Source organism: Mycobacterium sp. NTMscope_MAC_12 (assembly GCF_976985675.1).
This window is the reverse complement of sequence record NZ_CDRJYY010000001.1, coordinates 5,924,272-5,979,693: the sequence shown is the minus strand read 5'-3', so window position 1 is coordinate 5,979,693 and position 55,422 is coordinate 5,924,272. Positions and strand designations below refer to the sequence as shown.

The 55,422-nt window shown below is 67.1% G+C and carries 56 protein-coding genes, 1 tRNA gene and 1 pseudogene (2 of these 58 cut by a window edge); 25 read left to right on the top strand and 33 right to left on the bottom strand.

The features are described 5' to 3' along the window. Positions 1–8, bottom strand: partial view of an adenylosuccinate lyase gene (purB, locus tag AC0KS4_RS27990; RefSeq protein ID WP_238955726.1) — the 5' portion only. It extends 1,411 nt beyond the left edge of the window; 8 of the gene's 1,419 nt are visible here — the first part of the coding sequence; its start codon is at positions 6–8; its stop codon lies beyond the left edge, outside the window. Between the two features lie 91 nt (positions 9–99). Between purB and AC0KS4_RS27985 the strand changes: the two genes are divergently transcribed. Further along, positions 100–849 (top strand): DUF429 domain-containing protein, encoded by a 750-nt coding sequence (locus AC0KS4_RS27985; protein WP_225327867.1) that lies wholly within the window; start codon positions 100–102, stop codon positions 847–849. Here AC0KS4_RS27985 and AC0KS4_RS27980 read toward each other — a convergent pair. Next, the gene (locus AC0KS4_RS27980; protein WP_425326345.1) at positions 828–1,445 is read right to left on the bottom strand and encodes a TetR/AcrR family transcriptional regulator; all 618 of its coding nucleotides are present in this window, start codon (positions 1,443–1,445) and stop codon (positions 828–830) included. The genes AC0KS4_RS27985 and AC0KS4_RS27980 overlap by 22 nt on opposite strands. A 73-nt stretch (positions 1,446–1,518) precedes the next feature. Between AC0KS4_RS27980 and AC0KS4_RS27975 the strand changes: the two genes are divergently transcribed. Next, positions 1,519–2,436, top strand: a complete 918-nt coding sequence (locus AC0KS4_RS27975) for an alpha/beta hydrolase-fold protein (protein ID WP_238955725.1) — start codon at positions 1,519–1,521, stop codon at positions 2,434–2,436. A 71-nt stretch (positions 2,437–2,507) separates the two neighbouring features. After that, positions 2,508–4,091 (top strand): gamma-glutamyltransferase family protein, encoded by a 1,584-nt coding sequence (locus AC0KS4_RS27970; protein ID WP_238955724.1) that lies wholly within the window; start codon positions 2,508–2,510, stop codon positions 4,089–4,091. Between the two features lie 7 nt (positions 4,092–4,098). Here AC0KS4_RS27970 and purD read toward each other — a convergent pair whose 3' ends face one another. Both purD and AC0KS4_RS27960 read right to left on the bottom strand, forming a co-directional pair. Then, positions 4,099–5,367: a phosphoribosylamine--glycine ligase gene (gene purD, locus AC0KS4_RS27965; RefSeq protein ID WP_225327870.1), complete on the bottom strand. Its 1,269-nt coding sequence runs from the start codon at positions 5,365–5,367 to the stop codon at positions 4,099–4,101. Positions 5,368–5,401: 34 nt separating this feature from the next. After that, positions 5,402–6,586, bottom strand: coding sequence for a serine hydrolase domain-containing protein (locus tag AC0KS4_RS27960; RefSeq protein WP_238955723.1), 1,185 nt, complete (start codon positions 6,584–6,586; stop codon positions 5,402–5,404). 140 nt (positions 6,587–6,726) lie between these two features. Between AC0KS4_RS27960 and AC0KS4_RS27955 the strand changes: the two are divergent. After that, positions 6,727–10,060, top strand: a pseudogene (locus AC0KS4_RS27955) (helix-turn-helix transcriptional regulator). Here AC0KS4_RS27955 and AC0KS4_RS27950 read toward each other — a convergent pair. From AC0KS4_RS27950 to AC0KS4_RS27935, 4 genes are read right to left on the bottom strand one after another with little or no spacing between them, the layout of a single operon-like run. Beyond that, on the bottom strand, positions 10,057–10,494 hold the full coding sequence (locus AC0KS4_RS27950; RefSeq protein ID WP_067166340.1) for a carboxymuconolactone decarboxylase family protein: 438 nt from the start codon (positions 10,492–10,494) through the stop codon (positions 10,057–10,059). The pseudogene AC0KS4_RS27955 and the gene AC0KS4_RS27950 sit on opposite strands and share 4 nt — an antisense overlap. After that, positions 10,494–11,354, bottom strand: a complete 861-nt coding sequence (locus AC0KS4_RS27945) for an NAD(P)-dependent oxidoreductase (protein ID WP_238955722.1) — start codon at positions 11,352–11,354, stop codon at positions 10,494–10,496. Before AC0KS4_RS27945 ends, AC0KS4_RS27950 begins: the two co-directional genes overlap by 1 nt. A gap of 44 nt (positions 11,355–11,398) precedes the next feature. Next, positions 11,399–12,148: an SDR family oxidoreductase gene (locus tag AC0KS4_RS27940; RefSeq protein ID WP_225327875.1), complete on the bottom strand. Its 750-nt coding sequence runs from the start codon at positions 12,146–12,148 to the stop codon at positions 11,399–11,401. Between the two features lie 14 nt (positions 12,149–12,162). After that, positions 12,163–13,632, bottom strand: a complete 1,470-nt coding sequence (locus tag AC0KS4_RS27935; protein WP_238955721.1) for an aldehyde dehydrogenase — start codon at positions 13,630–13,632, stop codon at positions 12,163–12,165. 210 nt (positions 13,633–13,842) lie between these two features. On the opposite strand from AC0KS4_RS27935, the gene AC0KS4_RS27930 reads away from it, so the two are divergent. The 9 genes from AC0KS4_RS27930 (at position 13,843) to AC0KS4_RS27890 (ending at position 20,998) form a co-directional block, all read left to right on the top strand. After that, on the top strand, positions 13,843–14,481 hold the full coding sequence (locus tag AC0KS4_RS27930; protein WP_225327877.1) for a TetR/AcrR family transcriptional regulator: 639 nt from the start codon (positions 13,843–13,845) through the stop codon (positions 14,479–14,481). 3 nt (positions 14,482–14,484) lie between these two features. Then, a complete protein-coding gene (locus AC0KS4_RS27925) occupies positions 14,485–15,702 on the top strand; it encodes a cytochrome P450 (protein ID WP_225327878.1) in 1,218 nt (405 codons plus the stop codon). Then, complete coding sequence (locus AC0KS4_RS27920; protein ID WP_225327879.1) at positions 15,703–16,530, top strand: SDR family oxidoreductase; 828 nt, start codon at positions 15,703–15,705, stop codon at positions 16,528–16,530. Continuing rightward, a complete protein-coding gene (locus AC0KS4_RS27915; protein ID WP_238955720.1) occupies positions 16,527–17,882 on the top strand; it encodes a cytochrome P450 in 1,356 nt (451 codons plus the stop codon). The genes AC0KS4_RS27920 and AC0KS4_RS27915 overlap by 4 nt, the downstream gene beginning before the upstream one ends. A gap of 12 nt (positions 17,883–17,894) precedes the next feature. Continuing rightward, positions 17,895–18,119 (top strand): ferredoxin, encoded by a 225-nt coding sequence (locus AC0KS4_RS27910; protein WP_225327881.1) that lies wholly within the window; start codon positions 17,895–17,897, stop codon positions 18,117–18,119. 1 nt (position 18,120) lies between these two features. Next, positions 18,121–18,666 carry a nuclear transport factor 2 family protein gene (locus AC0KS4_RS27905; RefSeq protein WP_225327882.1) on the top strand — a complete coding sequence of 182 codons (546 nt, stop codon included), beginning with the start codon at positions 18,121–18,123 and terminating at the stop codon, positions 18,664–18,666. Positions 18,667–18,822: 156 nt separating this feature from the next. Continuing rightward, on the top strand, positions 18,823–19,950 hold the full coding sequence (locus tag AC0KS4_RS27900) for an NDMA-dependent alcohol dehydrogenase (RefSeq protein ID WP_225327883.1): 1,128 nt from the start codon (positions 18,823–18,825) through the stop codon (positions 19,948–19,950). A 199-nt stretch (positions 19,951–20,149) separates the two neighbouring features. Then, on the top strand, positions 20,150–20,587 hold the full coding sequence (locus tag AC0KS4_RS27895; RefSeq protein WP_009951973.1) for a ketosteroid isomerase family protein: 438 nt from the start codon (positions 20,150–20,152) through the stop codon (positions 20,585–20,587). A 6-nt stretch (positions 20,588–20,593) separates the two neighbouring features. Continuing rightward, a complete protein-coding gene (locus AC0KS4_RS27890; RefSeq protein ID WP_238957267.1) occupies positions 20,594–20,998 on the top strand; it encodes an HIT family protein in 405 nt (134 codons plus the stop codon). Here the strand turns inward: AC0KS4_RS27890 and AC0KS4_RS27885 are convergent. Together AC0KS4_RS27885 and phoP are read right to left on the bottom strand one after the other, a co-directional pair. Beyond that, the gene (locus AC0KS4_RS27885) at positions 20,986–22,428 is read right to left on the bottom strand and encodes a sensor histidine kinase (RefSeq protein ID WP_238955719.1); all 1,443 of its coding nucleotides are present in this window, start codon (positions 22,426–22,428) and stop codon (positions 20,986–20,988) included. The two genes, AC0KS4_RS27890 and AC0KS4_RS27885, sit on opposite strands and share 13 nt — an antisense overlap. 39 nt (positions 22,429–22,467) lie before the next feature. Further along, a complete protein-coding gene (gene phoP / locus AC0KS4_RS27880; RefSeq protein ID WP_008263800.1) occupies positions 22,468–23,187 on the bottom strand; it encodes a two-component system response regulator PhoP in 720 nt (239 codons plus the stop codon). 157 nt (positions 23,188–23,344) lie between these two features. Here phoP and AC0KS4_RS27875 point away from each other — a divergent pair, with 157 nt between their 5' ends. Next, the gene (locus tag AC0KS4_RS27875; RefSeq protein WP_238955718.1) at positions 23,345–24,061 is read left to right on the top strand and encodes a hypothetical protein; all 717 of its coding nucleotides are present in this window, start codon (positions 23,345–23,347) and stop codon (positions 24,059–24,061) included. 248 nt (positions 24,062–24,309) lie between these two features. Here the strand turns inward: AC0KS4_RS27875 and AC0KS4_RS27870 are convergent. From AC0KS4_RS27870 to AC0KS4_RS27860, 3 genes are all read right to left on the bottom strand, one after another. Beyond that, positions 24,310–24,385, bottom strand: a tRNA-Thr gene (locus AC0KS4_RS27870). 87 nt (positions 24,386–24,472) lie between these two features. After that, positions 24,473–24,706, bottom strand: coding sequence for a hypothetical protein (locus AC0KS4_RS27865; RefSeq protein ID WP_238955717.1), 234 nt, complete (start codon positions 24,704–24,706; stop codon positions 24,473–24,475). A gap of 85 nt (positions 24,707–24,791) precedes the next feature. After that, positions 24,792–25,556, bottom strand: a complete 765-nt coding sequence (locus AC0KS4_RS27860) for a DUF732 domain-containing protein (protein ID WP_238955716.1) — start codon at positions 25,554–25,556, stop codon at positions 24,792–24,794. Between the two features lie 190 nt (positions 25,557–25,746). Between AC0KS4_RS27860 and AC0KS4_RS27855 the strand changes: the two genes are divergently transcribed. Beyond that, on the top strand, positions 25,747–26,646 hold the full coding sequence (locus AC0KS4_RS27855) for a lytic transglycosylase domain-containing protein (protein WP_238957266.1): 900 nt from the start codon (positions 25,747–25,749) through the stop codon (positions 26,644–26,646). A gap of 7 nt (positions 26,647–26,653) precedes the next feature. On the opposite strand, the gene AC0KS4_RS27850 is transcribed toward AC0KS4_RS27855, so the two are convergent. The 4 genes from AC0KS4_RS27850 to AC0KS4_RS27835 form a co-directional block, all read right to left on the bottom strand. Beyond that, entirely contained in the window at positions 26,654–27,709 is a 1,056-nt protein-coding gene (locus tag AC0KS4_RS27850) for an MAP_0585 family protein (protein WP_225327911.1), read from the bottom strand. A 39-nt stretch (positions 27,710–27,748) separates the two neighbouring features. Continuing rightward, positions 27,749–28,216: a lipoprotein LpqH gene (locus tag AC0KS4_RS27845; protein ID WP_225327887.1), complete on the bottom strand. Its 468-nt coding sequence runs from the start codon at positions 28,214–28,216 to the stop codon at positions 27,749–27,751. Between the two features lie 95 nt (positions 28,217–28,311). Next, positions 28,312–28,980 carry a S1 family peptidase gene (locus tag AC0KS4_RS27840; protein WP_238955715.1) on the bottom strand — a complete coding sequence of 223 codons (669 nt, stop codon included), beginning with the start codon at positions 28,978–28,980 and terminating at the stop codon, positions 28,312–28,314. A gap of 88 nt (positions 28,981–29,068) precedes the next feature. Continuing rightward, positions 29,069–29,944, bottom strand: a complete 876-nt coding sequence (locus AC0KS4_RS27835) for an alpha/beta fold hydrolase (RefSeq protein WP_238955714.1) — start codon at positions 29,942–29,944, stop codon at positions 29,069–29,071. 125 nt (positions 29,945–30,069) lie between these two features. Here AC0KS4_RS27835 and AC0KS4_RS27830 point away from each other — a divergent pair, with 125 nt between their 5' ends. Further along, positions 30,070–31,560, top strand: a complete 1,491-nt coding sequence (locus tag AC0KS4_RS27830; RefSeq protein WP_238955713.1) for an amidase — start codon at positions 30,070–30,072, stop codon at positions 31,558–31,560. An 18-nt stretch (positions 31,561–31,578) separates the two neighbouring features. Here AC0KS4_RS27830 and AC0KS4_RS27825 read toward each other — a convergent pair whose 3' ends face one another. Then, positions 31,579–31,767: a hypothetical protein gene (locus AC0KS4_RS27825; protein WP_238955712.1), complete on the bottom strand. Its 189-nt coding sequence runs from the start codon at positions 31,765–31,767 to the stop codon at positions 31,579–31,581. Positions 31,768–32,146: 379 nt separating this feature from the next. On the opposite strand from AC0KS4_RS27825, the gene AC0KS4_RS27820 reads away from it, so the two are divergent. The 3 genes from AC0KS4_RS27820 to AC0KS4_RS27810 all read left to right on the top strand — a co-directional run bounded on the left by AC0KS4_RS27820 (position 32,147) and on the right by AC0KS4_RS27810 (position 34,699). Next, positions 32,147–32,389: a hypothetical protein gene (locus AC0KS4_RS27820; RefSeq protein ID WP_225327892.1), complete on the top strand. Its 243-nt coding sequence runs from the start codon at positions 32,147–32,149 to the stop codon at positions 32,387–32,389. Between the two features lie 17 nt (positions 32,390–32,406). After that, entirely contained in the window at positions 32,407–32,796 is a 390-nt protein-coding gene (locus AC0KS4_RS27815; protein WP_238955711.1) for an integrase, read from the top strand. 343 nt (positions 32,797–33,139) lie between these two features. Further along, positions 33,140–34,699, top strand: a complete 1,560-nt coding sequence (locus tag AC0KS4_RS27810; RefSeq protein WP_225327894.1) for an LCP family protein — start codon at positions 33,140–33,142, stop codon at positions 34,697–34,699. Positions 34,700–34,816: 117 nt separating this feature from the next. Here AC0KS4_RS27810 and AC0KS4_RS27805 read toward each other — a convergent pair whose 3' ends face one another. The 3 genes from AC0KS4_RS27805 to AC0KS4_RS27795 all read right to left on the bottom strand — a co-directional run bounded on the left by AC0KS4_RS27805 (position 34,817) and on the right by AC0KS4_RS27795 (position 37,517). After that, on the bottom strand, positions 34,817–35,608 hold the full coding sequence (locus AC0KS4_RS27805; RefSeq protein WP_238955710.1) for an SDR family NAD(P)-dependent oxidoreductase: 792 nt from the start codon (positions 35,606–35,608) through the stop codon (positions 34,817–34,819). A 31-nt stretch (positions 35,609–35,639) separates the two neighbouring features. Then, on the bottom strand, positions 35,640–36,479 hold the full coding sequence (locus tag AC0KS4_RS27800) for an SDR family oxidoreductase (protein ID WP_238955709.1): 840 nt from the start codon (positions 36,477–36,479) through the stop codon (positions 35,640–35,642). 102 nt (positions 36,480–36,581) lie between these two features. Beyond that, positions 36,582–37,517 carry an enoyl-CoA hydratase gene (locus AC0KS4_RS27795; RefSeq protein WP_225327897.1) on the bottom strand — a complete coding sequence of 312 codons (936 nt, stop codon included), beginning with the start codon at positions 37,515–37,517 and terminating at the stop codon, positions 36,582–36,584. A gap of 231 nt (positions 37,518–37,748) precedes the next feature. Here AC0KS4_RS27795 and AC0KS4_RS27790 point away from each other — a divergent pair, with 231 nt between their 5' ends. The 3 genes from AC0KS4_RS27790 (at position 37,749) to AC0KS4_RS27780 (ending at position 40,060) form a co-directional block, all read left to right on the top strand. Next, a complete protein-coding gene (locus AC0KS4_RS27790) occupies positions 37,749–37,913 on the top strand; it encodes a hypothetical protein (protein ID WP_008263763.1) in 165 nt (54 codons plus the stop codon). Beyond that, positions 37,914–39,395, top strand: coding sequence for an alpha,alpha-trehalose-phosphate synthase (UDP-forming) (locus AC0KS4_RS27785; protein WP_225327898.1), 1,482 nt, complete (start codon positions 37,914–37,916; stop codon positions 39,393–39,395). An 86-nt stretch (positions 39,396–39,481) separates the two neighbouring features. Continuing rightward, positions 39,482–40,060 carry a hypothetical protein gene (locus AC0KS4_RS27780; protein WP_225327899.1) on the top strand — a complete coding sequence of 193 codons (579 nt, stop codon included), beginning with the start codon at positions 39,482–39,484 and terminating at the stop codon, positions 40,058–40,060. Position 40,061: 1 nt separating this feature from the next. Here the strand turns inward: AC0KS4_RS27780 and AC0KS4_RS27775 are convergent, their stop codons facing one another. The 12 genes from AC0KS4_RS27775 to AC0KS4_RS27720 form a co-directional block, all read right to left on the bottom strand. Then, positions 40,062–40,553: a mammalian cell entry protein gene (locus AC0KS4_RS27775; RefSeq protein ID WP_238955708.1), complete on the bottom strand. Its 492-nt coding sequence runs from the start codon at positions 40,551–40,553 to the stop codon at positions 40,062–40,064. Then, a complete protein-coding gene (locus AC0KS4_RS27770) occupies positions 40,553–41,257 on the bottom strand; it encodes a mammalian cell entry protein (RefSeq protein WP_225327901.1) in 705 nt (234 codons plus the stop codon). Before AC0KS4_RS27770 ends, AC0KS4_RS27775 begins: the two co-directional genes overlap by 1 nt. Positions 41,258–41,268: 11 nt before the next feature. Then, on the bottom strand, positions 41,269–42,993 hold the full coding sequence (locus tag AC0KS4_RS27765) for a virulence factor Mce family protein (RefSeq protein WP_225327902.1): 1,725 nt from the start codon (positions 42,991–42,993) through the stop codon (positions 41,269–41,271). Positions 42,994–43,005: 12 nt separating this feature from the next. Then, entirely contained in the window at positions 43,006–44,160 is a 1,155-nt protein-coding gene (locus AC0KS4_RS27760; RefSeq protein WP_225327903.1) for an MCE family protein, read from the bottom strand. Then, complete coding sequence (locus tag AC0KS4_RS27755) at positions 44,157–45,596, bottom strand: virulence factor Mce family protein (protein ID WP_238955707.1); 1,440 nt, start codon at positions 45,594–45,596, stop codon at positions 44,157–44,159. Before AC0KS4_RS27755 ends, AC0KS4_RS27760 begins: the two co-directional genes overlap by 4 nt. Next, positions 45,593–46,657 (bottom strand): virulence factor Mce family protein, encoded by a 1,065-nt coding sequence (locus tag AC0KS4_RS27750; protein WP_225326303.1) that lies wholly within the window; start codon positions 46,655–46,657, stop codon positions 45,593–45,595. Before AC0KS4_RS27750 ends, AC0KS4_RS27755 begins: the two co-directional genes overlap by 4 nt. Then, complete coding sequence (locus AC0KS4_RS27745) at positions 46,647–47,699, bottom strand: virulence factor Mce family protein (protein WP_225326302.1); 1,053 nt, start codon at positions 47,697–47,699, stop codon at positions 46,647–46,649. The genes AC0KS4_RS27750 and AC0KS4_RS27745 overlap by 11 nt, the downstream gene beginning before the upstream one ends. Further along, entirely contained in the window at positions 47,699–48,901 is a 1,203-nt protein-coding gene (locus tag AC0KS4_RS27740) for an MCE family protein (protein WP_238955706.1), read from the bottom strand. Before AC0KS4_RS27740 ends, AC0KS4_RS27745 begins: the two co-directional genes overlap by 1 nt. 20 nt (positions 48,902–48,921) lie before the next feature. Beyond that, on the bottom strand, positions 48,922–49,764 hold the full coding sequence (locus AC0KS4_RS27735) for an MlaE family ABC transporter permease (RefSeq protein ID WP_225326300.1): 843 nt from the start codon (positions 49,762–49,764) through the stop codon (positions 48,922–48,924). Positions 49,765–49,783: 19 nt separating this feature from the next. Next, the gene (locus AC0KS4_RS27730; protein WP_225326299.1) at positions 49,784–50,548 is read right to left on the bottom strand and encodes an MlaE family ABC transporter permease; all 765 of its coding nucleotides are present in this window, start codon (positions 50,546–50,548) and stop codon (positions 49,784–49,786) included. 235 nt (positions 50,549–50,783) lie between these two features. After that, entirely contained in the window at positions 50,784–51,698 is a 915-nt protein-coding gene (locus AC0KS4_RS27725; RefSeq protein WP_238955705.1) for a 3-oxoacyl-ACP reductase, read from the bottom strand. A gap of 13 nt (positions 51,699–51,711) precedes the next feature. Continuing rightward, positions 51,712–51,903: a ferredoxin gene (locus AC0KS4_RS27720; RefSeq protein WP_225326326.1), complete on the bottom strand. Its 192-nt coding sequence runs from the start codon at positions 51,901–51,903 to the stop codon at positions 51,712–51,714. 212 nt (positions 51,904–52,115) lie between these two features. Here AC0KS4_RS27720 and AC0KS4_RS27715 point away from each other — a divergent pair, with 212 nt between their 5' ends. The 3 genes in view from AC0KS4_RS27715 to fadD17 are tightly spaced (at most 29 nt apart) and all read left to right on the top strand, a layout consistent with a single transcriptional unit that may run on beyond the window. Then, complete coding sequence (locus tag AC0KS4_RS27715; RefSeq protein WP_225326297.1) at positions 52,116–53,297, top strand: acyl-CoA dehydrogenase; 1,182 nt, start codon at positions 52,116–52,118, stop codon at positions 53,295–53,297. Positions 53,298–53,326: 29 nt separating this feature from the next. Continuing rightward, positions 53,327–54,424, top strand: a complete 1,098-nt coding sequence (locus AC0KS4_RS27710; RefSeq protein WP_238955704.1) for an acyl-CoA dehydrogenase family protein — start codon at positions 53,327–53,329, stop codon at positions 54,422–54,424. Between the two features lie 5 nt (positions 54,425–54,429). Further along, positions 54,430–55,422, top strand: the 5' portion of a protein-coding gene (gene fadD17, locus AC0KS4_RS27705) for a long-chain-fatty-acid--CoA ligase FadD17 (protein WP_238955703.1). The gene runs 519 nt beyond the window's last position; 993 of the gene's 1,512 nt are visible here — the first part of the coding sequence; the start codon lies at positions 54,430–54,432; the stop codon falls past the right edge of the window.

Below are 55,422 nucleotides of genomic sequence, written 5' to 3'. Positions count from 1 at the left end.
ATGCTCACTCGGTCAGCTTAGCCACCGCGAGACTGCAGCTGGCAACGCGTTTCCCGAGTGACGGTGTCGCTAGCTACAGTCTCGCGGCACACTTTGACGATGTACTTCGCCGGCGTCGACCTCGCCTGGGCGGGTCGTAACCCGACCGGTGTCGCCGTCGTCGACTCCGGTGGTGATCTGGTGAGCGTGGGCGCGGTCCGCGACGACGACGAGATCCTGGCCGCGTTGCAGCCCTACGTGCGGGGGGATTGCCTGGTCGCCTTCGACGCGCCGTTGGTGGTGAACAACCCCACGGGTCAGCGTCCCGCCGAGACCGCGCTCAACCGCGACTTCCGCAGGTTCGAGGCCGGCACCCACCCCTGCAACACCGGGAAACCCGAATTCGCCGACGGCCCGCGCGGCGCGCGCCTGGCCGCGGCGCTGGGCCTCGATCCGGATCCGCGCTCGGCGGCGCCGCGTCGGGCCATCGAGGTCTACCCGCATGCGGCGACGGTCGCGCTGTTCCGGTTGGAGCGGACCCTGAAGTACAAGGCCAAGCCGGGCCGTAGCGTCGACCGGCTCAAATCCGAGCTGTTGTTGCTGATGGACGGGCTCGAACGACTCGCGCAGGCCCCGATACCCCTGCGCGTCGCCGGCCACGAAGGCTGGCTCGCGCTGCGGGCGGCCGTCGCGGGCGCGCAACGCAAAAGCGAACTGCGCCGCGCCGAGGATCCGGTCGATGCCGTCGTCTGTGCCTACGTGGCGCTGTACGCGCAGCGCTGCCCCGGCCTTGTGACGATCTACGGCGACGTCGACACCGGGTGCATCGTGACGCCGTCGCTGCCGGATCAGATCTGCACGGGGCGCTGATCGATGGGGGCGAGCACCTCGATGAGATCGACCACCGCCCCCTGCGCCGCCGCGCGCGGATCCCGGCCCTCCACCAGGGCCGACACCACCGACCCGTCTACCGCGCAGATCAGCGTGCACACCAGTTCGATGTGCACCGAGCGGCCGGAACGCTCGATGGCCTCCGCGACGGCCTCGGCGCGCTGACGCAGGCTGCGTCGCATGGTTTCTTGCAACGCGGGCAGGCGGGTGCACGCGATGTGCCGCTCATAGCGCGAGATCAGCTGCTCGGTGAGTCCCGGGCCGGACACGTCCCCGACGAGCAGGTCCGCCAGCACCTCGGCGATGGTCTCCGGTCCGCGTCGCCGCCGGGACAACGCGGTGACCCGCGACCGAAGCTGCGCCACCTCGATCATCGCGATGTGCTCGACCGCGCGGGCGATCAGATCGTCGAGGGAGGAGAAGTAATAGGTGGTGGACGCCAACGGCAATCCGGCCCGACTGGCGACCGCCCGGTGGCGCACCGCTTCGAACCCGCCCTCAGCGAGCAGCTCGGCGGCGGCGCTGATGAGCGCGTACCGTCGACGTTCTCCTTTCGGAGTAACCGCTGCAGTCACGAGTAGCCATCGTGCCAGTCAAAGTGGTACTGCATTGCCATTTCGGCCAAACGGCCCGCCGATCGAACATGGCATGATGGCCCGCATGCCCGACTTGAGCCGCCGCGCCGTGCTCGGCCTCGGCGCCGGCGCGGCCCTCGGCGCCGCCGGCGCTTACGGGCTCGACATTCTGTTACAGCCTCGGACATCTCACGCCGCGCCGGCGTCCGCGGCGGGCACCCAGGTGCCTTTGGCGCCGCCACCGAGCGCACCTCGCGATCCGGCTCCCCCGGCGGCGGCCGCGCCCACCATGGTGACCGGTTCCTTCGTCTCCGCCGCGCGTGGCGGGGTGAACACGAATTGGGCCATCGCGCGTCCGCCGGGCCAGACGAAGCCGCTGCGACCCGTGATCGCGCTGCACGGCAAGGGCAGCGACGCGTCCACCGTGATGGCCGGCGGGGTCGAACACGGTCTGGCACAGGCCGTCGACGCCGGACTGCCGCCGTTCGCGGTGGTCGCGGTCGACGGCGGCGGCAGCTATTGGCACAAGCGAGCTTCCGGCGAGGACAGCGGGGCGATGGTGCTCGACGAGCTCATCCCCATGCTGGGCAACCAGAATTTGGACACCTCGCGGGTGGCGTTTTTGGGCTGGTCGATGGGCGGCTACGGCGCGCTGCTGCTCGGCGGCCGGCTGGGGGCCGGACGCACCGCCGCGATCTGCGCGGTGAGCCCCGCGCTGTGGATGTCGTCGGGCGCGGCAGCACCGGGAGCTTTCGACGGCCCGGACGACTTCGCCGCCAACTCGGTGTTCGGGATGCCGGCGCTGGCGTCGATCCCCATCCGGATCGACTGCGGCGACAGCGACCCGTTTTACAGCGCGACAAAGCAGTTCATTGCGCAACTGCCTCATCCGCCGGCGGGCGGTTTCTCCCCCGGTGGGCACGACGGGGCGTTCTGGAGCTCGCAGTTGCCGGCCGAGCTGACCTGGATGGCACCGCTGCTGACGGCGTGATCTTCGGCCGCGAGCGTAACGCCACGGCGAAGAAGCCCGTTGGAAATCGCCATGGCGTTACGCTCGCGGAGATGACCGCACCGTTCGACTGGAACCTCCCCTACGCCTGGCCCCGCCGGCCCATCCTGGCGGAAAACGTTGTGTGCACATCGCAACCGCTCGCCGCCCAAGCGGGCCTGCGGATGCTCGCCGAGGGTGGCAGCGCGGTCGACGCGGCGATCGCCACGGCCATCACGTTGACGATCGTGGAGCCGGTTTCCAACGGCATTGGCTCGGACGCCTTTGCCATCGTGTGGGACGGCAAGCAATTGCACGGGCTGAACGCATCGGGCCGCTCCCCGGCGGGGTGGACCCCGGAATACTTTGGCGGAGAACCCGTTCCCCTCTTCGGTTGGAATTCGGTGACCGTGCCGGGCGCGGTGTCGGGATGGACCGAACTGCATGCCAAGTTCGGTAAGCTGCCGTTCGAGCGGCTCTTCGAACCCGCGATCTCCTACGGCCGCAACGGCTTTCTGGTTTCGCCTACGGTGGCTGAGCAGTGGGCGGCCCAAATGCCGCTGTTTGCGAGGCAGCCGGGTTTCGGCGAGGCGTTTCTGCCCGGCGGGCGGGCGCCGAAACCTGGCGAGCGGTTCAGCCTGCCCGATCACGCGGCCACGCTCGAGGCGATCGCCGCCACCAACGGCGAGGCGTTTTACCGCGGGGAACTGGCCGCCAAACTCGAGGCGCACGCGTCGGCCAACGGCGGTGTCATGCGGGCCAGCGACCTCGCGGCTCACCGTGCGGACTGGGTGGGCACGGTCGACGGCGGCTACCGCGGCTACACCGTGCACGAGATTCCGCCCAACGGTCAGGGGATCGTCGCGCTGATCGCCCTGGGCATCCTGGAGCACTTCGACATGGCGTCGTTGCCGCCCGATTCCGCCGACAGCGTGCACCTCCAGATCGAGGCGGTGAAGCTGGCGTTCGCCGACGCCCAGGCGTACGTCGCCGACATCGAGCACATGCCGCTGAAGCCGGAACGCCTGCTGGACAAGGAGTACCTGGCGCAGCGTGCCGCACTGATCGACCGCGCACGGGCGAAGCCCGCGTCCGCGGGCGCCCCGACGGGCGGGACCGTCTATCTGACCGCGGCCGACGCCGCAGGGGTGATGGTGTCGATGATCCAGTCGAATTACATGGGATTCGGTTCCGGCGTGGTGGTGCCGGGCACCGGCATCTCGCTGCAAAACCGTGGGGCGAATTTCGCTGCGAGCCAAGGCCATCCGAACGTGGTGGGCCCGAACAAGCGCCCATTCCACACCATCATTCCGGCCTTCGTGACCAAGGACGGGGCCCCGGTCATGAGCTTCGGGGTGATGGGCGGAATGATGCAGCCGCAGGGACATGTGCAGGTGATGGTCCGCATCGCCGACCACGGACAGAATCCGCAGGCGGCGTGTGACGGTCCGCGGTTCCGGTGGGTCGAGGGGATGCAGGTCAGCTGCGAAACAGGTTTCCCGGCTGCAACGCTCGACGAGTTGCGCCAGCGCGGACACGACCTGGTTGCCGTCGACGACTACAACCAATTCGGCAGCTGCCAGGCGATCTGGCGACTCGATGGTGGCTACCTTGCGGCCAGCGATCCGCGCCGCGACGGGCAAGCGGCTGCGTTCTAGTCGCTTTCTAGACGCGGATCTGGCCTTCGGCAGCCGATTGGGCGATGTCGCTGCGGAAATGGCTGCCAGGCAGGCGAATCGAACGAAGCACGTCATACGCTTTGGTCCGCGCGGCCGCGAGGTCGGCGCCGGTTCCCACCACCGACAGCACGCGACCACCCGAGGAGACGATTTCGCCGTCGTCGCGCCGCGAGGTTCCGGCGTGCAGCACACCGTCGGCCTCCGAGCCGACGATGACGTCGCCCACCCGAGGACGGCCGGGATAGTTCTCCGCCGCCAGCACCACCGTCACCGCGGCACCGTCGTGCCAGCGCAGCTCGCCGAATTCCGCCAACGTGCCGCTGCCCGCCGCGTACAGGAGCTGCCCGAGCGGTGATTCCAGCAGCGCCAGCACCGCCTGCGTCTCGGGATCGCCGAAGCGGCAGTTGAATTCGACCACGGCCGGCCCGCTTGCGGTGATCGCGAGCCCGGCGTACAGCAATCCGCTGAACGGGCAGTCACGCGCAACCATCTCGGCCGCAACGGGTTCGACGATGTTGCTGACAATGTCGCGATAGACCTCGTCGGGAAGCCACGGGACCGGCGCGTAGGCGCCCATGCCGCCGGTGTTGGGTCCGTTGTCGCCGTCGCCGACGCGCTTGAAGTCCTGAGCCGGCAGCAGCGGCACCACGGTCTCGCCGTCGACGACGCAGAACAGTGACACCTCGGGGCCATCCAGGTACGACTCCAGCAGCACCGGGTGGCCGGCCTCGAGCAGTCCCGCGGCGTGCGCTCGCGCCGCACCGCGATCCGCGGTCACCACGACACCCTTGCCGGCGGCCAGGCGGTCGTCCTTCACCACCCAGGCGGCATCCCCGACAGGCGGACCGAAGCGATCCAGCGCTGCGTCCAAAAGTGCGGGGCTGTCGACGATTTCAGTGGTCGCGGTGCGCACACCGGCCGCGGCCATGACCTCTTTGGCGAACGCCTTGGAGCCTTCGATGCGGGCGGCGTCCTTGCCGGGGCCGAAGCAGACGATGCCGGCGGACCGCAACGCGTCGGCCACCCCGAGGACCAGCGGCACCTCGGGACCGATGACCACCAGGTCGGCGCGGACCTCGCGCGCCAGGGCGACGACATCCTCCGCCGCGGTGACATCGACGTCGTGCTGCTCGGCCAACCGGGCGGTGCCGGCGTTGCCGGGGGCGATCGCCAGCCCGGTGACCTGCGGGTCTTTGCGAAGCGCCAGCAGCAACGCATGCTCACGGGCACCGGAACCAATCACCAGGACGCGCACGACAGGTCAGACTAGCCGGGCGCAGGAGCGACTCCTACAAGGCCTGGTAGATGAGTCGCGTGTACTTGCGGGTGCGCTCGGTTCCCGCCGAGGTGACCTGTCCCATCTTGTTCATCACATAGGCGAAGGTGGCACGGCGGTCGGGATTCATGACCACCATCGACCCGCCCCAGCCGCCCCAATAGCAGACCTTCCCGTCGGGCATGTCCGGCACCGCTTCGGGGTGGGGCAGCGCGAACCCCAGGCCCCACCGCGCCGGCATGGCCAGGACCAGGTCGGTCCCGTTGGCATGTTCTTGAAAGATCAGGTCGATGGTGTCCGGGTTCAGTAGCCGCGTTCCATTGACGCTGCCACCCAACGAGATTGGCGAAAGGGTGCGGACCAACGACCGAGCGTTGCCGTGACCATTGGCCGAGCCGATGTCCGCGCGGCGCCACGCCGTGGTCTCGGCCGCCAGCGCGGATTCCGGAGTGGGCGGCACGGCGGCGAATGTCTTGTACATCGGATGGTCATGGGGCACCGCGTCGAGTGGAACATCCAGCGGTGGTGGCGGGACCAGCTCCGCGATGCGGGCGTCGTCTTCGGGCACCGCTCCAATCTGAAAGTCGGAACCCAACGGTTCGGCGATCTCGTCACGCACGAAGTTTTTCAGTGTCTTTCCGGTGATCCGCCGCACGATCTCGCCAATCAGGTGGCCACTGGTCACGGCGTGATAGCCGGACGCGGTGCCGGGTTGCCACCACGGGGCTTGGGCGGCCAGTCGCGACGTGGATTTCTGCCAGTCGTAGACGTCCTCGAGGCGAAACGGCATCTCCCAGCCGGACACTCCGGAGGTGTGGCTGAGGACGTGCCGCACTTCGACCTGCTCCTTGCCGTTGGCGGCGAACTCGGGCCAGTACTTCGCGACCGGGGCGAAGGGGTCGAGCAGCCCGCGGTCGATGAGTGTCAGCGCGGCCAGCGCGGTCACGTTCTTGGTGCTCGAAAAGACATTGACGATGGTGTCTTGCGACCATTCGCGGGTTTTCGCCCTGTCGGCGTGTCCGCCCCAGATGTCGACGACCAGTTCGCCGTCGATGTCGATGGCTATGGCCGCGCCGAGCTCGCCGCCGGTGCTGACCTCGTCGGCCAGCCCGGCGACGAGGTCCTCGAAGCGACTGTCGTAGTGCCCGTGCAGGACACCCGTGGTGAAGTGGGCGTCGATGAGAGTTCGGCTTGCCATTGGTACCTCCTTGAGTCCGGTGGACCCACTATGGGGCGGATCGCGGTGAACAACATTCGCCAACCGGCCTAGATCCGGGGCACGGCGCCGAAGCCGCGTTCTAGGCCATTGCGCTGATGTTTGCTGCCTGCGATTGCCGCATGCTGGCTAACATGACTGAGACCACCGATCGACGTGCGGAAACGCCGCCGCTGGAACCTCTGAAGTGGAGTGATTTGGGCGTAAGCGAGCTCCCGACTGGAACGGTGACGTTGCTGCTGGCCGACGTCGAGGGGTCGACGCGGCTATGGCAGACCCAGCCCGAAGAAATGGGTGCCGCGGTGGCGCGCCTGGACCGCACGCTATCGGATCTGGTGGCCCAGCACGGCGGGGTGCGCCCCGTGGAGCAGGGCGAGGGCGACAGCTTCGTCGTGGCGTTCGCCCGTGCCAGCGACGCCGCAGCGTTCGCGCTGCGGCTTCAGCTCGCGCCGCTTGCCCCGATCAGCCTGCGGATCGGTTTGCACACCGGCGAAGTGCAATTGCGCGACGAAGCAAACTACGTGGGGCCCACCATCAACCGCACCGCACGGCTGCGCGACCTCGCCCACGGGGGCCAGACGGTCCTGTCGGCCACGACGAGTGACCTGCTGGCCGACGGTCTTCCCGCCGACGCGTGGCTGCTCGATCTGGGCACCCACCAGTTGCGGGACTTGCCCCGCCCAGAACGGGTGACCCAGCTGTGCCATCCGGAGGTGCGCAACGACTTCCCACCACTGCGCGCATCGAAAAGCACTGGAAAGCAGCATCTTCCGGTGCAGCTCACGAGCTTCGTCGGCCGCGACGCCGAAATCAAGACCGTGCGCGAAATCGTCGCGGGCAACCGATTGGTGACGCTGACCGGCGCGGGCGGTGTGGGCAAGACGCGCCTAGCGGTGCAGATCGCGGACCGGATGGATAGCGATTTCGCGGACGGCGTGTGGTACGTCGATCTGGCAGCGATCACCGACCGCGCCGTCGTACCGGTCGCCGTGACGCGGGCGCTGGGACTGCCCGACCAAGTGGGGCGTTCGACGATCGACACCCTGACCCACGTGATCGCCGGGCGACACATCCTCATCGTCTTGGACAACTGTGAGCACCTGATCGAGGCATGTTCCTCGCTGACCGTTGCGTTGCTGGGGGCGTGCCCGGCGGTGAATATTCTCGCCACGAGCCGTGAACCGCTCCGGGTGCCGGGCGAAGTCGCCTGGGGGGTGCCGTCCTTGTCGCTGACGGACGAGGCGATCGCATTGTTCACTGATCGCGCGCGCCAGGTACGTCCTGATTTCGTTGTGTCTGAGCATAACTCGGCCGCGGTGGCGGAGATCTGCGAGCGCCTGGACGGCATGCCCTTGGCGATCGAGCTGGCGGCCGCGCGAGTTCGCGCGCTGTCGCTGACGCAGATCCTCGACAGCCTGCACAACCGCTTCCGCCTGCTGACCGGCGGCGCACGCACGGCCGTTCGCCGCCAGCAGACGCTGCGGGCGTCGGTCGACTGGTCGCACGCGCTGTTGACCGAACCGGAACGGGTCCTGTTCCGCCGGGCGGGGGTGTTCCACGGCGGGTTCGACCTCGATGCGGCACAAGCGGTTTGCGGTGACAGCGATGTCGAGAGCTATCAGATTCTCGACCAGCTCACGCTGCTCATCGACAAATCGCTCATAGCGGCAGAGGACGGCGACCTCGGAACCCGATACCGAATGCTGGAGACGGTCCGCCAGTACGCGCTCGAAAAGCTCAGCGAGTCCGGCGAAGCCGACGCCGTCCGCGGGCGCCACCGCGACCACTACTCCGCAATGGCCGCCATGCTCGACGAGCCCGGCTGGTCGGGCCATCAGCACCGCGTGGAGCAAGCCGAAACCGAGATAGACAACCTGCGCGCCGCGTTCGCCTGGTGCCGGGAAAACGGCGAAACCGTAACCGCAATACAGCTCGCGTCGGCGTTGCAGCCGTTGTGGTTAACCCGCGGCCGCGTGCGTGAAGGACGTGCCTGGTTCGACGCAGCGCTGGCCGGCGGCAAGCCGCACCTGAGTGGAGTACCGGTCACGGTTCGCGCGCGGGCCCTGGCGGACAGTGCCGCCCTCGACGCCGCACAGAACATCCACGACCGCGTGGACACGGCCCTAGAGGCGCTGACCATCGCCCGTGAACTCAATGACCCCGCCTTACTGGTTCGCGCGCTCCTCGCGTGCGGCCTCCTCACCGCCTACGACGCAGAGGCCGCCAAGACTTACCTCGATGAGGCGCTGGGACTGGCTCGCGAGCTGGGTGACGACTGGAGCCTGAGCCAGATTCTCGCTTTTCAGGCGTTCGCAGCAGTCACCGGGAAGGGTGACGCCATAGCGGCTCGTGCGGCCGGTGAAGAGGGCCGCGCAATCGCCGATGCGGTCGGTGACGGGTACACCTCCCGGATGTGCCGCTGGTGCGTGGCCTTGGCGCAATGGTGGGGCGGCGATATCACCGGTGCGATTGCGGAATTCCGTGATTTGGTGGCCGAATCGGACGCGGCACACGACGAAACGTGGAAGATGTCCAGCCTCGTCTCCCTGGGGCATATGCGGTCCTACGCCGGCCAAACGAGCGATGCGTGCGCGGCCGCAAGCGCGCGTGGAAGCTGCCGCGGACCTCGGCGAGTTCAACCAAGGATTTGGCTATGCGGCGTTGGCTGTCGCGAATCTCGCCGCGGGCGACGTGGAAGCGGCAGCCAGCGCCAGCGAGACCGCCTGGCGGCTGCTGAGCGTCCAGCCCGAACTGGCAATCGTGAACGTAATCCCGCTCGCGGAGGTTGCGCTGGCGCGGGGAGATCTGACCGCGGCCCGCCGTTGGGCCGATGCCGCCGTGTCGGTGGCTCCGGGCCTGCACCAAATGCAGGCGCTGGCCGCACGCGCGCGCGTTGGGATCGCGCAGGGGGATTCACATCAGGCTGAACGCGATGCCCACGACGCGCTCACGCGCGCTAAGAGGCTCGAGGGTCAACGGATCGTTCCCGACGTGCTCGAGTGTCTCGCGATAATCGCGGTACGGGTCGGCGCCAACCAACATGCCGCCCGTCTTTTCGGAGCTGCGACCGAATCTCGCCGCCGCACCGGCCAGGTCCGCTTCAAGATCTATGACGCCGACTATGCCGCGTCGGTGGCGGCACTGCGGGAGGTCATGGGCGAGGGCGAATTCCATGACGCATGGACCGAGGGTGAGTCGCTGTCAATCGACGAAGCGATCGCTTATGCACAGCGCGGTCGCGGCGAACGTAAGCGGCCGGCAACGGGCTGGGATTCACTGACACCCGCCGAACTCAACGTAGTGAGGCTGGTCAGCGAGGGGCTCTCGAACAAAGACATCGCCGCGCGCCTCTTTCTTTCGGCGCGCACCGTGCAAGCACATCTCGGCCACGTCTACTCCAAACTGGCTATCAGCTCGAGAGTGCAGCTCGCCCAAGAGGCTTCACGCCACGCTTAATCGCCCTTATTGCCCGAGTGCATCTTCAGCGCACCCTCGACGTTCGCCTTCTTGTCTTCTCCGGCGCCCTTTGCCGCGGCCTTCTTGCGCTTGGCCACGACGGCGTCCACCGCGCCGTTGAGGGCCGAACCCAAGGGGAAGCCCAGGTAATGGGTGAGGAAGACGGCCATCTCCTTCAGTTCGGTCTCGGAAAGTTCACCGTTGAGGAGCGCGGCGTTGATCTGGATCTCGGCCAGGTCGCGATTGCCGATCGCGGTCACGGCCGTCAGTGTCATGATGCGCTTGTCGCGCATCGACAATCCCGGACGGGTCCAGATGCTGCCGAACAGGTGATCGACTGTCAGGTCGAAGTACGCGTCGCCTTCGATGTTGGGCATCTCCCAGCCGTAGACCTCGTTCATCTTCGCGAGACCCTTGCTGCGCAGCTCGTCCATTACGCCTCTTTCTCCGTGTGTGGCACCCCGAGGCCCGCGGCCAACCGCTCGTAGGCCAACTGCGCGAGCGGCAGATCGACCGACACCGACTCGCCCAGAGCCAGCGCCAGGCTCAGATCCTTCTCCCCCAGCCCCCGGGTGTGCAAGAACGGTTGGTACAGGAAGTTGTCCGGCTCAAGGTCTTTCATGTCCTCACGCACCATGATCGCGCCCGGGCCACCGGTGAGCGCGTCGGTGTGCCGCACCACCCGGCCCAACGCCTGCAGATCCAGCCCGGCCGCCTCGGCGAGCTTCATGGCCTCGCACGCCGCGGCATAGGAGGTGAACGTCAACATGTTGCGGGCCAGCTTCATTCGCGTCCCCGCACCCGGCTCGCCCGCGTGGATGACCATCGCCGCCCAGTGTTTGAACGCCGGCTTGATCTTCTCGTAGACCTCGCGCTCGGCGCCCACCATCGTGGCGAGTTCGCCTTTGGCCGCCGCGGCGGCCCCGCCGCTCACGGGCGCGTCGACGATGTGGATGTCTTGCGGTTTGAGTTCGGCCGCGAGTTCGACGGCAGTGGTGTCACTGATGGTCGAGTGGATCGCGATGACTGTCCCGGGCTTGGCGTGCGCCGCCAACTCGCCAACCACCTTGCGCACCTGAGCGTCGTTGAGGACGGTGATGTGGATGATGTCGGCGGCGACGGCAATGTCGGCCACGCTGTCGGCCAGGCCGGCGCCCTTTTCGGCCAACGGCGTCATCGCCTCGGTCCGAATGTCGAAAACCGTTACCCCGCCTGGCCATTCGGTCATCTTTGTGGCCATCGGAGCGCCCATATTGCCCAGCCCGATGTAGCCGAGCTTGAGCGCTTCAGTCATGCGCCACTCCTCCTCATCGCTTCGCTCTGCATCGTCGCCGGCGGCTATGACCGGATTATCTGTCCACCGTCGACATTGAAAATCTGCCCGGTGATCCACGACGCCTCGTCGGACAGCAGGAACAGGCACATGCCGACCAGGTCCGCGGGTGTCCCCATGCGCGACAGCGGCAGACCCTTGACGATGTCGGCGACCATCTCTTGGGGGGTGGTGGTCCGGTTCGCCTCGGTGTCGATGGGGCCCGGCGCGATCGCGTTGATCCGGATCTTCTGGCCGCCGAGCTCGCGGGACAGTTGCTGCGTCAGGCCGTTGAGGCCAACCTTGGCCAGGCCGTAGTAGTTCGAGTACAGCCAGGCGGCGGTGGATGATTGGTTGACGATCGCCCCGCCGCCGCGCTTGGCCATCTTCTTGTACACCGCGCGCGTGCACCACAACGCCCCGTCGAGGTTCACGCTCATGAACTTCTTGTAGTACTCGGGGTCGATGGTGAGCAAGAAGTCCAACTTCATGCCCCCGAAGATCGCGGCGTTGTTGACCAGGTAGTCGATGCCGCCGAATTCGGCCAGCGTGCGGTCGGCCATCGCCTTGGCCGACGCCGGGTCGGACACGTCGACCGGAATGCTGATCGCGGTTCCGCCGTCGGCCACGATCTGCTTGGCGACCGACTCGGCCGCCTCGGCGTTGATGTCGGCGACCACCACCGCGGCGCCCTCACGGGCCAGCGCCTCGGCATAGGCCTGCCCGATGCCGCCCCCGGACCCGGTGACGATGCCGACCTTGTTCTCGAATCGCATGCTTGCAAGCTCCTTTAGTTAATCGCTGTCGCAATAGTTTTGGTTTCCAGGTACTCCTCGAAACCGGCAAGGCCCATCTCGCGTCCGTTTCCGGACTGCTTGTAACCGCCGAAGGGCGCATCGGCCGAGTACCACACGCCACCGTTGACGTTGATCGTGCCCGCGCGGACCCGGGCGGCGACCCGCGCGGCCCTGTCCGGGTCAGCGCCAAACACGGTGCCCGACAGTCCGTACGGTGAGTCGTTGGCAATGCGGACCGCGTCGTCGTCGCCGTCGTGTGGAATCACCGTCAGGACCGGCCCGAAGATCTCCTCGCGCGCGCAGCGGGCGTCGTTGCCCAGTCCCGCGATCACCGTGGGCTCGATGAAGAAGCCGACTTCGCGGTCGGCCGGCCGCCCGCCTCCGCAGGCGAACGTCCCGCCCTCGGCGATCGCCGAGTCGAGGTAGCCCTGTATGCGGTCCCGCTGGCGCGCCGAAATCACTGGGCCGCAGATGGTTCCGGGGTCGGTGGGGTCACCGGCCTTGATACCGCCCATCGTCGCGGCCGCGATCGAGACGGCCTCGTCGTACTTCGCCCGCGGCACCACCAGCCGGGTGGTGATCGCGCAGCCTTGGCCCGCGTGCATGCACACCGAGAACGCCGCCACGCCCACCGCGCCGCCGAGGTCGGCATCGTCGAGGACGATGAACGCCGACTTGCCGCCCAGCTCGAGGAAGACCTTCTTGATGGTCGCTGCGCCGTCGGCCATCACGCTACGCCCGGTCGCCGTCGACCCGGTGAACGAAACCATGTCCACCCGCGGGTCTTTCGACAGCAACGCTCCGACGCCGTGGTCGTCTGAGGTGACGATGTTGAGGACGCCGGGCGGAAAGTCGGTATGCGCGGCGATGAGTTCCCCCAGCACGGCGGCACACCAGGGGGTGTCGGGTGCGGGCTTGAGGACGACGGTGTTTCCGGCGGCCAGGGCCGGCCCGATCTTGGCGAGGTTGATCTGGTGAGGAAAGTTCCACGGGGTGATGGCGCCGACGACGCCTACGGCCTCACGCGCGATTGTGCGCCTGGTAGGGATGCCCATCGGTGACGCCTCGCCCAGATCCTGTTGGTATTCATAGGATTCGGCGGTGTCGGCGGCAAACGCCAGGTCGTTGACCGGGCCTTCGAGCTGAGCGATGCTGGTGAGCATTCGCGGCGCCCCGACTTCGGCGATGGTCAGATCCCGCAATTCTTCGAGGTGCTGCTGCATCGCCTCGCGCAGTTGCCGCACGCAACGCACCCGCAACTCGGTGTCGCGCGACCAGTCCGTCTCGTCGAAGGCGCGCCGCGCGGCATCGATCGCGCGGTCCATGTCGGCGGCGTCGGCGTTGGCGGCGACCCCGAGCACTTCCTCGGTCGCCGGATTGACCGTGGGAAACGTGCCGGCGCTGCCGGCCGACATCTTGCCGTCGATAAAGAGTTCGCTCACGCCGTCGGCCAACAAGGCCATGTCCCGCTCCTGTCTGTGCGCGGCCGCGCCGGCACGCCAATCTAGTGGACAGTTGTCCGATATCGTCCGATCGAACCATAGTCTTCTGGTCAGCGGCGGTGCAAGAGCCGATCCCGGTAGACACGCGGAATCGCCATAAAATGGCTGATTAAGCACAATGTTGACGAATCGGACTTGCTTCGTGCCGACACCATCCACTAGCTTGGACATGTGTCCAGCGATGCCCTGGCGATCACCTCCGACGCCGACCGCCAGACCGGTCAGACGCCGCGCAATCGGCGTCAAGAGGAGACCTTCCGGAAAGTGCTGGCCGCCGGCATCGAAACGTTGCGTGAAAAGTCCTACGCCGATCTGACCGTGCGCGCGGTAGCGGCCCGCGCCAAGGTCGCACCGGCCACCGCCTACACCTACTTCTCCTCGAAGAATCACCTGATCGCCGAGGTCTACCTGGACCTGGTGCGGCAGGTTCCCTACTTCACCGACGTGAACGACCCGATGCCCACCAGGGTGGAACAGGTGCTGCGTCATCTGGCCCTGGTGGTCGCCGACGAACCCGAGGTCAGCGCCGCCTGCACGACGGCCTTGCTCAGCGGCGGAGCGGACCCCGCGGTGCGTGCCGCGCGCGACCGCATCGGCGTGGAGATCCACCGCCGGATCACATCCGCGATGGGCCCCAACGCCGATCCCACTACCGTTTCCGCGTTGGAGATGTCGTTTTTCGGTGCGCTGGTCCAAGGCGGCAGTGGCGAATTCAGCTACCGCGAGATCGCCGACCGGCTGGCCTACGTGGTCCGGCTGATCCTGACCGGCGCCGCAGACACAAGCCAAGAGACAGAGGCAGGAACCTAAGCGATGACCGTCCATGTTGGCGACCACGAGCTCGTCCTCGATCCCTACGATTACGACTTCCACGAGGATCCGTACCCGTACTACAAGCGTCTTCGCGACGACGCCCCGCTGTATCGCAATGAGGAACTGAAGTTCTGGGCGCTGTCGCGGCATCAGGATGTGCTGCAGGGATTCCGCAACAGCACGACGCTGTCCAACAAGTACGGCGTCTCGCTGGATCCGGCGTCGCGCGGCCCGCACGCCAGTAAGACGATGAGCTTTCTCGCGATGGACGATCCGGCCCACCTGCGTCTGCGCACGCTGGTCTCAAAGGGCTTCACCCCGCGCCGGATTCGCGAGCTCGAACCCCGGGTCACCGAGATCGCGACGCAGCACCTCGACACCATGCTGGCCAAGGCGAAGAACGGCACCGTCGACTATGTCGACGAGTTCGCCGGCAAGCTGCCCATGGACGTCATCTCCGAACTGATGGGTGTCCCCGTGCCGGATCGGGATCAGGTGCGGGCGTGGGCCGACGGGGTGATGCACCGCGACGAGGGCGTCACCGACGTGCCGCCCGAGGCCGTCGAGGCCTCCCTCAACCTCATCGTCTACTACCAACAGATGGTGGCCGAGCGGCGCGAGCAATTGACGGACGATCTGACGTCGGCGCTGCTGGAAGCCGAGATCGACGGCGACCGGCTCACCGACGACGAGGTGCTCGGCTTCATGTTCCTCATGGTGATCGCGGGAAACGAGACCACCACCAAACTGCTTGCCAACGCCGCCTTTTGGGGTCATAAGAACCCCGATCAGCTGACCCCGGTCTACGACGATCTGTCTCGAGTGCCGCTGTGGGTCGAGGAGACGTTGCGCTACGACACCTCCAGCCAGATCCTGGCCCGCACCGTGTCCGGCGAGCTCACCCTCTACGACACCACCATTCCCGACGGCGACGTTCTACTGCTGTTGCCCGGTTCGGGCCATCGTGACGAGCGGGTCTTCGACAACCCTGACGATTATGTGATCGGGCGCGAAATCGGGCCCAAGCTATTGAGTTTCGGTAGTGGCGCACACTTCTGCCTGGGCGCGCATCTGGCGCGGATGGAAGCCCGGGTGGCGCTCACCGAGTTGTTCAAGCGAATCCGCGGCTATGAAGTGGACGAGGCCAACGCCGTCCGCGTCCACTCCAGCAACGTCCGCGGATTCGCCCACCTACCAATGCGCGTGGAGGTCCGCTGAATGCCCCGCTTTGAGCCCCTGCCCGAACGCCGGCCCGCCATCGTGGCCGGTGCCTCCTCCGGTATCGGGGAGGCCACCGCCATCGAGCTCGCGGCGCACGGCTTCCCGGTCGCCCTGGGCGCACGCCGGGTGGAGAAGCTCGACGACATCGTCGGCAAGATCAACGCCGAGGGCGGTGAGGCGGTCGGGTTCCACCTGGACGTCACCGACCCGAATTCGGTGAAATCCTTTGTGGCACAGTCGGTCGAGGCGCTCGGTGATGTCGAGGTGCTGGTGGCCGGGGCGGGCGACACGTACTTCGGCAAACTCGCCGAGATCACCACCGACGAATTCGAGTCCCAGCTGCAGATCCACCTCGTCGGCGCCAACCGGCTGGCCGCCGCGGTGCTGCCCGGCATGCTGGAGCGGCAGCGGGGCGACCTGATCTTCGTCGGCTCCGACGTGGCCCTGCGCCAGCGCCCGCACATGGGCGCCTACGGTGCGGCCAAGGCCGCTCTGGTCGCGATGGTCACCAACTTCCAGATGGAGCTCGAGGGCACGGGCGTGCGGGCCTCGATCGTGCATCCCGGCCCGACGAAGACGTCGATGGGCTGGAGCCTGCCCGCCGAAAAGATCGGCCCCGCACTCGAAGACTGGGCCAAGTGGGGGCAGGCCCGCCACGACTACTTCCTGCGGGCCGCCGATCTCGCGCGGGCGATCACGTTCGTAGCGGAGACGCCGCGGGGCGGTTTCATCGCGAACATGGAACTTCAGCCCGAAGCCCCGTTGACCGACAACAAAGAACGCCAGAAGCTCGCACTCGGCGAAGAGGGGATGCCAGGACAATGACGACCACCGCGATCGTGCCCCGGGTTTCCGGCGGTGAAGAAGAGCACGGCCACCTCGAGGAATTCCGCACCGACCCAATCGGTTTGATGAAACGCGTCCGTGACGAGTGCGGCGACGTCGGCTGGTTCCAGCTGGCCGGAAAGCACGTCATCCTGTTGTCCGGCGCGGGCGCCAACGAGTTCTTCTTCCGCTCCGCCGACGAAGACCTGGATCAGGCCGAGGCCTACCCCTTCATGACGCCGATCTTCGGCAAGGGCGTGGTGTTCGACGCGAGCCCCGAGCGGCGCAAGGAGATGTTGCACAACTCGGCGCTGCGCGGCGAGCAGATGAAGGGTCACGCCAGCACCATCGAGGGCGAAGTCAAGAAGATGATCGCCGACTGGGGCGACGAGGGCGAGATCGAGCTGCTCGACTTCTTCGCCGAGCTGACGATCTACACCTCGACGGCCTGCCTGATCGGGCTGAAGTTCCGCGAGCAGCTCGACCACCGGTTCGCCGAGTACTACCACGAGCTGGAGCGCGGCACCGATCCGCTGTGCTACGTCGATCCGTACCTGCCGATCGAGAGTTTCCGGCGCCGCGACGAGGCCCGCGTCAAACTCGTTGCGCTGGTTCAGGAGATCATGGACCAGCGGCTGGCCAATCCGCCCAAGGACAAGGCCGACCGCGACATGCTCGACGTGCTGGTGTCGATCAGGGACGAGGACGGCAATCCGCGGTTCTCCGCGGACGAGGTCACCGGGATGTTCATCTCGCTGATGTTCGCCGGGCACCACACCAGCTCCGGGACCTCGGCGTGGACGTTGATCGAGTTGATCCGCCATCCCGAGGTGTACGCCGAGGTGCTGGCCGAGCTCGAGGAGCTCTACGCCGACGGCCAGGAGGTGAGTTTCCATGCGCTGCGCTCGATTCCGAAGCTGGACAACGTGGTCAAGGAGACCCTGCGGCTGCACCCGCCGCTGATCATCCTGATGCGGGTCGCCAAGGGCGAATTCGAGGTCGAGGGCTTCCCGATTCACAACGGCGACTACGTCGCGGCGTCCCCGGCGATCTCCAACCGGATTGCCGAGGACTTCCCCGACCCCGACGCGTTCAAGCCCGACCGCTACAACAAGCCCGAGCAGGCCGACATCGTCAACCGGTGGACCTGGATTCCGTTCGGCGCGGGACGCCACCGCTGCGTCGGCGCCGCGTTCGCCCAGATGCAGATCAAGGCGATCTTCTCGGTTCTCCTGCGCGAGTACGACTTCGAGATGGCGCAACCAGCGGACAGCTATCACAACGACCACTCGAAGATGGTTGTGCAGCTGGCCCGGCCGGCGAAGGTCCGCTACCGCAAGCGCAATGCGTAAGGAGTGAGGCCCATGGGCCGGGAAACACCGAGCGGATTCAGAATCGAAGCCGATCTGGATTTGTGTCAGGGCCACGCCATGTGCGAACTCGAGGCGCCCGACTACTTCCGGGTGCCCAAGCGGGGCAAGGTCGAGATCATCGACCCCGAACCGCCCGAAGACGCCCGCGACGAAGTCGAGCGCGCGGTCGATATGTGCCCAACGCAAGCACTGTTCATCAGAGAGAAAGAAGACTGAGATGGCGTCACACTCGCGCGAAGATCTCGAGGCATGGGTCGACCGCTGGCTGCAGGCCAACAAGGACTGCGAAAAGGCCGGTGACTGGCGGCCATTGGCGGACTTCTACACGAAAGACGCCACCTACGGCTGGAACATCGGCCCCAAGGAAGACGTGATGTGCGTGGGCGTCGACGAGATCCGTGACATCGCTTTGGGTTTGGAGATGGAAGGCCTGGAGAACTGGGTGTACGAGTACCAGAAGGTGCTCATCGACGAGAAGCAGGGCGAGATCGTCGGCTTCTGGAAACAGATCGTCAACAAGGCCGACGGCACCCAGGACGAGATCTACGGCATCGGCGGCAGCTGGTTCCGCCTCAACAGCGACCGGCTGATCGAGTGGCAGCGGGACTTCTTCGACTTCGGCCACGTCGCGTACATGTTCGGCAAGCTCATCGAGTCCGGGGACCTGAGCGACGGCATGCAGAAGCGCATCGAGCGCAGCCTCGCCGGCGAAAAGCTGCCGGGTTACTACCCGCTTGGCGAGGCACCGGTCCCCATCTGGTGACCGAACCACTGGCGGGGAGCCAACCAAGCATTTGATTTGTTGCACGCGCTATGCTGACGCGACAAGGGTGCCTGTGGCACCCGTCACCTAGCTGGCCGGCATGAAGGGGCCGGTCAGCGCTGATCAATTCAAAGGCGAAATGGGGTCAGGACCATCGTGAAGACAAAAGGCGCACTGATCTGGGAGTTCAACCAGCCCTGGTCCATCGAGGAAATCGAGATCGGCGACCCGCAAGCGCATGAGGTCAAGATCCAGATGGAAGCGGCGGGCATGTGCCACTCCGACCATCACCTGGTCACCGGGGGTATCCCGATGGCCGGTTTCCCGGTGCTGGGCGGTCACGAGGGCGCGGGCATCGTCACCGAGGTCGGCCCGGGTGTGGAAGACATCGCCCCCGGTGACCACGTGGTGCTGTCGTTCATCCCGTCCTGCGGGCAATGTCCGACCTGTCAGGCGGGCATGCGCAACCTGTGCGACCTGGGAGCCGGCCTGCTGGGCGGCGCCGCGGTGTCCGACGGGACCTTCCGCATCCAGGCGCGCGGCCAGAACGTCTTCCCCATGACGCTGCTGGGAACGTTCTCCCCCTACATGGTCGTACACCGCAGCTCGGTGGTGAAGATCGATGAGTCGGTCCCCTTCGAGGTCGCCGCGCTGGTCGGCTGCGGCGTCACCACCGGTTACGGTTCGTCGGTCCGCACCGCGGACATCCGGCCGGGCCAGGACGTCGCCATCGTCGGCGTCGGCGGGGTCGGCATGGCGGCGCTGCAGGGCGCGGTCAACGCCGGCGCGCGCTACATCTTCGCGATCGACCCGGTGGAGTGGAAGCGCGACCAGGCGCTGAAGTTCGGCGCCACCCACGTCTACCCCGACATCATGGCCGCGATGGCGGGCATGGCCGAGGTCACCTACGGCCTGATGGCCCACAAGGTCGTCGTCACCGTCGGTGAGCTGCAGGGCGCCGACGTCGACAACTACCTCAACATCACCCAAAAGGGCGGGACCTGCGTGCTGACCGCCATCGGCAGCCTGCTGGACACCAACGTCAACCTCAACCTGGCGATGCTGACACTGATGCAGAAGAACCTGCAGGGCACCATCTTCGGTGGCGGTAACCCGCAGTACGACATCCCGCAGCTGCTGTCGATGTACAAGGCCGGCAAGCTGAACCTGGACGACATGATCACCCGCCAATACCGTCTCGAACAGATCAACGACGGCTACCAGGACATGCTGGACGGCAAGAACATTCGCGGCGTCATCCGCTACACCGACGCCGACCGGTAAATCACCCGTCATCAGCCGCGTCTTTTAAGTGACCGGCTTTCCGCCACCGTCATGGCGCCGGGACGAACCGGCGCCATGACGGTGCGCGACCTCGTGCTCAACTCCGCGACGGACGAGTCGCCGTCGAGCTCCTTCCTTGCGCCCCAACGCAATCGGCGCACGAACGAACGGTGTGCGCACACCAGTGACAGGAGAAGAAATGACCGAAGCCGCAGCAGCTCAAGAATCCCAGGCATCGCCGGCCCTGGCCGCGTCGCAGTCCTCGTGGCGGTGCGTGCAGGCGCACGACCGGGCGGGTTGGCTGGCGCTGATGTCCGATGACGTCGTCATCGAGGACCCGATCGGCAAGTCCGTCACCAACCCCGACGGCACCGGTGTCCGCGGCAAGGAGGCGGTCGGCGCGTTCTTCGACACCAACATCGCGGCCAATCAGCTCTCCATCACCTGCGAGGAGACCTTCCCGTCGAGTTCGCCCGACGAGATCGCCCACATCTTGGTGCTCAACAGCAAGTTCGAGGGCGGCCTCACCAGCTCGGTGCGCGGGGTGTTCACCTATAAGGTCAACGACGCCGGGCTGATCACCAACATGCGTGGCTACTGGAACCTCGAGATGATGCAGTTCGGCAAGGAGGAGTGAGTGCCCATGGCGTCGATCTTCACCAAGATCATCAACCGTGAACTGCCCGGCCGCTTTGTCTATGAGGACGACGACGTCGTCGCGTTCCTGACGATCGAGCCCATGACCCAGGGGCACACCCTCGTCGTGCCGCGCGAGGAGATCGACAATTGGCAGGACGTCGATGGCGCGGCCTTCGCCCGGGTGATGACCGTGAGTCAGTTGATCGGCAAGGCCGTGTGCAAGGCCTTCAGAACCGAACGGTCCGGCCTGATCATCGCCGGCTTGGAGGTGCCCCACCTGCACGTGCACGTCTTCCCCACCCGCAGCCTCAGCGACTTCGGCTTCGCCAACGTGGACCGCAACCCCTCACCGGAATCACTGGACGAGGCCCAGGCCAAGATCAAGGCGGCCCTGGCTCAGTTAACGTGAACCGCGTGCTGCGCATGGACGTCACTGATGCGCGGCAACGTCACCCGGAAGCAGCAGCCCTCGCCCGGAGCGGTGGTCACGCTGACGACACCGCCGTGCGCCCGCACCAGCGACTCGACGATGGACAGACCGAGACCGGTACCGCCGCTGGCCCGCGCCCGCGACGAGTCCGTGCGATAGAACCGCTCGAACACCCGCGACGCGTCCTGCTCGCTCATGCCGGGGCCCTTGTCCGCCACTTCGAGGACCGCGTCATCGCCGTCGGTGCCGACCCGCACCGTCACGTCGGCGCTCTCCGGGGTGTGCTGCAAGGCGTTGGCGATCAGGTTGCTCAGCACCTGCCTGATTCGTGGTTCATCGCCGAGCACCTCCGGCGTGCCGGGACCGTCGAGGACCTTCATCGTGATGGATCGCCGGGGATCGATCGCCTGCGCATCATGCACGGCATCGCTGGCCAGCGCCAGTAGGTCCACCCGGTTGTGCTCGAGCGGCCGTTGCACGTCGAGGCGGGCCAGCAACAGCAAGTCGTCCACCAGCAGGCCCATCCGGGATGCCTCGCTCTCGATCCGCGACAACAACATGGCGACGTCGCGGGTGGCGCCCTGGCGATACAGTTCCGCGAAACCGCGGATGGTGGTCAGCGGGGTCCGCAGCTCGTGGCTGGCGTCGGTGATGAAGCGCCGCATCCGGTCCTCGGAGCCGCGGGCCTTCTCGGCCGAGGATTCCGAGGAAGCGAGCGCTTGCTGAATCTGCGCGAGCATTCCGTTGAGCGCAAGTGAAAGCCGGCCCACCTCGGTTCGTGGATCACGTTCTGGGACACGGCGATCCAACTGGCCGGAGGCGATGGCCGCGGCCGTCCGTTCGACTTCGGCCAGCGGCCGCAGGCTGCGCTGCACCACCGCGAAGCCGGCGATCCCGACCAAGACCAGCACCGCCACCCCGATGCCGAACTGCAGCCAGACCAGCGAGCTGACCGTGTGCTGGAGGTCGGACAGGTCGATCGCCACGGTCGTCAGCCCGTGCGGACCGCGCACGGATACGGCCCGCCAGTGGATGCTCGACCCGTTCACCGAGGGCAGCGTCGTCGGATTGGGACCGACGTCGTTGTTGGCCGGCAGGGCCGGCTCGGCGTTGCGGTCGTTGATGGCGGTGAACGGAGTGCCATCGGTGCTGACGCCGCGCACGTAGAACTTGGACGGGGGCCGGCCGGGGTCGGGACCCTCGTAGGGCGGGGGCGACTGCCGCCGCGGGGCCTGCGCCCACCCGCGCGACGCGTCGAGCAGCGTCTGGTCGATGCGGCTGACCAGGCTGTGCCGCAGGATCGACGTCACTGCGACACCGGAAACGGCGAGACCGCAGGCGACCAGCACCAGGGTGGCGGCGACGAGCCCTACCCGGAGCGGCAATCCACGTCGAGGCTTAGTGACCATCTCCCAATTCTTCGCTACCGCCGTTGGCTGAGCACGTGCTCAGCGCGGTTCCCGTAACACATAGCCCACCCCGCGCAGGGTGTGCAGCAGCCGCTTCTCGCCGGTGTCGATCTTGCGGCGCAGGTACGACACGTAGGACTCGACGACATTGACATCACCTCCGAAGTCGTAGCGCCACACGTGGTCGAGGATCTTCGGTTTGCTCAACACCGTGCCCGCGTTGATCACAAAGTAACGCAGCAGCGTGAATTCCGTCGGCGACAGCGACACCGGTTGACCGGCCTTCCACACCTCGTGCGTTTCTTCGTCGAGTTCGATATCGGCGAAAGTCAGTCGGGCGCTGCGTGGTTCGGCCCCGCCCTTGCCGGCGCGCCGCAGGATGACCCGCAACCGCGCGACGACCTCCTCCAGGCTGAACGGCTTCGTCACATAGTCGTCGCCGCCCAGCGTCAGACCGGCGATCTTGTCCTGCAAGGAATCCCGCGCCGTCAGGAACAATGCGGGGGCGTCGATGCCGTCGGCGCGCAACCGTCGCAGCACCCCGAATCCGTCCATGCCGGGCATCATCACGTCGAGGATGACGGCGTCGGGACGCGCTTCACGCGCCCGGTCCAGCGCCTGGGCGCCGTTGGTCGCCGTATAGACCTCGAATCCCTGGAACTTCAAACTCACCGAAAGCAGTTCGACGATGTTGGCCTCGTCGTCGACCACGAGGACGCGGGCCTCGGGTTTGGTGTCACTGGGAGTTGGCGATGTCATCAGGTGCTTCTGTCCCTTACTTGAAGTTACCTATGGAAAGATTGTGTGATTCCTGAAAGCTCAGTGTCAACCGTCTGTAAGTAGTCTGCCAAACATCACCGCATTGCCTTGGGACGGATCGGCTCTTCGCAGGCCGCGTCGCGAATAGACTCGAGGAATGAACCTCGCCAAAAGCATCGTGTCGGCCGCGACCGCTCCCGCGCGGGTCGGGCTGGCCGCGGCGGACGCGGGCCTGGGCGTGGCAAGCGCGGCCGTCGGCGTGGCGAAGCGGGCCTTGGGCGAGAACGGATCCGCCGGCACGAACGCGATGACGTCCATGCTGGGGATCGACGACGCGCTCGTGCGCGCCAACCGGCTGGCCAGGCTGCTCGACGACGATGCCCCGCTGGGTCGGGCGGTGGCCCCGGACGGTCCGCTCGACCGCTTGCTGCGCCCGGGCGGGGTGGTCGACATGCTGACCGCGGAGGGCGGTCTGCTCGACCGCCTGACCGCCGAGGGCGGCGCCTTGCAGCGCACGCTGCAGCCCGGTGGCCTGGCCGATCAGCTGGTCGCCGAGGAGGGTCTGATCGAACGACTGCTGGCCGAGGACGGGCTGGCCGACCGGCTGCTCAGCGAAGGCGGCCTGGTCGACAAGCTGACGGCGAAGCACGGACCGCTCGACCAGCTCGCCGACGTCGCCGACACCCTGGCGCGGCTCACCCCCGGGATGGAGGCGCTCGAGCCCGCCATCGCCACCCTGCAAGACGCCGTCATCGCGCTCACCATGGTGGTCAACCCGCTGAGCAACATCGCCGACCGGATCCCGCTGCCGGGACGCCGGCGCCCCTCGTCGCGGGCGGTGCGCTCAGCACGCGTGATCGACAGCGACCAGTGACCGATTAGGCTGGGTCCGGTTTTACCCCACCTGCTGCTCATAGAGGTAGTCGCGGACGTAGTGGCCCTGGTAGGACGTGCGCCCGCAAACTCCGGTGTCGAGCCAGGCCTCCAAGAGCAAGCGTCGGCGGTGTGACTGTTGGCATGCGTTGGCGCAGAACACCTTTCGGCGACATCCTTCGAAATCGACTCCGCAGCCGAGACAGGTCATTGACACAAGGCGACGCTATCCCTCAGTACCGACAGGGATGGAGCCGCGTGAGAGACTCGAACTCTCGACATCCGCTTTACAAGAGCGACGCTCTACCAACTGAGCTAACGCGGCCGGGCTGGCCCGACAAGCCAGGACGATTCTACGGCAGGCGTGATGCCGTCCGAGCTACGCGTCGACTCGAGCCGGCGGAGGTGCGCGTCAACGCGCCCTGCCGTGGTCGTCGTCGTCCCAGTAGGCCCATTCGGGAAGCGGTGTGTTGGGCATGGCGCCCAAAGCGGACGCCTCGCACCCGGGTTGCCCACTGTGTCCCTTCCACCGTGGATCCAATCTATTCGCCCGTGAACGCTTGACCCCGCGGGTGATCAGGGCGATGGTGCCGCCTACGACGAAGGCGATCAACGCGACTTTGAGAACCAGCAACAGCAGGGTCACGGCTGCGTGTGCTCCTCGCCGCTGTGCGATAACTGCTTGCAGGACAGGGGTTTCAGACACGAGAAGGGTCCGCGGCCCACCGGGCTCACGGGTGGCCCGGAAGGTTATCCAGATCGCCCTGGATGTCGCGCAGTTTTCCTTCGATGGCCTGCAGATCGGAGAGAGCATCCTGATAGGCCGGCTGCGTCTCGTCCGGCGCAGTAGGTAGGGACTGAGGGCAGTAGGCGACGATGGCCCCCGCGGTGACATGGGAACTTTGGTCGGCGTCCCAGATCGACGACCGCTGCACGAATGCGACCGCGTCGGAAAAGTTGTGTTGGTGCCCCAGGAAGTCGCAGACCGCGTGCCCTTGGGCCATCACGTAATCCTGGCTGGGAATCGGCACGCCCTCGTGCTTCAACGCGGCGATGAACGCAGTGTCGGCGACGCCAATCCGCGGGGCTGCTGTGGGGGGCGCTATGTGACTGGGTGGTGGCGCGGCCGGCGCCGGGGTTTCCGTCGGTTGCGCCGCTGAATCCTGGTGGCGGACGGCGAATATCGCCATCACCGCGGCGGCGATGGCCACCAGCGACAGCGGCAACGCCGCCACCAGGCCCAGCCGGCGCAGCAGACCGCTACGCCGCAGGAGCATGATGCGGCTCGTGTTGCGCCGTGGCGGGGCGCCGGCGACCACCTGGGTCTCGCCCGCCTGAGGCGCGTTCACCAGCGGTGTCCCCATGCTGTGGGCCAGGAGCTCGTCGAGCAGTTCGTCGACCTCTTGGGACGACGGCTGACCGCCCCGCTCGCGGATCGATCGGCGCCCAAGGGCGATGCGCCGCAATTCTGAGTCGATCGTCTCGCGGTCGCGCATATCAACTAGTTTGAGAGTGCGACGACGTTGTTACAAGTCCCTGTGCTTCATCGGCATTGATGTCACGCGCTTCGATGCGCAAGACTCGGTGTGAGCCAGCCAACCGGAGCCGTACGGATCGAGGCAATGGACGGACGTGATCAGTGTGGGCCGTAACCGACGCGCCGCGCCGCTCGTCCTGGCCGCGGTCATGTTGGCGCTCGCCGGTTGTTCCGCGCCGCGTTCGGTGGAGGCGACCCGCGCCACCCCGCCGACCCCGGCCGCACCGCTGGCGCCGCCGACACGAGTGGTGCCCGCGGATGCCGGGACGCCCGGCGGCGCGCAGCCGACCCTGGCGTCGGACCCCGTGCAGCTGGCCGATGACCTCGTCGCCGACGAGCGCGCGCTGCGTGACCCGGGGACTCCGGAGCCCGCGCTGACGGCGGCGGCGCACCGCGAGCAGGCGGCCTACCGCGCCATCGCTCGCCATCCCGAATGGGATGCGACGACGCGCCCGCGCATCCCGGCGGAGCTGGCCGATGTCTACGACCGCAACGTCGACGCGCGTCGGCAACTCATCGCGCTGACCCCGGTGCGAGACACCCTTCCGGCGTGGCGCATCGAGCCGCCGGCCCCGGCCGACGAGCTGCTCAACGACTACCACCAGGCGGAATCCGAGTCGGGCGTCGGCTGGAGTTACCTGGCCGCGATCAACTTCATCGAGTCGCGTTTCGGCAGCATCGTGGGCGCGAGCACCGCCGGCGCGCAGGGCCCCATGCAGTTCTTGCCGTCGACATTCGCGGGTTACGGCCAGGGCGGCGACATCCACTCGCCCCGCGACAGCATCCTGGCGGCGGGCCGCTACCTGGCCGCCAACGGCTTTGCCAACGATCGGGATCGCGCCATCTATGGCTACAACCACGCGACCGAATACGTGCGCGCGGTCGACCAGTACGCGGCGCTGATCGCGGCCGATCCCGCTACCTTCGCGGCGTACTACCGGTGGGACGTCTATTGCCGCACGACGGCCGGCGACGTCTTGCTGCCCATCGGCTACGAAGCCTCGTCACCGATCCCGGCCGCGGACTACGTGGCGGCCCACCCGCAGTAGTGCGCGATCAGTACAGCGGCACCCAGACACCGAAGAACCAGTAACCCCACCCGCCGTACTGCCAGTTGAAGACCGGGATGACGGTAAAGGTGTTGTAGTTGAACGGTCCGAAGTCGGCCCGGGCCACAGCCACGTCACGCGGCGGGCCGGCCCACGGCCGGTTCCAGCCACCCGGAGGCGGCGGACCGTTCCAGCCACCCGGAGGCGGCGGGCCCTCCCAGTGCGGCGGCGGGTGGCCAGGGGCCGGGCCGTCGTTCCAGCCGTAGCCGTGCTGGCGCGGCGGCGGGGGCGCCCCGTGGCCCACGACGCTGAAGCCCGTGTCGAGACCCACTGGTCCGCCGATCTCGGCATTGCCGCTGGCATACACCCCGCGCGGCGGAACGTACGGCGGGTGCGGCGGCTGAGTGCTCGGCGGGTTGAGCGACGCATACCGCTGCCGCTCGTTCGGCGGCGGGTTCTGGGTGTTCGCCGGGGCATTCGTCTGCCCACCCTGCGGCGGCGGATTCTGACCAGGCTCGTTCGGCGGGGTGTTCTGCCCCGGCTGGGGCGGGTTTTGGTTGTCCTGGCCGGGGGGCGCGTTCTGCCCGGGCTGGGCCGGGGGTTGGCCGTGCTCATTCGGCTGCGGCGTGTTCTGGCCCCCCTGGGGCGGCGCGTTCGTCGGTCCGCCCTGCGGGGGCGGACTGTTCTGCCCGCCCTGCGGCGGGTTGGTCTGGCCGCCCTGCGCCGGCGGACCGTTCTGGCCGCCTTGCGTCGGCGGGCTGTTCTGCCCGCCCTGCGCCGGCGGGCTGTTCTGGCCGCCTTGCGCCGGCGGGCTGTTCTGGCCGCCCTGCGGCGGGGTATTGCCCCCGCCCTGCTGGCCGCCGGGGCCACCACCGCCGCCGCCCGGCTGCCCACCCGGTCCGCCGGGGTTGCCACCGCCGCCACCGCCGCCACCGCCGCCGTGGCAGCCCGGGCAGGGCGGTGGCGGGTCAAGTGGCGCGGAGTAGGCCGAGCCGGCGTTCAGAGTCGCCGCCGAGATGCTCAGGCCGGCGGCCACCGCGGCAGCGCTGACGACACGTTTCATAGACATAGCTGCGTCCCCCTAGGGTGTCGATGGCCTGCGCTACGGGCAGGTGACGTCCAACTCGAATGACTTGGTTACCTGCTGCGATTGCTGCGGATTGCTCATGTCGACACCCGTAGCGGTGCCCTTGATCGCCCACGTCTTGCCGTTGACCGCGGCCCCCGCACTGCCGCCCTGGTTGGGGGCGGCGTCGGAGAACCCGAGCGCGACACCGTTGACGGTGCCCAGCCCGACCGAATGGACCAGCGGCGGATTGCCGTTGCTGACTACGGCGCCGAGCCCGGCGGTCGGGTCACCGATGCCGATGTTGGTGTTGTCACCCGCAGCGGTGCACGTGACCTGCCCGCTGACGTTCTGATTCTGACCGTCGACGATAACTAGCGGACCTGCTGCCGCCGGCGTAGATGAGCCCGACGATCCCGTACCGGATTTGTTGCTCGAACAACCGGCGCCGGCCGCGATCACCAGGGCCACACCGGCAACGCCGACTACGATCCCACGCTTCACTACTCTCCCCTTCGTGCCGCTGGTTCCGCTGGCTCTCGGACGAGTCGAGGCCGGTCGCCCGCATACCCGAAACCCGAGATCTGCAAACCCTTCTCTCACGGGAGAACGCGCAGGCCCCACCTGTCCAGCAGCGGATTGATCAGCATGAAGTAGGTCGTGTAGTCGTCCCCGTCGGGCGAGGACATCAATAGACCGACCGCGCTCACGGTGCCGTCCGGGTTCATCACGAAGCCGGGACTGCCGCTGTCGCCGTCGAGGCTGAACACACTGGCTTCGACCACGTCACCGTCGATGCCTTTGATCGCGCCGCACGTCTCGCCCGTCACCGCGCCGATCTTGCAGAAAGGCATACCGGGCTGAATCTGCGCGCGGCTCAACACATCCCGAACCTGATACCTGCCACCCACGTCGCCCACCGGCATGCCGACACTCGGCTCGAGGCGGATGATGGCTGCGTCCCGCTTGGCGCCCTCATGCTCGCTGGCCGAGATTCTGCCGAGCGGGGCATCGTTGCCATACGTCCACTCCGAACCGTCATGCGCGTCGCAGTGCCCGCTGGTCATCAGGTAGTAGCTGCCGTCGGCCCCCTGTGCCGCGAATCCCGCTGTGCACCTGCCGGATTCATGATCGACCCCCATGCCCGGTGCCGGGGGCGGCGACGGCAGAGCCGGGGGCGGCGCTGCCGCAGCGGTTTTCGCCACCGCCGTCCCAGCCACCATCAGGGCCCCGACGAATCCCAGCCCCCGCAACCACGGCATGCTCACGCCGACCCCCTCCGCTTGCGCCCGGCAGATAGTAGCAGCGCCACACGTCTCAGATACGCTGGCGGCCAGCGGGTTCCGTGTGGGCGGTTCATCCGGCGTCGACGTGCCGCGCAAGGAATTCCAGCACGGCGCCGGCGAAGATGTCGTTGCGGTCGCCGGCGACCATGTGTCCCGCACCGCGGACATCGGTGAATTCGACTTGGGGAAAACGCGCCAGGAATTCGTCGGCGCGCTCCTGGCTGACGAGGTCGCTCATCTGCCCGCGGACGAGCAGCATCGGCACCCCGCCGCGCAGGATCGCCTCCACGGCCGCGTGCATCCGATCGGGATCGGTGACCTCGAACGGTGGGAATGCCGCAGTGCCGCTGATGAACTGGGGATCCCAGTGCCAATACCAGCGGTCGCCGCGGCGACGCAGGTTGGTGGTCAGGCCATCCAGATCGGTTGGTCGCGGCCGATGCGGGTTGTACTCGGCGATCGCGTCGGCGACTTCGTCGAGTGAGCCGAACCCCGATTCCACCCGCTCGGCCATGAACGCATGTATCCGGTTCGCGCCGGACTGGTCCATGTTCGGGACGATGTCCACCAACACGACCGCACTCGCGATGCCCGGGGACAGCTCCCCCGCGAGCAGCATCGACGTGAACCCGCCCAACGAGGCACCGACCAGCACGGGTCGCGGCGGCAGCGTGCGCAGCACCTCTTGGACGTCGCCGGCGAAACTGACGACGCGATAGTCGCCGTCACCGGACCAGTCCGATTCGCCATGGCCGCGCAGGTCGACGGTGACGGCCTGCCACCCGCGCGCGGCGACCGCGGCAGCGGCCTTGCCCCAGGAACGGCGGGTCTGCCCGCCGCCGTGCAAGAACACCACGGCGCGGGCGTGAGGATCCCCGAGGCGGTCGGCGACGATCTGGACCCCGCCGGGACCCCGGATCGTAAACGGTTCAGCTGCCGTGGGCACCAGGTGATACTAAGGCGCCCCGAGCCGGTGCCCGCATTCGCTTGACGTCGATAGCGTGCAGCGGCGTCAATTTAGGGGAGGTCGGGTCGGTGCCGCACGGGACGGACCGGAGCGAAGGAGAAGACATGCACCTCGACGAGTACATGTCGCTGGATGCGACCGCCCTGGCCGAACTTGTCGCGCGCAAGCAGGTCACCCCGGCCGAACTCCTCGCGTTGGCGCGGCAACGAGCGGACGCCGTGAACCCGCGGTTGAACGCCATCGTTCGTCGCCTCGACCATGTCGCCGACGCCCAAGCCGCAGACCCGAACCTGAGCGGGCCTTTCGCCGGTGTCCCATTCCTGCTCAAAGACCTCGGCCAGGAGTACCGCGGCTTTCCCACGTCGTGCGGGTCACGGTCGCTGGCCAACGATGTGGCCGACCGGCACGCGCTGGTCACGCAGCGGTTTCTGGACGCGGGCCTGGTGATCTTCGGGATGACCAATACTCCCGAATTCGGGGCCAAGGGCGTAACGGAACCCGACTACTGGGGTCCCGCCCGCAACCCGTGGAACACGAAGCACACGCCCGGCGGCTCGTCAGGCGGATCCGCGGCAGCGGTGGCAGCCGGCATCGTTGCGGCCGCCGGGGCCAACGACGGCGGCGGGTCGATCCGAATCCCCGCCGCCTGCAACGGACTCGTCGGCCTCAAGCCCAGCCGGGGCTTGGCGCCCTACGGCCCGCAGACCGGCGAGATGCTGTTGGGGATGGCGACCCAGGGGGTGGTGTCGCGCACTGTGCGCGACAGTGCCGCGCTCTACGACGCGATCGTCGGACAGCAACCCGATGGGGCCTACCGGGTTGCATTGCCCGACAAGCCATTCAGCGAACTCATCCAACGTCGTCCGGAAGCGCTGAGAATCGGATACTCGGCGCGCTCGGCCATCAACCCGCGGCCGAGCCCGGAGGCCGTCGGCGCGGTCGAGAAGACCGCCGTGCTACTGGGCGAACTGGGCCATCAGGTCGAGGAGGTCGCCCCGCCGTACGATGATGCCGCGCTGGGCCGTGACTTTCTGACCATCTGGTTCGCGCAGCTTCACCACCAGGTCGCCGACATCAAGCGGCGAACCGGCGCCCGCGACAGCGACTTTGAGGCCGATAGTTTGGCCGTCAGTGAACTCGGCCGATCCGGGGGTGTCCTCGCGGTCATGTCCGCACTGGAAAACAGGAACGACTACATCCAGTCTCTGGCCAAGTTCCACGGCGCCTACGACTACTTCCTGACCCCCACCCTGGCCACCCCTCCCCTGGAGGTGGGCGCCACCACGACGTCGGCGGTGTTGCAGCGCGCGGCCCGAGTGATCAGCAGGCTCCGTGCGGGAAAACTCATGGGGCTCAGCGGAATTCTCGACGAACTCATCCAGGAGAGCCTGGGCTGGGTGCCCTACACGCAGTTGGCGAACCTCACCGGGCGCCCCGCGATCAGCGTCCCCCTGCATTGGACACAGGGTGGCCTTCCGCTGGGTGTGCAATTCGTGGGGAAGTTGGGCGCCGACGGCGGCCTCCTGCAGTTGGCCGCCCAACTCGAAGAGGCGCACCCATGGGCTCACCGACATCCGGCTCCGGCCACGAATTAGCCCCTGCCGCAATCAGTTTTATGCCGGCCGCTCGGTGCCCTGCTGGCCGCCCGGCTGGCCGCGCTGCCCCCGCCAGAGACTGGCGAACCGTCGGGCGATGTCACCCAGGCGGCCGCCCGCGTGTTGGGAAGCCTTGATGCGGCCCAGGGTTTCCCGGCCTTCTTTCGCGTAGTCCTTGACCGATTCGTCGCCTTCCTCGGCACGCATATCCGTCCTCCGATCCTGCTCGGTCGCGTTCGTTATTCCGGGGCGTGACGCTCGGGCGGTTCCGATGGCGTCAACCGCTCCGGCGGCTCTGTCGGCGTGAGCCGTTCGGGCGTTTCGGTCGGCGTGAGCCGCTCCGGTTTCTCGTCCGGTGTCCCCGGCTCCCGCGGCTCTGAATTGCCTGGCCGCTCCGCCGAAAGCGGCCTGAGGTCCGTATCGCTCATGCTCAGCCCTTCGATCGGCTCACATCCGCGTACCCGCGGCACCCGGGCCCCCAAACGCCGTCGGCCTAGGAAGAAGGGCCCGCGGCGTCGCAGGTGCCGCGGCGGGATCGGCCGCTTACACTCCAACGGTGGTAGATCTGGCGCAAACGAGGTCGGCAGTGAAGAAAGTCCCGCTGAGCATCGGAATCGCCGTCGTCGTGTTGCTCGCCGTTTTCGCGATACCGATCAAACAGCGATGCGGGGCGCCGGGCTACCCGTGCGCGTCGACACTGGATACCAAGGGCAATGCCCACTACTACTACGAGGTCGAACCCGCGGGTGTCTATCTCGCCGAAATCGTCACCGGCACCAACATCACGCTCTTTTACTCCGCGGGTGAGGACCTGGTCAAAGCCCGCTAGCACGGCTGGGAGACAACATGCGCATCCGCAGAATTGCCGGGACCACGGCGGCCGCCGGAATGCTCGCGGCGGCGATGCTGACCGTGAGTACGCCGACGCACGTGGCCCGCGCCGCCGTGGGGCAACACCCCTGTGGCGCAAATGCGCTGTGCCCCAACGCCCCCGCGCCCGACGGCGGTGACCAGGCCGCCGCCGAGCGCGCGATCATCGACGGCTACGTCAAGAAACAAGTCGGATGCACACCGACCATGCCGCCCAACCCGGTGTCCATCGCGTGGGATCCCCCGGGCTTCACGCCCGGGGTGGGCGGCTCCGGCCTCATCCACGATGCCAACCCGGCGCTCGGCGGCCAGTATCGCGCCGACTACGTCGATGGCCGATGGCGCATCGAGTACCTGTACTGCTGACGGCGACGGTTTGCTGGCCCGTCCCGGTCGATGCCGGTCCGCTACGAGGTATCCGTGCGGTAACGAGTTCGGCTCGATCGCTCTCCCGCTCGAGGCCCGCCGGCGATCAGCGCGGCCACTCCCCCGCACCGCCCGACCAAAACAGCCTGGTAGAGCGGCGATCGTGGCCGCGAATCGCGCCGACCGGGCCCGCCGAACTCGCTCGCGACGGCCGTCGACGGGCGCTCTCGATTGGGGCCTTCACAGCAAGCTAACGCATACTTGTCACCATGCTCGAAGCGACATCGCCGCTAACCGCCGTTGCGGGGTCCGGTGATGCGCTGGGTGTGGGCAGAGGTTTGTGATGGCCCGCTCGGGCGGCGCCCATCGCCGCCATCGAGCCGTCCGTCAACCCTCTCGATTCCGTAAAGGGCTGACGCGCACCTTGGGCGCACTGGTTTCCGTGGCGGCGGTCGGGTTGACCGGCGCCGGGTATTACGTGGCGCACGGCGCGCTGGGTGGCATCACCGTTTCCAACGCACTGCAGCCCGACGACCCGCGGTCCAGCGGCGACAACATGAACATCCTGCTGATCGGCCTGGACTCGCGGAAGGATCAGGACGGCAACGACCTGCCGTATTCGATCCTCAAGCATCTGCACGCGGGCGATTCCGACGACGGCGGCTACAACACCAACACGCTGATCCTCGTGCACGTCAGCGCCGACAACAAAGTGGTCGCCTTCTCGATCCCGCGCGACGACTGGGTGCCCTTCACCGGGGTCCCGGGATACAACCACATCAAGATCAAAGAGGCCTACGGGCTGACCAAACAGTACGTCGCGCAAAAGCTGGCCAACCAGGGGACGAGCAGTCAGAAAGAGCTCGAGACCAAGGGCCGCGAAGCGGGCCGGGCGGCGACCCTGCGCGCGGTGCGCAGCCTGACCGGCGTCCCGATCGACTATTTCGCCGAGGTCAACCTGGCCGGTTTCTACGATCTGGCGCAGACGCTGGGCGGCGTCGAGGTGTGCCTGAACCACGCCGTCTACGACTCGTATTCCGGCGCCGACTTCCCGGCCGGCCGCCAGCGACTGGACGCTTCCGAGGCCCTGTCGTTCGTCCGGCAGCGGCACGGCCTGGACAACGGCGACCTGGACCGCACCCACCGCCAGCAGGCGTTCATCTCGTCGGTCATGCAGGAGCTGCAGGCCGCCGGCACGTTCACCAACATCGACAAGCTCAAGAACCTGATGGCGGTGGCGCGCAAGGACGTGGTGCTCTCGTCCGGCTGGAATGACGAGATGATCCAACGGCTCGGCGGGCTCGCCGGCGGCAACCTGGAATTCCGGACGCTGCCGGTGGTGCGCTACGACAACATCGATGGCCAGGACGTCAACATCGTCGACCCGACCGCGATCAAGGCAGAGGTGGCGGCGGCGATCGGCACCGACGCACCGTCGACCGCGACCACCACGACGGCCGTCAAGCCCAATCCGTCCACGGTCGTCGACGTGGTCAACTCGGGCAGCATGAGCGGGCTCGCCACCGAGGTCTCGCGCGCGCTGAAGAAGAAGGGCTACACCCCGGGCCAGGTCCGCGACCGCGAGTCCGGCGAGCCGACCACCAGCTCGATCGAGTACGGCGCCGGCGCGCAGACCGATGCGAGCAACGTGGCCAACCTGCTGGGCCTCGACGCGCCCAAACAGCCCAGCCCCGGCGTCCAACCCGGCCACATCCGGGTGACGGTGGATACCAACTTCTCGATCCCCACACCGGACGAGACGCAGATGGACGACGTCACGAGCACCAGCACCACCACGTCGACCAAGGCCAAGTCCTACTACTACAACGGCACCACCACGACCTACCCGACGCCCGATCAGGGAAAGCCGATCGACGGCGGCGGCGTGCCCTGCGTCAACTAGCCGCCATCAGGCGTGCGGCGATCGCAAGCGCGGCGAAGCCGGGCGCAGCGGGTCGCCGCCATCAAGCGCAGCGGCGATCGCAAGCGCGGCGAAGCCGGGCGCAGCGGGTCGCCGCCATCAGGCATGCGTGCCGCCGTCCATGCGGATCTCGGTGCCCGTGATCCAGGCCCCGTCGTCGGACACCAGCATGGCGATCACCCCGGCCACCGCGTCGGGTCCGGCCATCCCGGTGCCGCTGGACTCCGTCGTGGTCGGCAGGACCGGCATCAGCCGCGAAAACAGCGACCAGTCAGCGTCTTTCGGAATGTATCCGCCGGTGGCGTCGGTGATCCCGGATTTTATGCTGCCGGGCGCCACGCACACCGCACGCAGGCCCTCGCGCGCGAATTCGAGCGCCAACGAGTGGGTGAAGGCCTGGATGCCGCCCTTGCTCGCGGCGTAGGCGGCCATGTAGGGATGGGCGAACGAGGCCGACGTGGAGCTGAAGTTCACGATCGCGCTGCGCGGGTTCGCCAACAGGGTGTCGAGCGCTTCACGCACCACCAGAAAGGTCCCGGTCAGGTTCACGCCGACGATCTGGTTCCACAGTTCGAGGCTGGTCTCGCGGGTGTGGGCGGCCCGCAATATGCCGGCGGCATTGACCAGCGAATCAAGGCCGCCCAGCCGCCCGACGGCCAGGCGTACGCCGTCGATCACCGACTCCTCGCTGCCGACGTCCATCGGCAGGGTGGTGAGCCGGTCGGCGGTGCCGGCTTGCTGGGCGCGGGCCCTCGTCGTGTCCAGGCCGTCGGCTGCCACGTCGGCGGCCGCCACCGCGGCGCCCTCGTCGAGCAAGCGCAGCGCGGTCGCCTGCCCGATGCCCGACGCGGCGCCGGTCACCAGGATCCGCCTGCCCTCGAGTCGCTTCATCACTTCTCCCGTTCGCTAGGCGCGGCGACGATTAGGGTGCCACCACCCCGCGCAGCGCGTCCTCGCCGTACATCTGCACCATCATCGAGGAGTAATCCGGACCGCGACGCAGAATGTGTCCCCCGTCGACGTTGATGCACTGGCCGGTGATCCAGGCGGCCGCGTCGCTGAGCAGGAACATCGCCAGGTTGGCCACGTCTTCGACCTCACCGACCCGCGGCAGCGGGGTGCACAGCGCGTAGTCGCCGCTGATCTCCGGTGACTGGATCACGCTCGCGTCGACCAGATCGGTGCGGATCAGGCCCGGTCGGATGCTGTTCACCCGCACCCACGACGGGCCGAGTTCGTCGGCGGCCAGCATCATCATGTGGTCGATCGCCGACTTGGTGACCCCGTACGGCCCGAACCACCGGTGGGTGTTGCTGGCCGCGATCGATGAGATCCCGATGAACGAGCCGCCACCGCCGCGCACGAGCTCGCGCCCCACATGCTTGAGCACGTACATGGTGCCGTTGACGTTGAGGTCGACGGTGTTTCGCCACGCCTCCGAGTCGGTGTGGGTGATCGGCCCCACGGTCAGCGAGCCACCCGCGCAATGCACCGCGCCGTGCAGCCGCCCGTGCCAGGCCGTCGCCGCGTCGACCGCGCGGGCCACCTCGTCCTCGTTGGTGACGTCGGCGGGCTCGTAACGAATGGAGCCGCCGCCGGGCAGGGTTTCGATCTCCTTGACGGCCCCGGCGAGTCGATCGGCATTGCGGCCGACGATCATGACCGAGGCGCCGGCCGCGACCAGCCCGGCCGCCACGCCCTTGCCGATCCCGCTACCGCCGCCGGTGATCAGGTATGTCCGGTCTTGGAAAGCAAGCTGCACGCGAGGCCCTTTCAAACTGGAACAAGTTTTAGCTATAGAAGCATGTCCCCTCGGGGGGAATATCGCTACCCCCGGTCTCGTTAGGCGCTCTGGCGCGCGGCGCTACGGGGTATCGCGGCGCGCCAGCTTCGTCGGCTTGGCGTTGCGCCAGTCCTCGACGTCGGGCGGCAGGCCGATCGGATACCTGTTCTCGTTGTGGGCCGCCCAGTGCGCGTGGCCCAACTCGTGGATGTGGAACGCGTGCCGCAACGCCTCGGTGAAGCCCATCGCGTCGGAGGCGGCGTTGACCGAATCCTTGATCAGCATGGCCGCCATCGTGGGCCGCTCCGCGATGCGGCGCGCGAATTCCAGTGTCTTGTCGGCTAATTCGTCGACCGGGAACACCTTGGACACCATGCCCAGCCGGTAGGCCTCGTCGGCGTCCAGCGCATCACCGGTCAGCAGCAGCTCTTTGGCCTTGCGCGGGCCGAATTCCCAAGGGTGGGCGTAATATTCGACCCCGGGCATGCCCATCCGCACGCCGACCACATCGCTGAACTTGGCGTTGTCGGCGGCGACGATCAGGTCACACGCCCAGATCAGCATCAGGCCCGCCGAGATCGCGTTGCCCTGGACCTGGGCGATCGTGATCTTGCGCAGATCGCGCCAGCGGCAAGTGTTTTGGAAGAAGTAATGCCACTCCTGCAGGTAGGTCTTCTCCGCGACCGGATCGCGGGTGGCGCCATTGATCCGAAACGTCGGATGCTGCCCCGCACCCGGCGCCCGCTCGGCCAGCGCCAGCTCCGAGCCGAGGTCATGACCGGCGGAGAAGTTTTTGCCGCGGGCGGCCAGGATGATCACCCGGACGGTGTCGTCGGCCTCCGCGCGCAGGAATGCCTCGTCGAGCTGCACCAGCAGGCCGCGGTTCTGCGCGTTGTGGGCGTCGGCCCGGTTGAGCCAGATGCGCGCGATGCGGCCCTCGTCGAGAGTTTCGTAGGTCACCAGCTCCTCGGCGCTGGCGTTGCCCGCCTGCGCGCCGGCTTGCTCGGAGAGAGTCATTGGCCCACCTCGCTTGTTGTCAGCTCGAATTGTTTACAGATTACGGCCAGTGTGTAACCGGGGCCGCGCTGGGGGGACGCGCCGCGAACCCCTGGCAGGGGCACGCCCCGGCCGATCGTGTCTTCGCGAGCGGCGCGGCGAATCCCTGCAAACCAGCCATAAATGCGTCCGACGCCCGTTAGCTGGTGAGACGGGCTGCGGCCGATCACGCGCGTCGCCTACAGTTAAGTCATGCCTACGAAATCTGATCCTGGCGAAATCGGTGACGTCGAGCCGGTGGCGGACAGCACTGCGAGCCAGGCCAGGCGGGTCGTCGCGGCGTACGCCAACGACGCCGACGAATGCCGGGTTTTTCTGTCCATGCTGGGTATTGGGCCGGCGAAACTCGACGCGTAAATGGCTCCCGGGGGAGGGCGAAGCTCCAAGGCAGCCAAATTCGGGAAATCCGACTTCGTCGTCGTTGCCAACCGGCTGCCGGTAGACCGGGAGGTGCTTCCTGACGGCAGCACGGCCTGGAAACGCAGCCCCGGGGGACTGGTCACCGCCCTCGAGCCGCTACTGCGGCGCCGGCGCGGCGCGTGGGTCGGCTGGCCCGGCGTCGTCGACGAGGACGTCGACAACGAAGACGAGCCGATCGTCCAGGAGGACCTGGAACTGCGGCCGGTCAAGCTGAGCGCGGACGACGTCGCCGAGTACTACGAGGGCTTCTCGAACGCCACGCTGTGGCCGCTGTATCACGACGTCATCGTCAAGCCGCTCTACCACCGCGAATGGTGGGATCGCTACGTCGTCGTCAACCGCCGCTTCGCCGAAGCGACCTCGCGTGCCGCCGCGCGCGGCGCGACCGTGTGGGTGCAGGACTATCAGCTGCAACTGGTCCCGGCGATGCTGCGCGAGATGCGGCCCGACCTGACCATCGGCTTCTTCCTGCACATCCCCTTCCCGCCGGTGGAGCTGTTCATGCAGATGCCGTGGCGGACCGAGATCGTCGAGGGCCTGCTGGGCGCCGACCTCGTCGGATTCCACCTGCCCGGCGGCGCGCAGAATTTCCTGTTCCTCTCCCGGCGGCTGACCGGAGCCAACACCTCGCGCGGGGCGGTCGGGGTGCGGTCGCGGTACGGCGAGGTCGAGCTCGAGTCCCGCGTCGTCCGGGTGGGCGCCTTTCCCATCTCCATCGACTCCGGCGCACTCGACAAGACGGCCCGGCACCGCGCTATCAGGCGCCGCGCCAAGGAAATTCGTGCCGAGCTCGGCAACCCCCGCAAGGTGCTGCTCGGCGTCGACCGGCTCGACTACACCAAGGGCATCGACGTTCGGCTGAAGGCGTTTTCGGAGCTGCTGGCCGAAGGGCGGGCCAAGCGCGACGACACGGTGCTGATCCAGCTGGCGACACCGAGCCGCGAGCGGGTGGACAGCTACCAGCAGCTGCGCAACGACATCGAACGCCAGGTCGGCCACATCAACGGTGAATACGGCGAAGTCGGGCATCCGATGGTGCACTACCTGCACCGGCCGGTCCCCCGCGACGAACTCATCGCGTTCTTCGTGGCCGCCGACGTCATGCTGGTCACCCCGCTGCGCGACGGGATGAACCTGGTCGCCAAGGAGTACGTCGCCTGCCGCAGTGATCTCGGCGGTGCGCTCGTGCTGTCCGAATTCACCGGCGCCGCCGCCGAACTGCGGCAGGCGTACCTGGTCAACCCGCACGACCTCGAGGGGGTCAAGGACGCCATCGAGGCCGCACTCGACCAGTCCGTCGAGGAAGGACGGCGGCGCATGCGGTCCCTGCGCCGCCAGGTGCTCGCCCATGACGTTGATCGCTGGGCGCGGTCATTCCTCGACGCGCTCGCCGAGGCGCGGCCCCATGGCGCCGATTAGCCCGGATGCGCCGAGAACCCATGGTGTTGGCGCGCCAACGCTGTGATACTCGGGTGCAGCGTCGCACGCGAAGGAGAAAGAGTCACATGAAGCTCCGTCACGGTCTGGCCGCGGGTGCCGCGATCTTCACGGCCGTCGCAACGGGAATCGCGTTGCAATCCGGCGAACCGGCCAAAGCGCTCGGGCCGCCCGCGGACGGCACCTACGCCTACAACGAGGCGGGCGTTTCCGGGGTCACCTGGACGATCTCCGCACTCTGCGACCAGCCGTCCGGGACCCGGAACATGAACGACTATTCCGACCCGATCGTATTTGCGATGAACTGCGCGCTGAACATCGTGAGTTCGACGTCCGAGCAGATCAGCGCCGCCGACAAGCTGCAGAACTTCAGCGGCCGGGCGCGCATGTCCAGCATGCTGTGGACTTTCAAGGTTCAAAAGGACAACGGCGTGGCCTGCCCGGGCGGAGGCACCGCGCCGTCCACCGAAACCTTCGCGTTCAGCGACGAAACGATGAGCGGCACCCACACCACGCTGCACGGGGCGGTGTGCGGGCTGCAGCCGGAGATGAAAAAGCAACCATTCTCGCTGGCGATGACCGGGCCGCCGCCCAGCCCCATCGAGCGTTACCCGTTGTACTGCAACGGCATTGCGATGTGCTACTGAGCTAGATCGGCGTGATGTAGCCGATCAGCCATTGCTTGCCGATCTTCTTGAAGTCGACCCGCAACCGGCTGCCGTCATACAACGGCTGGCGTGACTTATCGGTGACCGTCCGGTTCATGTAGACCATCACCGACGCCGAATTGCGTTGGGCGGACATGACTCCCACGCCCACGACGTTGGCCTGCACCACCACTTCGCGCTTCTTGGCTTCCGGGATGATCTGCGTGTTGGCGCTCTTCTGGAACTCCGCGCGATAGTCGGGGGTCAACAGCGGGTAGGCGGCCGACAGGCTGCGTTCGACGGTTTGGTAGTCGTAGGCGAAGACCTCGGGTATTTCCTTGGCCGCCAAGCCGGGCAACACGGCGCGCGCCGCCTGCTCACCGCGGACCTCGACCCGATCCCAGTACATCCAGCCGGCCACCGCGGACAACCCGACGAACGCCACGGCCAGAAGGCAACCCGCGACGATGAGCAGCCAACGCCGCCATCGCATCAATTACCCCCGTCGGGATACTTCAGGTCGTAGCCGCTCATCCGCCCGGAGTCGTCCTCGTGCACGATGACACGCAACCGGTAGGGCATGGACGGCTTGTTGACCCCGTCGATGTCGGCGACAGTGACGCGAACCGACACCAACACCGACGCGTTATCGGTAACGGTGTCAATGCCTTCCAGCGCGGCGCCGTTGACGACGGCTTCGGATGTCGCGTTGGTGGAGCGGAACAGGCCTTTGAGGTTTTCGACGTTGTTGTTGGCGCTGAGCATGCCGCGCAGCGGGCCACTGGTCCCGTTGACGAACCGGTTGACGCTCTCGTCGATGTTGTCCTGCTTGTAGCTGAACATGTTGACCACGGTCTGCGTCGCGGTGTCGACGAAACGTTGGTCGCGCGCCTGCGCCGCGGTGGCGTGGCGGTGCTGGACGATCAAGAGGGCCACGCATCCGGCCAACGTCCCCACCGCCACCAGCGCCGCCGCGAATGAGATCCACGCCACCAGGGCGCGGTGCGGCTGGCGCCGCGGTGGCGGCTTGATGGACTTGAGGGCCTTGGGTTTCGCCGGCCGCTTCGGCGCGGCCGGGCCCTCGGTCTGGACCGTGACGTCCCGGGTCGACTCACTCTTGGCGGGACCCGCCGCGCGCGAGGCTCGACGACGAGCTCGCGGCTTGGTTGTTTGTTCGTCTGCCACGACAGGGTCCATTACACGGTCCATTACATCGGCCTTGGATCAAGCATGAGGTCCACCCAATTCTCGGCGCCGGAGGTTCCGGTGGCGCCGGCGGCGAAGATACCAGTGCCGCCTGCCGGATCGACAAACGCGCCGGTCTTCTCGTCATAGGTGGCGTAGGCCGGCCCGCTGGCCTGTGGCTGTCCCCCGGGCGGCGGGCCCCACGGCTTCTCCGGTCCGGGGGCCGACGGCGGCGGGTTGATCCCCAGCGGCGGTGCCGGCGGGGGCAGCCACTTCGGATACGGAAGCTGCGGCGGCACCGGCGGCACCCCCGGTGGCTGCCACGACGTGAACGGCGGCGGCGGCCCGTTGTCGTTGGGTGGCGGCGGGGCGAAGGCAGGCTGCTTGTTGGGCAACGGCCCCGGCCCGGGCACCACGCCCGGGGGCGGCGGCCCGACGATCGGTGTCCCGGGATCGGGTTCCGCGTCCGGTGGGATATACGGGAAGTGGTTGGGCGGCAACACGTTCAGCCCGTTGGTCATCGGGGTGTCGTAGGGCACCGGCGGGCCGCGCCACGGGTTGCGGCCGATCGGCACGTAGCCCTTCGGGTCGCGGCAGAGCTGAATCGTGGGGGCGCGTTTTCCGGGAAACTCCTGGCAGGGATAGTTGCGGGCGCCGCGCACGGTGCTGGGATCGTTCTGGGCGGTCTTGCAGTACATGTCCCTCGGAAGCTCGCGCACCGTCTCATCGGCCGGTGTGCGCATCAACGGCGGGGGCAGGAAGCCGACGGCGCACGGCGGCGGGTCGTTGAGGTCGAGCTTGAAGTCCAGCTTGGCGCCTTCGTCCTGCGGCCCGCCGCCCGCGGCGGTGGTGATGGCCGCGAACAACGCCGGCAGGACCACCAGCAGCTGTTCGATCGACTTGTTGTAGATCACGCCCACCCGTCCGAGGTTGGCCAGGCTGGCGGCCAGGGCCGGGAAGGCGGGGCGGATGCCGGAGAACGCGGTGCTGGCCTCGTCGGTGGCCCCGGGGGCCGTGGCCAGGGTGTCGCGCAGCTGCGGGTCGGCCTGACGGACCTCGGAGGTGAACCGCGCCAACCCGTCCGACAGCGACTTGATGTCCCCGCCGGCGCGGATCTGGGCCTGCAGGAAGGGGCCGGCCTGGTCGATCAGCTGCGAGACTTGCGGATAGTTGGCGTTGGCCTCGTCCACCAGCAGCCGGGCCGACTCGAAGAGCCGCGCGAGCTCGGGGCCCGAGCCGTTGGCCGCAATGAACGTCTCGTGCAACAGCTCACGCAGCCGGGTGTCACCCAGGCTGTTGACCAGTGTCTCCGCCCGCTTCAACAGGTTGGCGACGTCCTGGCCGATGCGGGTGTTCTGCCGCTCGATGCGAGATCCGTTGGTCAACTTGCTCGATGCCGGTGCGCTCGGGGGCACCAGGTCGATGTACTGCTCGCCGACCGCCGACACGCTCTTGACGGTGGCGGTGACGTTCGACGGGATGGCGGTCTCGCTGTTCAGCCGCATCTGGGCGATGACGCCGTTGGGGCTCAGGCCCACCGACTCGACGCGGCCGACGGCAACTCCGCGGTAGGTGACATTGGCGTTCTTGTACAGGCCGCCGCCGGCAACGAAATCAGCGCTCACGCCGTAGGTTCCGATGCCGAACGTCGCGGGCAGCCGCAGGTAGAAGATCGCCATCACGGTCAAGGTGATCGCCGTGATCACGGCGAAGATCGCCAGCTGGATCTTGGTCAGTCTGTCGTGCATCTGCGCCCGCCCCTACTGTCCCGAAGCCGTGCCGGGCGGAATCTTGAACGGATCCGCGGCCTGACCGGACAGGTTGGCCAATTCGCCGGTCAAGAAGTCCGGCGGATTGAGGATTTCGTCCATGTGAGCCATGTTCGGGTCGAAATAAGCGGTGGTGAAGAACGTTTCACCAATGCGGCGCAGGGTGAGGTCGAAGGTGGTGAACACGTTGAGGTAGTCACCCCGCACCGCCTGCTTGATCCCGAAGTTGGGGAACGGAAACGTCAGCAACAGCTGTAGCGAGGTGACGAAATTCCTCCGGTTGTCATTGAGGGCCTTCACGGCCGAGTACAGGTCCTTCATGTCGGCGGCGAAGTCCACCTTGGTCTTTGCCAGCACGTGCGAGGTGACGTTGGCCAGTTTGTGCAGCGCGCCGAAGGCCTCCACGATGTGGTCGCGGTTCTTGTTGAGCACGCGAATCGCCTCGGGCAGCGTGTCCAGCGCCCGGCCCAGGTTGTCCTTGTCGCGCGCCAATGCTCCCGAGAATCGGTTCAATCCGTCGACCGCATCGATGATGTCGTTGACCTGACGGTTGAGCCCCGAGGTCAATTCCGCCAGCCTCGGCACCAGGTCCACGAACTGGTCCTGCCGGCCCGCGACGGCCCGGTAGGTCTCGTCGGTGATCTCTTCCAGCGCACCGACATTGCCCTTGTTCACCACAACGCCGAGCGCCGAGAGCACCTCTTCGGTGGTGGGATAGCGACCGGTGTTGGCCTCCGTGATTTTGGACCCGTCGGTCAGCCGGCCGACGGCCGGCTTGTCCTTCGGCCGAGCCAGGTCGATGTGCATCGAACCGAGCAGCGAGGTCTGGGCGACCGTCGCGGTCGAGTTGGCGGGCAGCACGACGTTCTTGTTCAGCGCCAATTTCACTGCCGCATAAAACGATCCGTCGGACCGCTGTTCGGCGGCAATACCGGCAACACTTCCGACGGTGACGTCGTCCACCATGACCGGTGAGTTCTGCGGCAGCGTCGCCACATCGGGCAGCTCGACGGTCACCGAGTAGGCACCACTGCCATGGCCGGCGGTGCCCGGCATCGCCAACGAGTTCAGGCCGTTGAATTGGCAGCCGGCCAGCAGCACGCTGCCCGCCGCCAACCCGCTGGCGCGCAACCACATTCGGTTCATCCGCCACCGCCCAAGCCGGCCGCCGGCCCGTTAGGCGCCGGTTGACCGGGAGCGGGTCCCGGCCGCGGGCCGAACGCGCTTCCGGGAGCGGGACCGGGGGCGGGTGCGGCACCGGCCGGCGCGGGGCCGGGTGCCGGGCCGGCCTGCGGGGCCGTCGGGACGAGCAGCGCCTGCAGGTCCGCCGGGTTCTGGGAGGCCGGCGTTTGGGCGCCCTTGGCCGGGACCCAGGTCAGCTCCGGGACCGGGGTCGCCGCCTTGGCCTGGGTTTGCGGGGTGTCGTAGATGATCTGACCCTTGTACGCCGTGATCGTGTTGAGCGGGTGGAACATCAGCGGCGGGTAGTTCACCGTGAGCCGGCGCAGCACCGGCCCCAGCCGCTCACGACAGAGCTCGGCGCGCTTGAAGTAGTCCGGCGCCCTCGGCCCGGCCGCGGTCTCGAAGGATCCACCGCAGATGAACTGCACGGGATTGGCGAATTCCGGTATCGACAAGAGGCCGTTCAGCGTGCCCTGCGCGGGGTCGTAGATGTTGTAGAAGTTGGCGATACCCGGGCCCGCCACGTGCAGCACCTGCTCGATGTTGTCGCTCTGGTCGCTCAACGTCTTCGCGAAATCGTTGAGGTTGTTGACCGTATCGATGATGGTCGAGTTGTTTTCGTGGAGGAACCCGCGGATGTCCGACAGCGCGGTGTTGAGGGTGCCCAGCGTGCTGTCGAGATGGCGCGAACTGTCGGCGAGCACCTGCGACACCGACGCGACGTTGCCGGCCAATTGGACGATCTGTTCGTTACTGGACGAGAGGGCGTTGACCACCACCTGCAGGTTCTTCACCGTGCCGAAGATGTCGCCGCGCGAATCCCCCAGCCGCCCAGCGGCTTGCGAGAGCTCGCGCAAGGCGCTGTGGAACGACTGGCCCTTGCCGTCGAAGGTGTCGGCGGCCTGGTTGATCGCGGCGCCCAACGGACCCTGCATCGATCCGGCGGTCGGGCCGAGTTGGACGGCGAGCTGGGTCAGCGACTCCTTGACCTCGTCCCATTCCACCGGGACCGCGGTGCGGCCCGGCCCGATGGTGGCGCCGTCGGCCATCTCCGGCCCGCCGGTGTACGCCGGCGTCAACTGGATGAACCTGGCCGCCACCAGGTTTGGCGACATGATGATCGCCTTGGCGTCCTTGGGGACCTTGACGTCCTTGGACACCGACATGGTGATCTTGACGTCGGACGGCCGCGGCTCGATCGTGTCGATGGTGCCGACCGGGACACCCAGGATGCGCACCTGGTCGCCGGGGTACAAACCGACCGCCGAGGCGAAGTAGCCGACGATCTTGCGGTTATTCTCTTGCGACGACAGCACATACACGCCGCCCACCAACACCGCGACCAGCGCGATGATGGTGGCGTAGCGCAGCCCACGGCCGCCGAGGATCCGCTGCATCATGGTGACTTCGGCCTGATGATCCAGCGTTCCTGGATCAGCCCGCGCAGGTAGTCGGCGAGGCTGGCCGGCATCTTGCCGGGCTGATAGAAGAAGTCGAACATCGTCGCGAGCAGCGGCGCCGGGATGACACCGTAGACGTTCACGTTGAAGCCGGGGCCCGACCCGACGACCTCGCCCAGCTCGGTGGCGTAGGTGGGCAACCGCTTGAGGGCCTCGGTGATGTAGTCGCGGCGCTCATTGAGGTTGGACAGCACATCGTTGAGCTTGTTCAGCGCGGGCCCGAATTCCCGGCGGTTGTCGGCGACGAAGCCGGAAATCTGCGCCGAGAGATCCTGGATGCCCGAGATCAGCTGGCCCAGGGCCCGGCGGCGTTCGTCGAGGGCGGCGAACAACTCGTTACCGTCATCGACCAGCTTGTTGACCTGCTCGGCGCGCTGGGACAACACGCCCGTGACCGACTTCGCATGCGCCAGTAGGCTTTGCAGCGCCTCGTCGCGTCGGTCCAGGGTGCGGGACAGGGACGTCACGCCGTCCAGCGCACCGCGCAGCTCGGGGGTCGCGTCGTGCAGCGTGTCGGTCAGCACGTTCAACGCCTTCTCGAACTGCGGCTTGTTCAGGTTGCTGGCGTTGGAACCCAAGTCCTCGAGCGCGCCGGCCAGCGTGTACGGCGTCGTGGTGCGACTGAGCGGGATGGTGGTTGCCTTGCCACCGCCGGCCGGCGTCACCGAGATGGAGCGCTCACCGAGGATGGTGTCGGTGCGGATCGCGGCCAGCGACTGGTCGCCGACCGCGACGTGGCGGTCGACGCTGAAGCTGATCTTGGCGCTGTCGCCGGCCAGACCCACCGAGGTCACCTTGCCGACCTTGAAACCCGAGACGTAAACGGCGTTGCCGGGATTGATTCCACCGGCGTCGCTGAAGTAGGCGTCGTAGATCTTGCCCTGCGGCCAGAACGGCAACCCGGCGTAGCCGAATGCGATGAGTACGACGCAGACCACCAGCACCACGCCGAAGATGCCGGTGCGCAGTGGATCGCGCTCATGTTTTGCGTTACTTGGCAAAAGCGCACCTCCCCTTGCTGGGATCCACCTGGCCACCCAGGGGCAGGAGGATGTCGCCACCGGCCGGGCCGTTGATCTTGATCGTCACGGAGCAGAAATAGATGTTGAAGAACGACCCGTAGGCGCCGAGGGCGGCCAGCCGCAGATAGTCCTCACCCAGCTGTTCGATGTCGTTGTTCACCTCGGCCTTGCGGTTGTCCAGCTCGGTGGCCAGCGGACGGGTGTTCTCCAGGATGCCTTGCAGCGGCCGGCGCGAATTCTTCAGCAGCTGCGTCAGATCCGTCGTCGTCGAGGCCAGCGGGGGGATGGCGCCGGCGATGTCGTCTTTGTGTTCGGCCAGCCCGCTGATCAGTTGTTGCAACTGATCGACACTGGTCGAAAATTGCGCGCTGCGTTGGTCCACGGTCGTCAGCACCGTGTTGAGGTTGTTGATCACGTCGCCGATGAGCTGGTCGCGCTGGCCCAGCGCCGAGGAGAACGCGCTCGTGTCGGCAAGCACGTTCGACAACGCCCCGCCCTGGCCCTGCAGCAGCTGGATGACCGCACTGCTGATGGTGTTGACCTTGTCGGCGTCAAGGCCTTTGAGCACCGGCCGAAGCCCGCCCAGCAGCGCATCGAGATCCAGCGCCGGTTGGGTGTGTTGGCTGTTGATCGTCCCGCCCGCGGGTAGCCTCCGCAGCTCGCCCGGGCCCGACGTGATCTCCAAATACCGGTCGCCGACCAGGTTTTCGTAACGGATCACCGCGCGCGTCGACGAGTAGAGCGTGTAGCGCTTGTCGACCCCGAACTTCACGTCGATGGTGTTGTCGTGGTTGAGCTTGATATCCGACACCGCACCGACCGGCACCCCGGCGATGCGCACCTTTTGACCGGCCTTCAGCCGTGAGATGTCGGTAAACGTTGCGTGGTAAGTGCTTTCGGGGCCGAACCGGAAGTCGCCGAAGACGACCACCAGTCCCGCCGAGACCAACAGCATGGCCACCGCGAAGATGCTGACCTTGATCATCATCGAGCGGTGCGAGGGCATCGCGGAGCTGGGCATCAGAAATCGTCCCGTTCCGCAAAGGCGCCGTGGAACAAGAACTGCAGCGTCGAGGGCGCGTCGACCTGCAGCTCGGTGAACGGCTCGTACGGGATGTTGGCGTTGTCGGTGACCAGGAACGGCGCCCGGTAGAACGACCCGCCGGTCTGCTTGGTCGGGATGTCGGGCAGCCCACGGCAGTTCGGGCCGCCGGAGGCGTTCACGATCGGCAGCGATTCCGGGAACGTGTACGACGGCGCGCCCAGCACGAAGCTCGACGACGTGAACAACCCCGCCTTGCGGACGCCGAGCAGCGGGGCGAATTCCTTGATACCGCGCTCGATCCCGGCAAACAGGCAGCCGAATTCCGGCGAATAGTCGGCGGCCACCTTGAGCGGGGCCCGCAGCCGGTTGATGGTGTCGATGAAGTCCTGTTCGGCCGGCGCCAACGTCTCATAGGCGTTGTTGGACAGGCCGATGGTGGCCAACAGCGTGCTGTCGAGATTCTTCTGCTCGTCCACGACCGTCTTGTTGATCGTCGGCAGGTTGTCGACGACGGTGTTCAGGTTCGGGGCGGAGTCGGCGTACACGTTGGCCACGACCGCCGTCTTCCGGAGGTCTTCCTGCAAGGCGGACAGCTTCGGATTCGCTTGGCGCGTCAGCGTGTTCAATCCCGACAGGATGCCGCCCAGGTCGTCGCCGTGGCCGCGTAGGCCTTCGGCGAACGCGCTCAGCGTCCCGTTGAGTTCGACGGGGTCGATCTTGTGCAACAGGTCGATCAGCGACTGGAACAAGGTGTTGACTTCCAGCTGCACCGACGAGGCCGCGACGTGCGCGTCCGGACGTAGGGAGGTCGGCGACGGCGCTTGAGGCGGAATGAATTCCACCGCCTTGGCACCGAAGATGGTGTTGCCGGCGATGTGCACCGTCGCGTTGGACGGAATGAAATGCATGTCGTCGCTGTTGATTCCCAGCGTGAGGCGCGCCTGGTCACCGGAGTAGTCGATGGTCTCGACCTTGCCGATCTGGATGCCCCGGTATTTCACCTTGGCGCCCTTTTCCATCACCAACCCGGCCCGGGGCGCCGACACGGTGACGGTGTCGATCGACGCGAAGGCGGCCGTGTAGGAAAGGTAAGTCAGCACAGCGAAAGCCACCATCAGGCCGGCCAGCACTGCTGCTGCCAGCCGGACGGTTGTGCGTCGCGCGCTTGTGTCTGCCATGTCCCTTTTAAGCGGTCCTCTTAGCCGGAGAGGTTGAAGTTACCGGACGCCCCATACACAGCGAGCGAGATGAACAAAGTGATGACGACCACGACGATCAACGACGTCCGCACGGCCTGGCCGACCGCGATCCCGACGCCGACCGGGCCACCGCTGGCGTTGTAGCCGTAATAGGTATGTACGAGCATGACCGCGATGGACATCACGATGGCTTGCAGGAACGACCACAGGAGATCCGACGGGATCAGGAACGTATTGAAGTAGTGGTCGTAGAGGCCTTTTGACTGCCCGTTGATGTACACCGTGGTGAAGCGGGCGGCGAAGAAGGCGGCGAGCACGGACAGCGAGTACAGCGGAATGATCGCGATCAGGCCGGCGATCAGGCGGGTCGACACCAGGTAAGAGACCGAGTGCACCGCCATGCACTCGACGGCGTCGATCTCCTCGGACACCCGCATGGCGCCCAATTGGGCGGTGGCGCCGGCACCGATGGTGGCCGCCAGCGCGATACCGGCGATCACCGGGGCGACCACCCGGACGTTCAGGAAGGCCGACAGGAATCCCGTCAGCGCCTCGATGCCGATATTGCCCAGCGACGAATACCCCTGCACCGCAATGACACCGCCGGAGGCCAGGGTCAAGAAGGCCGCGACACCGACCGTGCCGCCGATCATGACGAGGGCTCCCGCGCCCATGGTCATCTCGGCGATCAGCCGGATCGTCTCCTTGCGATAGCGGGTCAGCGCGTTGGGGACGTAGCGCATGGTCTGCCCGTAAAACAGCGCCTGCTCGCCGAAGTCGTCAACCGGCTCTTGCAGCCGCGAGAAGACGCGACGAAATCGCAGTGTGGCGTCGTAACTCATCGCGTGCTCACCCGTCTCATCACTTCGCCGAAATTCGCACGCCGATGGCGGTCATCACCACGTTGATCACGAACAGACAGATGAAGGCGTAGACCACGGTTTCGTTGACGGCGTTACCGACGCCCTTGGGCCCCCCCTTGACGGTCAGGCCGCGGTAACAGCCCACCATCCCGGCCATCACCCCGAACAGCAACGCCTTGACTTCGGCGAGCACCAGCTCGCGCAGACCCGTCAGCACGGTCAAGCCGTTGATGAACGCGCCGGGGTTGACACCCTGCAGGAAGACCGAGAACACGTAGCCACCGGAAAGGCCGATGGCACATACCAAACCGTTGAGCAGCAGTGCCACCACCGTGGACGCCAGCACACGGGGCACGACCAGCCGATGGACCGGGTCGATGCCGAGCACGCGCATCGCGTCGATCTCCTCGCGGATCGTGCGGGCGCCGAGGTCGGCGCAGATCGCGGTGGCGCCGGCGCCGGCCACGACGAGCACGGTCACCACCGGACCCAGCTGGGTGATGGTGCCGAATGCCGTTCCGGCGCCCGAGAGGTCGGCGGCGCCGATCTCGCGCAGCAGGATGTTGAGGGTGAAGGCCACCAGCACCGTGAACGGGATGGACACCAGCAGCGTCGGGACCAGCGATACGCGGGCGATCATCCACGTCTGATCGAGGAACTCACCAAACTGGAACGGCCGGCGGAAGGCGGCCCGGCCGGTATCCATCATCATTTCGAAGAATCCGCCGACCGCGCGGGCGGGAACCGCAAGTTGCTCCATCAACTCGGTCTCCCCCCTTGGCTGGTCTCGGCGAAGTCTATGGCTGGCCTTTGCGTGGTCTACGGTCGCACGGGGCTCGGTGTGAGCCGGATCATATTAACTCAGAACAAGTTCACCATGTCAATGAACAGCATTTCTTATCCCAACCGTTAATTCGCCAGGTCAGAAGCACTTGTCACGTGTCAAACTGACACACGTTCTACCTGCCGATTCCCCCCGATCGACGAGCCGAAAATGGCTATTGATCCATCAGTGCGCTCGCCGAAAAATTGTGCTCAGGATCACGTCCAGCAAAGTAATCCTGCAGCGTCGCGCTCAGTTGTGCAGGGTCCCAAGCGGCGCCGTTGGCGCTGAATTTGCGCTCGACGGTCGGGGCAGCGACCAATGTCACCTGTGGACCGTAGACGATGAACACCTGGCCGTTGACTTCCGCGGCCGCCGGGGAGGACAGGAACGTGACCAGATTGACTACGTGCTCTGGCGACAGCGGATCGACGCCGCCCGTTTCCACCTCCGGTGCGTCGCCGAAGACGTCGGCCGTCATCGCGGTGCGCGCGCGGGGGCAGATGGCGTTGGCGCACACGCCGTAGCGGCCCAGCGCCCGCGCGGCCGTGAGGGTGAGCGAAATGATGCCCGCCTTGGCGGCACCGTAGTTCGCCTGCCCGACCGGGCCGACCAGGCCGGCCTCCGAGGCGGTGTTGACGATCCGGCCGAAGACCTGGCCGCCCGCCCCCTTGGCCTTGGAGCGCCAGTAGGTGGCGGCGTTGCGGGTCAGCAGAAAATGGCCGCGCAGGTGCACGGCGATGACCTGGTCCCACTCCTCGTCGGACATGTTGAACAGCATCCGGTCGCGCGTGATGCCGGCGTTGTTGACCACGATGTCGAGCCCGCCCAGCCCGTCGGCCTGGGCGACGAGTTCGTCGGCGGTGGAGCGTTCGCTGATGTCCCCGGCCACGGCGACGGCCTTCGAACCCGAAGAATTGATTTCATCGATGACGTCGGAGGCATCCAACGCGGCGGCGATGTCATTGACGACCACGGTCGCTCCGAGGCGCGCCAGGCCGAGCGCCTCGGCCCGTCCGAGGCCCGCGGCCGCACCGGTGACCACCGCGACCTTTCCGGAGAGATCGGTCGCGTTCGTGCTGCTAGTCAATTTATGAATACCTCTAGTTTTCACGCAGCAGAGCCGCGCGCGGGCACTCCGCGATCGCCTGCTCGGCCAACTGCTCTTTGTCGGACGGAATCGGGTCCAGCTTCACCACGGCGTAGTCCTCGTCGTCCAGGTCGAAGATATCCGGGGAGATTCCCAAGCACACTGCGTTACCTTCGCACCGGTCACGGTCCACGATCACCCGCACAGCACCCTCCTTGAACCTGGCCTTCACCGCAGGACTCGCCCCATCAGTATGTAGGTCCACCATAAGACCCCGACACCGATGGGGAAACGGTCGCTGGATTCCCAGACTAGAACGTGTTACAACCGGGAAGACGAATGGGTAGCCGTTGGTCGAGCTGCAGCCTGTGACGAGGGTTGTAATCGGAAACGTCGTTGACTTGAAGGACGGCTGAAATGCGCATCAGTTACACCCCGGAGCAGGAAGAGCTGCGTCGCGAGCTGCGGTCGTACTTCACCAACCTGATGACCCCGGAGCGCCGCGAGGCGCTGACCTCTTCAGGTGGCGGCGAGGTCGGCACCGGTACCGCGTACCGCGACACCGTCGCGCAGATGGGCAAAGACGGGTGGCTCACCCTGAACTGGCCCACCGAGTACGGCGGCCAGGACCGCTCGCCGATGGACTCGCTGATCTTCACCGACGAGGCCGCCATCGCCGGTGTGCCGGTGCCGTTCCTGACGATCAACAGCGTGGCACCGACGATCATGGCGTTCGGCACCGAGGAACAGAAGAAGTTCTTCCTGCCCAAGATCGCCGCGGGCGAGCTGCACTTCTCGATCGGCTACTCCGAGCCCGGCGCGGGCACCGACCTGGCCAATCTGCGCACCACCGCGGTGCGCGACGGCGACGACTACGTCATCAACGGCCAGAAGATGTGGACCAGCCTGATCGCCTACGCCGACTGGGTGTGGCTGGCGGTACGCACCAATCCCGAGGCCAAGAAGCACCGCGGCATTTCGATGCTCACCGTGCCGACCACCGCGGAGGGTTTCTCCTGGACTCCGGTGCACACCATGGCCGGCGTGGACACCAGCGCCACCTACTACTCCGACGTGCGTGTCCCGGTGACCAACCTGATCGGCGAGGAGAACGGCGGCTGGAAGCTGGTGACCAACCAGCTCAACCACGAGCGCGTCGCCCTGGTGTCGCCGCAACCGATCTTTTTGGCCCTGCGCGAAGTGCGCGAATGGGCGCAGAACACCAAGGATGCCGGGGGCGCCCGGCTCATCGACTCGGAGTGGGTGCAGCTCAACCTGGCCCGGGTGCACGCCAAGGCCGAGGTCCTCAAGCTGATCAACTGGGAACTCGCCTCGGCGGCGAGTGAAGACCTGTCGCCCGCCGACGCGTCGGCGGCCAAGGTCTACGGCACCGAGCTGGCCACCGAGGCCTACCGGCTGCTGATGGAGGTGCTCGGTACCGCGGCGACGGTGCGCCAGAATTCGCCGGGCGCGTTGCTGCGCGGCCGGGTCGAGCGGATGCACCGGGCCTGCCTGATCCTGACCTTCGGCGGCGGCACCAACGAAGTGCAGCGCGACATCATCGGCATGGTCGCCCTCGGTCTGCCCCGCAACCGCTGAGCCGCTACGTAATAGAAGGACGGACGTTCATGGATTTCACGACAACCGAAGCGGCGAACGACCTCGGCAACCTGGTCGACACGATCGTGGACTCGGTGTGCACACCCGAACACCAGCGTGAGCTCGACGGGCTCGATCAGCGGTTCGACCGCGACCTGTGGCGAAAGCTGATCGACGCCGGCATCCTGTCCAGCGCGTCCGCGCCGTCGCTCGGCGGCGACGGCTTCGGCGCGCTCGAGCAGATCGCAATCCTGGTCGCCCTGGGGCATCAGCTGGCCGCGGTGCCCTACCTGGAGTCGGTGATGCTGGGCGCCGGGGCCCTGGCCCGGTTCGGCTCCGAAGAGTTGCAGCAGAGCTGGGGCGTGTCGGCGGTCAACGGCGAGAAGACGCTGACCGTCGCCCTCGACGGTGAGATGGGCGAGGGCCCGGTGCAGGCGGTCAGCGGCGGCGCCGGCTACCGGCTGACCGGCACCCGCACCCAAGTCGGCTTCGGGCCGGTGGCCGACGCGTTCCTGGTCCCGGCCGAAACAGATTCCGGCACAGCGGTATTCCTGGTTGCCGCCGACGATCCCGGCGTCACGCTGACCGCGCTGGAAACCACCGGCCTGGGCAGCGTCGGGCACCTCGCGCTGGACGGAACCGAGGTGGACGGCGCCCGCAAGGTCGGCGGCGCCGAGGTCGTGACCTGGCTCGGCACGCTGGGGACCTTGGGCCGCAGCGCTTTCCAGCTCGGGGTGCTCGAGCGTGGCCTGCAGATGACCGCCGAATACGCCCGCGAGCGCGAGCAGTTCGACCGACCCATCGGCAGCTTCCAGGCGGTCTCGCAGCGGCTCGCCGACGGCTACATCGACGTCAAGGGGCTGCGACTCACGCTGACCCAGGCGGCCTGGCGAGTCTCGGAAGACATTCCGGCCGAGATCGACGTCGCGAGCGCGGCGTTCTGGGCCGCCGACGCGGGTCACCGGGTGGCGCACACCATCGTGCACGTGCACGGCGGTGTCGGTGTCGACACCGACCACCCGGCGCACCGCTACTTCCTGGCCGCCAAGGAGATCGAGTTCGCCTTGGGCGGCGCCACCGGGCAGCTGCGTCGCATCGGGCGCGAGCTGGCGGAGACGCCCGCCTAGGCGCAATGGACCTCACCGATGACCTGACGGTCACCAAGCTGCTGGAGCCGCTGACCGAGATCGACGATCGCGGTATCTACTTCGAGGACTCGTTCACCAGCTGGCGCGATCACCTGCAGCACGGCGCCGCGATCGCCGCGGCGCTGCGTGAGCGGCTCGACCCCGCCCGGCCGCCGCATGTCGGCGTGCTGCTGGAGAACACCCCCTTCTTCTCGGCGGTGCTGGTGGCGGCGGGAATGTCGGGGATCGTGCCGGTCGGGCTCAACCCGGTGCGCCGCGGCGAGGCGCTGCAGCGCGACATCGCCCGTGCCGACTGCCAATTGGTGCTCGCCGACTCCAAATCGTCTGAGACGCTGGGTGATATCGAGCACCTCAACGCCGACTCCGCCGCGTGGGCCGAGGAGGTCGCCGCGCACCGTGACGCCCAGATCTCCTTTCAGGAGGCCTCGCCGGCGGATCTGTTCATGTTGATCTTCACGTCGGGAACCAGCGGCGAGCCCAAGGCGGTCAAGTGCAGCCACGGCAAGGTCGCGATCGCGGGCGTGACGATGTCACAGCGCTTCGGCCTCGGCCCCGACGATGTCTGCTACGTGTCGATGCCGCTGTTTCATTCCAATGCGGTGTTGGTCGGCTGGGCGGTGGCGGCGGCCTGCGCGGGCTCAATGGCGTTGCGGCGCAAGTTCTCCGCATCGGGGTTCTTGCCCGACGTCCGCCGCTACGGCGCCACGTACGCGAACTACGTCGGCAAGCCGTTGTCGTATGTACTGGCCACGCCCGAGCAGCCCGACGATGCGGACAACCCGCTGCGCGCGGTGTACGGCAACGAGGGCGTGCCCGATGACATCGAGCGCTTCGCCCGCCGATTCGGGTGTGTCGTGCAGGACGGGTTCGGCTCCACCGAGGGCGGCGTGGCCATCGCGCGCACCCCGGACACACCGCCGGGTTCATTGGGCCCCCTCCCGCCGGGCATCGACATCGTCGATCCCGACACCGGCGCG

What these genes read in the sequence shown, in the direction of transcription:
- AC0KS4_RS27985 (WP_225327867.1), top strand. Translation starts at nt 100, where the DNA reads ATGTACTTCGCCGGCGTCGACCTCGCCTGGGCGGGTCGTAACCCGACC.
- AC0KS4_RS27975 (WP_238955725.1), top strand. Translation starts at nt 1,519, where the DNA reads ATGATGGCCCGCATGCCCGACTTGAGCCGCCGCGCCGTGCTCGGCCTC.
- AC0KS4_RS27970 (WP_238955724.1), top strand. Translation starts at nt 2,508, where the DNA reads ATGACCGCACCGTTCGACTGGAACCTCCCCTACGCCTGGCCCCGCCGG.
- AC0KS4_RS27960 (WP_238955723.1), bottom strand. Translation starts at nt 6,586, where the DNA reads ATGGCAAGCCGAACTCTCATCGACGCCCACTTCACCACGGGTGTCCTG.
- AC0KS4_RS27950 (WP_067166340.1), bottom strand. Translation starts at nt 10,494, where the DNA reads ATGGACGAGCTGCGCAGCAAGGGTCTCGCGAAGATGAACGAGGTCTAC.
- AC0KS4_RS27945 (WP_238955722.1), bottom strand. Translation starts at nt 11,354, where the DNA reads ATGACTGAAGCGCTCAAGCTCGGCTACATCGGGCTGGGCAATATGGGC.
- AC0KS4_RS27940 (WP_225327875.1), bottom strand. Translation starts at nt 12,148, where the DNA reads ATGCGATTCGAGAACAAGGTCGGCATCGTCACCGGGTCCGGGGGCGGC.
- AC0KS4_RS27935 (WP_238955721.1), bottom strand. Translation starts at nt 13,632, where the DNA reads ATGGCCTTGTTGGCCGACGGCGTGAGCGAACTCTTTATCGACGGCAAG.
- AC0KS4_RS27925 (WP_225327878.1), top strand. Translation starts at nt 14,485, where the DNA reads ATGACCGTCCATGTTGGCGACCACGAGCTCGTCCTCGATCCCTACGAT.
- AC0KS4_RS27920 (WP_225327879.1), top strand. Translation starts at nt 15,703, where the DNA reads ATGCCCCGCTTTGAGCCCCTGCCCGAACGCCGGCCCGCCATCGTGGCC.
- AC0KS4_RS27915 (WP_238955720.1), top strand. Translation starts at nt 16,527, where the DNA reads ATGACGACCACCGCGATCGTGCCCCGGGTTTCCGGCGGTGAAGAAGAG.
- AC0KS4_RS27910 (WP_225327881.1), top strand. Translation starts at nt 17,895, where the DNA reads ATGGGCCGGGAAACACCGAGCGGATTCAGAATCGAAGCCGATCTGGAT.
- AC0KS4_RS27905 (WP_225327882.1), top strand. Translation starts at nt 18,121, where the DNA reads ATGGCGTCACACTCGCGCGAAGATCTCGAGGCATGGGTCGACCGCTGG.
- AC0KS4_RS27895 (WP_009951973.1), top strand. Translation starts at nt 20,150, where the DNA reads ATGACCGAAGCCGCAGCAGCTCAAGAATCCCAGGCATCGCCGGCCCTG.
- AC0KS4_RS27890 (WP_238957267.1), top strand. Translation starts at nt 20,594, where the DNA reads ATGGCGTCGATCTTCACCAAGATCATCAACCGTGAACTGCCCGGCCGC.
- AC0KS4_RS27885 (WP_238955719.1), bottom strand. Translation starts at nt 22,428, where the DNA reads ATGGTCACTAAGCCTCGACGTGGATTGCCGCTCCGGGTAGGGCTCGTC.
- phoP (WP_008263800.1), bottom strand. Translation starts at nt 23,187, where the DNA reads ATGACATCGCCAACTCCCAGTGACACCAAACCCGAGGCCCGCGTCCTC.
- AC0KS4_RS27875 (WP_238955718.1), top strand. Translation starts at nt 23,345, where the DNA reads ATGAACCTCGCCAAAAGCATCGTGTCGGCCGCGACCGCTCCCGCGCGG.
- AC0KS4_RS27860 (WP_238955716.1), bottom strand. Translation starts at nt 25,556, where the DNA reads ATGCGCGACCGCGAGACGATCGACTCAGAATTGCGGCGCATCGCCCTT.
- AC0KS4_RS27855 (WP_238957266.1), top strand. Translation starts at nt 25,747, where the DNA reads ATGTTGGCGCTCGCCGGTTGTTCCGCGCCGCGTTCGGTGGAGGCGACC.
- AC0KS4_RS27850 (WP_225327911.1), bottom strand. Translation starts at nt 27,709, where the DNA reads ATGAAACGTGTCGTCAGCGCTGCCGCGGTGGCCGCCGGCCTGAGCATC.
- AC0KS4_RS27830 (WP_238955713.1), top strand. Translation starts at nt 30,070, where the DNA reads ATGCACCTCGACGAGTACATGTCGCTGGATGCGACCGCCCTGGCCGAA.
- AC0KS4_RS27825 (WP_238955712.1), bottom strand. Translation starts at nt 31,767, where the DNA reads ATGCGTGCCGAGGAAGGCGACGAATCGGTCAAGGACTACGCGAAAGAA.
- AC0KS4_RS27815 (WP_238955711.1), top strand. Translation starts at nt 32,407, where the DNA reads ATGCGCATCCGCAGAATTGCCGGGACCACGGCGGCCGCCGGAATGCTC.
- AC0KS4_RS27810 (WP_225327894.1), top strand. Translation starts at nt 33,140, where the DNA reads ATGGCCCGCTCGGGCGGCGCCCATCGCCGCCATCGAGCCGTCCGTCAA.
- AC0KS4_RS27805 (WP_238955710.1), bottom strand. Translation starts at nt 35,608, where the DNA reads ATGAAGCGACTCGAGGGCAGGCGGATCCTGGTGACCGGCGCCGCGTCG.
- AC0KS4_RS27795 (WP_225327897.1), bottom strand. Translation starts at nt 37,517, where the DNA reads ATGACTCTCTCCGAGCAAGCCGGCGCGCAGGCGGGCAACGCCAGCGCC.
- AC0KS4_RS27790 (WP_008263763.1), top strand. Translation starts at nt 37,749, where the DNA reads ATGCCTACGAAATCTGATCCTGGCGAAATCGGTGACGTCGAGCCGGTG.
- AC0KS4_RS27785 (WP_225327898.1), top strand. Translation starts at nt 37,914, where the DNA reads ATGGCTCCCGGGGGAGGGCGAAGCTCCAAGGCAGCCAAATTCGGGAAA.
- AC0KS4_RS27780 (WP_225327899.1), top strand. Translation starts at nt 39,482, where the DNA reads ATGAAGCTCCGTCACGGTCTGGCCGCGGGTGCCGCGATCTTCACGGCC.
- AC0KS4_RS27775 (WP_238955708.1), bottom strand. Translation starts at nt 40,553, where the DNA reads ATGCGATGGCGGCGTTGGCTGCTCATCGTCGCGGGTTGCCTTCTGGCC.
- AC0KS4_RS27770 (WP_225327901.1), bottom strand. Translation starts at nt 41,257, where the DNA reads ATGGACCCTGTCGTGGCAGACGAACAAACAACCAAGCCGCGAGCTCGT.
- AC0KS4_RS27765 (WP_225327902.1), bottom strand. Translation starts at nt 42,993, where the DNA reads ATGCACGACAGACTGACCAAGATCCAGCTGGCGATCTTCGCCGTGATC.
- AC0KS4_RS27760 (WP_225327903.1), bottom strand. Translation starts at nt 44,160, where the DNA reads ATGAACCGAATGTGGTTGCGCGCCAGCGGGTTGGCGGCGGGCAGCGTG.
- AC0KS4_RS27755 (WP_238955707.1), bottom strand. Translation starts at nt 45,596, where the DNA reads ATGATGCAGCGGATCCTCGGCGGCCGTGGGCTGCGCTACGCCACCATC.
- AC0KS4_RS27745 (WP_225326302.1), bottom strand. Translation starts at nt 47,699, where the DNA reads ATGCCCAGCTCCGCGATGCCCTCGCACCGCTCGATGATGATCAAGGTC.
- AC0KS4_RS27740 (WP_238955706.1), bottom strand. Translation starts at nt 48,901, where the DNA reads ATGGCAGACACAAGCGCGCGACGCACAACCGTCCGGCTGGCAGCAGCA.
- AC0KS4_RS27735 (WP_225326300.1), bottom strand. Translation starts at nt 49,764, where the DNA reads ATGAGTTACGACGCCACACTGCGATTTCGTCGCGTCTTCTCGCGGCTG.
- AC0KS4_RS27715 (WP_225326297.1), top strand. Translation starts at nt 52,116, where the DNA reads ATGCGCATCAGTTACACCCCGGAGCAGGAAGAGCTGCGTCGCGAGCTG.
- AC0KS4_RS27710 (WP_238955704.1), top strand. Translation starts at nt 53,327, where the DNA reads ATGGATTTCACGACAACCGAAGCGGCGAACGACCTCGGCAACCTGGTC.